This window comes from Nonomuraea sp. NPDC004186 (assembly GCF_053603495.1).
The window spans coordinates 1-56372 of sequence record NZ_JBSGFQ010000076.1 but is presented as its reverse complement, the minus strand read 5'-3'; the positions used below and the strand labels follow the sequence as shown (position 1 = coordinate 56372).

53 protein-coding genes and 1 tRNA gene (1 of these 54 running past the window's edge) are annotated in these 56372 nt (G+C 70.3%); 30 read left to right on the top strand and 24 right to left on the bottom strand.

Annotation, left to right across the window (positions count from 1 at the left end):
- Positions 1-1265: the 5' portion of an alpha/beta hydrolase gene (locus ACWEPL_RS43775; RefSeq protein ID WP_452439664.1), read on the bottom strand. It extends 229 nt beyond the left edge of the window; 1265 of the gene's 1494 nt are visible here — the first part of the coding sequence; the start codon lies at positions 1263-1265; the stop codon falls past the left edge of the window.
- Positions 1266-1450: 185 nt separating this feature from the next.
- Positions 1451-4198 carry a pyruvate dehydrogenase (acetyl-transferring), homodimeric type gene (gene aceE / locus ACWEPL_RS43770; RefSeq protein ID WP_357730319.1) on the bottom strand — a complete coding sequence of 916 codons (2748 nt, stop codon included), beginning with the start codon at positions 4196-4198 and terminating at the stop codon, positions 1451-1453.
- A gap of 760 nt (positions 4199-4958) precedes the next feature.
- Here aceE and ACWEPL_RS43765 point away from each other — a divergent pair.
- The 7 genes from ACWEPL_RS43765 to ACWEPL_RS43735 all read left to right on the top strand — a co-directional run bounded on the left by ACWEPL_RS43765 (position 4959) and on the right by ACWEPL_RS43735 (position 8404).
- Positions 4959-5141: a DUF1918 domain-containing protein gene (locus ACWEPL_RS43765; protein ID WP_350723120.1), complete on the top strand. Its 183-nt coding sequence runs from the start codon at positions 4959-4961 to the stop codon at positions 5139-5141.
- A gap of 9 nt (positions 5142-5150) precedes the next feature.
- Complete coding sequence (locus tag ACWEPL_RS43760; protein ID WP_355194151.1) at positions 5151-5558, top strand: secondary thiamine-phosphate synthase enzyme YjbQ; 408 nt, start codon at positions 5151-5153, stop codon at positions 5556-5558.
- 117 nt (positions 5559-5675) lie between these two features.
- On the top strand, positions 5676-6104 hold the full coding sequence (locus ACWEPL_RS43755; RefSeq protein WP_355194150.1) for a DUF3052 domain-containing protein: 429 nt from the start codon (positions 5676-5678) through the stop codon (positions 6102-6104).
- Between the two features lie 36 nt (positions 6105-6140).
- Entirely contained in the window at positions 6141-6596 is a 456-nt protein-coding gene (locus ACWEPL_RS43750; RefSeq protein ID WP_355194148.1) for a peroxiredoxin, read from the top strand.
- A 14-nt stretch (positions 6597-6610) separates the two neighbouring features.
- Positions 6611-6934 (top strand): hypothetical protein, encoded by a 324-nt coding sequence (locus ACWEPL_RS43745; RefSeq protein ID WP_350723127.1) that lies wholly within the window; start codon positions 6611-6613, stop codon positions 6932-6934.
- Positions 6935-7313: 379 nt separating this feature from the next.
- Positions 7314-8315 carry an ROK family protein gene (locus ACWEPL_RS43740; protein WP_350723248.1) on the top strand — a complete coding sequence of 334 codons (1002 nt, stop codon included), beginning with the start codon at positions 7314-7316 and terminating at the stop codon, positions 8313-8315.
- A gap of 17 nt (positions 8316-8332) precedes the next feature.
- Positions 8333-8404: transfer RNA gene (locus tag ACWEPL_RS43735), tRNA-Val, on the top strand.
- 150 nt (positions 8405-8554) lie between these two features.
- Here ACWEPL_RS43735 and ACWEPL_RS43730 read toward each other — a convergent pair.
- A complete protein-coding gene (locus ACWEPL_RS43730; RefSeq protein WP_363966169.1) occupies positions 8555-8683 on the bottom strand; it encodes a hypothetical protein in 129 nt (42 codons plus the stop codon).
- A gap of 9 nt (positions 8684-8692) precedes the next feature.
- Here ACWEPL_RS43730 and ACWEPL_RS43725 point away from each other — a divergent pair, with 9 nt between their 5' ends.
- Positions 8693-9376 carry an SMI1/KNR4 family protein gene (locus ACWEPL_RS43725; protein WP_452439663.1) on the top strand — a complete coding sequence of 228 codons (684 nt, stop codon included), beginning with the start codon at positions 8693-8695 and terminating at the stop codon, positions 9374-9376.
- A 14-nt stretch (positions 9377-9390) separates the two neighbouring features.
- Here ACWEPL_RS43725 and ACWEPL_RS43720 read toward each other — a convergent pair whose 3' ends face one another.
- The gene (locus tag ACWEPL_RS43720) at positions 9391-9759 is read right to left on the bottom strand and encodes a hypothetical protein (protein WP_363966173.1); all 369 of its coding nucleotides are present in this window, start codon (positions 9757-9759) and stop codon (positions 9391-9393) included.
- Positions 9760-10299: 540 nt separating this feature from the next.
- On the bottom strand, positions 10300-10737 hold the full coding sequence (locus tag ACWEPL_RS43715) for a MarR family winged helix-turn-helix transcriptional regulator (RefSeq protein ID WP_452439669.1): 438 nt from the start codon (positions 10735-10737) through the stop codon (positions 10300-10302).
- Between the two features lie 26 nt (positions 10738-10763).
- On the opposite strand from ACWEPL_RS43715, the gene ACWEPL_RS43710 reads away from it, so the two are divergent.
- Complete coding sequence (locus ACWEPL_RS43710) at positions 10764-11189, top strand: hypothetical protein (protein ID WP_452439662.1); 426 nt, start codon at positions 10764-10766, stop codon at positions 11187-11189.
- 132 nt (positions 11190-11321) lie between these two features.
- On the opposite strand, the gene ACWEPL_RS43705 is transcribed toward ACWEPL_RS43710, so the two are convergent.
- Complete coding sequence (locus ACWEPL_RS43705) at positions 11322-12047, bottom strand: LysR family substrate-binding domain-containing protein (protein ID WP_363966176.1); 726 nt, start codon at positions 12045-12047, stop codon at positions 11322-11324.
- A 55-nt stretch (positions 12048-12102) separates the two neighbouring features.
- Between ACWEPL_RS43705 and ACWEPL_RS43700 the strand changes: the two genes are divergently transcribed.
- Both ACWEPL_RS43700 and ACWEPL_RS43695 read left to right on the top strand, forming a co-directional pair.
- Complete coding sequence (locus tag ACWEPL_RS43700; RefSeq protein WP_363966178.1) at positions 12103-12483, top strand: DUF5997 family protein; 381 nt, start codon at positions 12103-12105, stop codon at positions 12481-12483.
- Positions 12484-12686: 203 nt separating this feature from the next.
- Positions 12687-12977: a hypothetical protein gene (locus ACWEPL_RS43695; RefSeq protein WP_363966180.1), complete on the top strand. Its 291-nt coding sequence runs from the start codon at positions 12687-12689 to the stop codon at positions 12975-12977.
- Here ACWEPL_RS43695 and ACWEPL_RS43690 read toward each other — a convergent pair.
- The 9 genes from ACWEPL_RS43690 to ACWEPL_RS43650 all read right to left on the bottom strand — a co-directional run bounded on the left by ACWEPL_RS43690 (position 12949) and on the right by ACWEPL_RS43650 (position 21669).
- Positions 12949-13218 (bottom strand): hypothetical protein, encoded by a 270-nt coding sequence (locus ACWEPL_RS43690; RefSeq protein WP_452439661.1) that lies wholly within the window; start codon positions 13216-13218, stop codon positions 12949-12951. The genes ACWEPL_RS43695 and ACWEPL_RS43690 overlap by 29 nt on opposite strands.
- 1 nt (position 13219) lies before the next feature.
- On the bottom strand, positions 13220-14218 hold the full coding sequence (locus ACWEPL_RS43685; protein ID WP_452439660.1) for a hydroxyacid dehydrogenase: 999 nt from the start codon (positions 14216-14218) through the stop codon (positions 13220-13222).
- Positions 14215-15132 carry a carbohydrate ABC transporter permease gene (locus ACWEPL_RS43680; RefSeq protein WP_452439659.1) on the bottom strand — a complete coding sequence of 306 codons (918 nt, stop codon included), beginning with the start codon at positions 15130-15132 and terminating at the stop codon, positions 14215-14217. Before ACWEPL_RS43680 ends, ACWEPL_RS43685 begins: the two co-directional genes overlap by 4 nt.
- Positions 15129-16025 carry a carbohydrate ABC transporter permease gene (locus ACWEPL_RS43675; protein WP_452439658.1) on the bottom strand — a complete coding sequence of 299 codons (897 nt, stop codon included), beginning with the start codon at positions 16023-16025 and terminating at the stop codon, positions 15129-15131. The genes ACWEPL_RS43680 and ACWEPL_RS43675 overlap by 4 nt, the downstream gene beginning before the upstream one ends.
- Positions 16026-16054: 29 nt before the next feature.
- Positions 16055-17368 (bottom strand): ABC transporter substrate-binding protein, encoded by a 1314-nt coding sequence (locus ACWEPL_RS43670; protein WP_452439657.1) that lies wholly within the window; start codon positions 17366-17368, stop codon positions 16055-16057.
- A 133-nt stretch (positions 17369-17501) separates the two neighbouring features.
- Positions 17502-18587, bottom strand: a complete 1086-nt coding sequence (locus tag ACWEPL_RS43665; protein ID WP_452439656.1) for a substrate-binding domain-containing protein — start codon at positions 18585-18587, stop codon at positions 17502-17504.
- 96 nt (positions 18588-18683) lie between these two features.
- Entirely contained in the window at positions 18684-19769 is a 1086-nt protein-coding gene (locus ACWEPL_RS43660) for a LacI family DNA-binding transcriptional regulator (RefSeq protein ID WP_363966194.1), read from the bottom strand.
- A gap of 30 nt (positions 19770-19799) precedes the next feature.
- Complete coding sequence (locus ACWEPL_RS43655) at positions 19800-20660, bottom strand: PfkB family carbohydrate kinase (RefSeq protein WP_355194117.1); 861 nt, start codon at positions 20658-20660, stop codon at positions 19800-19802.
- Positions 20661-20667: 7 nt separating this feature from the next.
- Positions 20668-21669, bottom strand: coding sequence for an SIS domain-containing protein (locus ACWEPL_RS43650; protein WP_355194115.1), 1002 nt, complete (start codon positions 21667-21669; stop codon positions 20668-20670).
- 210 nt (positions 21670-21879) lie between these two features.
- On the opposite strand from ACWEPL_RS43650, the gene ACWEPL_RS43645 reads away from it, so the two are divergent.
- Genes ACWEPL_RS43645 through ACWEPL_RS43635 form a run of 3 tightly spaced genes read left to right on the top strand, consistent with a single transcriptional unit; the run spans position 21880 to position 24910 of the window.
- Positions 21880-23193 (top strand): ABC transporter substrate-binding protein, encoded by a 1314-nt coding sequence (locus ACWEPL_RS43645; RefSeq protein ID WP_452439655.1) that lies wholly within the window; start codon positions 21880-21882, stop codon positions 23191-23193.
- Between the two features lie 11 nt (positions 23194-23204).
- The gene (locus tag ACWEPL_RS43640) at positions 23205-24080 is read left to right on the top strand and encodes a carbohydrate ABC transporter permease (protein WP_363966200.1); all 876 of its coding nucleotides are present in this window, start codon (positions 23205-23207) and stop codon (positions 24078-24080) included.
- Positions 24074-24910 (top strand): carbohydrate ABC transporter permease, encoded by an 837-nt coding sequence (locus ACWEPL_RS43635; protein WP_355194109.1) that lies wholly within the window; start codon positions 24074-24076, stop codon positions 24908-24910. Before ACWEPL_RS43640 ends, ACWEPL_RS43635 begins: the two co-directional genes overlap by 7 nt.
- An 11-nt stretch (positions 24911-24921) precedes the next feature.
- On the opposite strand, the gene ACWEPL_RS43630 is transcribed toward ACWEPL_RS43635, so the two are convergent.
- Positions 24922-25944 (bottom strand): PHP domain-containing protein, encoded by a 1023-nt coding sequence (locus ACWEPL_RS43630; RefSeq protein WP_452439654.1) that lies wholly within the window; start codon positions 25942-25944, stop codon positions 24922-24924.
- 91 nt (positions 25945-26035) lie between these two features.
- Here ACWEPL_RS43630 and ACWEPL_RS43625 point away from each other — a divergent pair, with 91 nt between their 5' ends.
- From ACWEPL_RS43625 to ACWEPL_RS43585, 9 genes are all read left to right on the top strand, one after another.
- Positions 26036-26437: a hypothetical protein gene (locus ACWEPL_RS43625; protein ID WP_350723174.1), complete on the top strand. Its 402-nt coding sequence runs from the start codon at positions 26036-26038 to the stop codon at positions 26435-26437.
- 3 nt (positions 26438-26440) lie between these two features.
- Entirely contained in the window at positions 26441-27583 is a 1143-nt protein-coding gene (locus tag ACWEPL_RS43620; protein WP_452439653.1) for a glutathionylspermidine synthase family protein, read from the top strand.
- A 31-nt stretch (positions 27584-27614) separates the two neighbouring features.
- Positions 27615-28046, top strand: coding sequence for a DUF350 domain-containing protein (locus ACWEPL_RS43615; RefSeq protein ID WP_350723178.1), 432 nt, complete (start codon positions 27615-27617; stop codon positions 28044-28046).
- A 161-nt stretch (positions 28047-28207) separates the two neighbouring features.
- Positions 28208-29332, top strand: a complete 1125-nt coding sequence (locus tag ACWEPL_RS43610; protein WP_363966620.1) for a PucR family transcriptional regulator — start codon at positions 28208-28210, stop codon at positions 29330-29332.
- A 103-nt stretch (positions 29333-29435) separates the two neighbouring features.
- The gene (locus ACWEPL_RS43605) at positions 29436-30332 is read left to right on the top strand and encodes an ACP S-malonyltransferase (RefSeq protein WP_355194101.1); all 897 of its coding nucleotides are present in this window, start codon (positions 29436-29438) and stop codon (positions 30330-30332) included.
- Positions 30329-31285, top strand: a complete 957-nt coding sequence (locus ACWEPL_RS43600) for a beta-ketoacyl-ACP synthase III (protein ID WP_350723182.1) — start codon at positions 30329-30331, stop codon at positions 31283-31285. The genes ACWEPL_RS43605 and ACWEPL_RS43600 overlap by 4 nt, the downstream gene beginning before the upstream one ends.
- Positions 31286-31362: 77 nt before the next feature.
- Positions 31363-31602: an acyl carrier protein gene (locus ACWEPL_RS43595; protein ID WP_350723184.1), complete on the top strand. Its 240-nt coding sequence runs from the start codon at positions 31363-31365 to the stop codon at positions 31600-31602.
- Between the two features lie 35 nt (positions 31603-31637).
- Positions 31638-32870 carry a beta-ketoacyl-ACP synthase II gene (gene fabF, locus ACWEPL_RS43590; RefSeq protein ID WP_350723186.1) on the top strand — a complete coding sequence of 411 codons (1233 nt, stop codon included), beginning with the start codon at positions 31638-31640 and terminating at the stop codon, positions 32868-32870.
- The gene (locus tag ACWEPL_RS43585; RefSeq protein WP_363966210.1) at positions 32871-34295 is read left to right on the top strand and encodes an acyl-CoA carboxylase subunit beta; all 1425 of its coding nucleotides are present in this window, start codon (positions 32871-32873) and stop codon (positions 34293-34295) included.
- Between the two features lie 223 nt (positions 34296-34518).
- Here ACWEPL_RS43585 and ACWEPL_RS43580 read toward each other — a convergent pair whose 3' ends face one another.
- Positions 34519-35013: a DUF3145 domain-containing protein gene (locus ACWEPL_RS43580; protein ID WP_350723190.1), complete on the bottom strand. Its 495-nt coding sequence runs from the start codon at positions 35011-35013 to the stop codon at positions 34519-34521.
- 175 nt (positions 35014-35188) lie between these two features.
- On the opposite strand from ACWEPL_RS43580, the gene ACWEPL_RS43575 reads away from it, so the two are divergent.
- The 3 genes from ACWEPL_RS43575 to ACWEPL_RS43565 all read left to right on the top strand — a co-directional run bounded on the left by ACWEPL_RS43575 (position 35189) and on the right by ACWEPL_RS43565 (position 37246).
- A complete protein-coding gene (locus tag ACWEPL_RS43575; RefSeq protein WP_363966213.1) occupies positions 35189-36202 on the top strand; it encodes a S8 family peptidase in 1014 nt (337 codons plus the stop codon).
- 73 nt (positions 36203-36275) lie between these two features.
- Positions 36276-36803 carry an RNA polymerase sigma factor gene (locus tag ACWEPL_RS43570; protein WP_355194094.1) on the top strand — a complete coding sequence of 176 codons (528 nt, stop codon included), beginning with the start codon at positions 36276-36278 and terminating at the stop codon, positions 36801-36803.
- On the top strand, positions 36800-37246 hold the full coding sequence (locus ACWEPL_RS43565) for a hypothetical protein (RefSeq protein ID WP_363966215.1): 447 nt from the start codon (positions 36800-36802) through the stop codon (positions 37244-37246). Before ACWEPL_RS43570 ends, ACWEPL_RS43565 begins: the two co-directional genes overlap by 4 nt.
- A 221-nt stretch (positions 37247-37467) precedes the next feature.
- Here ACWEPL_RS43565 and ACWEPL_RS43560 read toward each other — a convergent pair whose 3' ends face one another.
- Positions 37468-38574 (bottom strand): RNA-guided endonuclease InsQ/TnpB family protein, encoded by a 1107-nt coding sequence (locus ACWEPL_RS43560; protein WP_452439652.1) that lies wholly within the window; start codon positions 38572-38574, stop codon positions 37468-37470.
- A gap of 149 nt (positions 38575-38723) precedes the next feature.
- Here ACWEPL_RS43560 and ACWEPL_RS43555 point away from each other — a divergent pair, with 149 nt between their 5' ends.
- Positions 38724-41249 (top strand): CHAT domain-containing protein, encoded by a 2526-nt coding sequence (locus tag ACWEPL_RS43555; RefSeq protein WP_452439651.1) that lies wholly within the window; start codon positions 38724-38726, stop codon positions 41247-41249.
- 96 nt (positions 41250-41345) lie between these two features.
- On the opposite strand, the gene ACWEPL_RS43550 is transcribed toward ACWEPL_RS43555, so the two are convergent.
- The 4 genes from ACWEPL_RS43550 to ACWEPL_RS43535 form a co-directional block, all read right to left on the bottom strand.
- Positions 41346-42164 carry a sulfurtransferase gene (locus ACWEPL_RS43550; RefSeq protein WP_449891758.1) on the bottom strand — a complete coding sequence of 273 codons (819 nt, stop codon included), beginning with the start codon at positions 42162-42164 and terminating at the stop codon, positions 41346-41348.
- Positions 42165-42218: 54 nt separating this feature from the next.
- Positions 42219-43403 (bottom strand): alkaline phosphatase family protein, encoded by a 1185-nt coding sequence (locus ACWEPL_RS43545; protein ID WP_452439650.1) that lies wholly within the window; start codon positions 43401-43403, stop codon positions 42219-42221.
- Between the two features lie 33 nt (positions 43404-43436).
- A complete protein-coding gene (locus tag ACWEPL_RS43540; RefSeq protein WP_350723202.1) occupies positions 43437-44024 on the bottom strand; it encodes a DUF5998 family protein in 588 nt (195 codons plus the stop codon).
- Positions 44025-44159: 135 nt separating this feature from the next.
- Positions 44160-46871, bottom strand: a complete 2712-nt coding sequence (locus ACWEPL_RS43535; RefSeq protein WP_363966225.1) for a bifunctional acetate--CoA ligase family protein/GNAT family N-acetyltransferase — start codon at positions 46869-46871, stop codon at positions 44160-44162.
- A gap of 141 nt (positions 46872-47012) precedes the next feature.
- On the opposite strand from ACWEPL_RS43535, the gene ACWEPL_RS43530 reads away from it, so the two are divergent.
- Both ACWEPL_RS43530 and ACWEPL_RS43525 read left to right on the top strand, forming a co-directional pair.
- Complete coding sequence (locus ACWEPL_RS43530) at positions 47013-47906, top strand: carbohydrate kinase family protein (RefSeq protein WP_350723205.1); 894 nt, start codon at positions 47013-47015, stop codon at positions 47904-47906.
- A gap of 79 nt (positions 47907-47985) precedes the next feature.
- Complete coding sequence (locus ACWEPL_RS43525) at positions 47986-50685, top strand: ABC transporter substrate-binding protein (protein WP_363966227.1); 2700 nt, start codon at positions 47986-47988, stop codon at positions 50683-50685.
- 5 nt (positions 50686-50690) lie between these two features.
- On the opposite strand, the gene ACWEPL_RS43520 is transcribed toward ACWEPL_RS43525, so the two are convergent.
- Together ACWEPL_RS43520 and ACWEPL_RS43515 are read right to left on the bottom strand one after the other, a co-directional pair.
- Positions 50691-52796: a RecQ family ATP-dependent DNA helicase gene (locus ACWEPL_RS43520; RefSeq protein ID WP_363966229.1), complete on the bottom strand. Its 2106-nt coding sequence runs from the start codon at positions 52794-52796 to the stop codon at positions 50691-50693.
- Between the two features lie 102 nt (positions 52797-52898).
- On the bottom strand, positions 52899-53720 hold the full coding sequence (locus ACWEPL_RS43515) for a TauD/TfdA dioxygenase family protein (protein WP_452439649.1): 822 nt from the start codon (positions 53718-53720) through the stop codon (positions 52899-52901).
- A 158-nt stretch (positions 53721-53878) separates the two neighbouring features.
- Between ACWEPL_RS43515 and ACWEPL_RS43510 the strand changes: the two genes are divergently transcribed.
- A partial coding sequence (locus ACWEPL_RS43510) for a DNA gyrase/topoisomerase IV subunit A (protein WP_452439648.1) occupies positions 53879-56372 on the top strand: 2494 nt, incomplete at its 3' end.

Genomic DNA, 56372 nt, shown 5'->3' with positions numbered 1-56372 from the left:
GCGTTCACGTGCCGCGCCTGATCGCTGCCCTTGGCCGGCCAGACCCGGCACAGCCCGCCGGACCCCTCGCTGCCGAACAGCGGCGAGATCTTCATGGCGGCCGCCTCGGTGCGGCGCAGCTCGGCCTCGCTGGGCCGCTCGGAGGTGTCCACGCAGGTGATGGCCGGGAAGCTGGTCATCTGCGTGGAGTATTTGCCGTCCTGGGAGCGGCCGGTGTAGGAGTCGGCCAGGTAGAGCAGCGCCTCGCCCCGCCCCTTGATCGCCTCCGAGAGCGTCTGCTCCAGGAAGGGCCAGGTCAGCTCCGAGTACAGCGCCGCCGCCACGCCCGTGGCGGCCAGGCCCTGGGTGAGCTCGCGGGTGCCGACCTTCAGCGGCTGGGTGGTGAGCTGGTTCAGCAGCTTGTCCACGTTCGCGTTGGCGGTCTCCTGGTCCTTGCCGAAGTCGCACTTGTTCTTGACGCACGAGCGCAGGAAGCTCTCGTACGCCTTCTGGAACCCGCGCGTCTGCACCAGCGTGCGCTGCTCGAACGTCACCGTCGGGTCGAGCGGCGCGTCCAGCACCATGCGGCCGACCTTCTTCGGGAACTCGGTGGCGTAGACGGCGCCGAGCTGCGTGCCGTATGACATGCCGACGTAGTTGAGCTTGGGGTCGCCGACCGCCTCGCGGATCCGGTCCATGTCGCGGGCGGCGTTCACGGTGCCGATGTACGGGAGGATCTTGCCGGAGTGCTGCTGGCAGAGGGCGGCGAACTGCTTGTTGGCCGCCGCGGTCTCCTGGTGGGTCTGGCTGTCGGACGGCAGCGTGTCCAGCGCGGTGAACCTGTCCATCTCCACGGTGTCTCCGCAGCGCACGCCGGAGCTGCGCTCCACGCCGCGCGGGTCGAAGCTGATCAGGTCGTATCGGGCGCGCAGCCCCGTGAGCGCCTTGGCGGCCTGGTCGAGCGTGTCGACGCCGGAGGCGCCGGGACCGCCGAAGTTGAAGACCATCGAGCCCAGCCGGTCCTTGCCGGTGGTGGGCAGTTTGATGAGCGCCAGGTCCAGCTTCTCGCCGTCGGGCTTGTTGTAGTCCAGGGGAACGGCCAGCTTCCCGCACCGTACCGAACTGTCCTGGCTGGCCGGTTTCTCACCGCCGGGACGCTTGATGTCGGTGCACGGCCCCCAGCTGATCGTGCCGGTGTCCGCCGTCGACTGCGTGGCGGGCTCGGCCGGCACGGTGGAACAACCGGCGACGACCGGGATGAGCAGGGCGGCTAGGACGCGTCGCATAAACAGACTTCTCCCTCGTCTCTCAGGGGGAAGTAGTGCCCACAATACGTGACGCCGCACCATACCTGGGTGAGGCGGCACGTACCCCTCCTGAACGTGCCGCCTCACAGGCCGAACGCCGCGGGCGGCGAAAATGACGGCGCCCCCGCGAGAAGTACTTCGCGGGAGCGCCGCTCCTGGATGACTCAGACGCCCATCGATTGGGTGTCGTTGCTCTCCGCGCCGCCCGCCTCGGTGACGCCGTTCTTGAGGTGGTAGCGGGCGATCGCCTCGCGCAGCACCTCGCCGTCGAGCTCGCCCCGCTTGACCAGGCTGGTCAGCACGGCCAGCGTGATCGAGGCGGCGTCGACGTGGAAGTGGCGGCGCAGCGCCGAGCGGGTGTCGGACAGGCCGAACCCGTCGGTGCCCAGCGAGGACCAGTCACCCGGCACCCACTGCGCGATCTGGTCCTGCACGGCCTTCATGTAGTCGCTGACGCCCACGAAGGGGCCCTGCGCCTGGGAGAGCGCCTGGGTCACGTACGGGACGCGCTGCTCGGTGTCGGGGTTGAGCAGGTTGTGCTCCTCGCAGGCCAGCGCGTCGCGGCGCAGCTCGGACCACGACGTCGCCGACCACACGGCGGCCGAGACGCCCCAGTCCTCGGCCAGCAGCCGCTGCGCCTCCATGGCCCACGGGCCCGCCACGCCGGAGGACAGGATGTTGGCCTTCGGGCCCTGGGTCTGCGGCCCGTCGGCGAACTTGTACAGGCCCTTGAGCAGGCCCTGCACGTCGAGGTCGGCCGGCTGGGCGGGCTGCAGGTAGGGCTCGTTGTAGACGGTCAGGTAGTAGAAGACGTCCTCCGGCTGGTCGCCGTACATCCTCCGCAGGCCGTCCTTGACGATGTGGGCCACCTCGAACGCCCACGACGGGTCGTAGGAGATCGCGGCCGGGTTGGTGGAGGCGATGAGCGGCGTGTGGCCGTCCTCGTGCTGCAGGCCCTCACCGTTGAGCGTGGTGCGGCCCGCGGTGGCGCCGAGCAGGAAGCCGCGGCCCATCTGGTCGCCCATCTGCCACATCTGGTCGCCGGTGCGCTGCCACCCGAACATCGAGTAGAAGATGTAGATCGGGATCATGTGCTCGCCGTGCGTGGCGTAGGCGCTGCCCGCCGCGATGGCCGAGGCCATCGAGCCCGACTCGCTGATGCCCTCGTGCAGGATCTGGCCCTGCGTGGCCTCCTTGTACGACAGCAGCAGCTCCCTGTCGACGGCCTCGTACGTCTGGCCGTGCGGGGAGTAGATCTTGGCCGTCGGGAACATGGCGTCGAGACCGAACGTGCGCGCCTCGTCCGGGATGATCGGCACGAACCGGTGGCCGATCTCCTTGTCGCGCATGAGGTCCTTGAGCAGCCGTACGAACGCCATCGTGGTGGCGACCTGCTGCTTGCCCGAGCCCTTGGCGAAGCCGCCGTAGACCTCGTCGGCGGGCAGCTTGACCGGCTTGGCGCGCATGACGCGCTTGGGCAGCACGCCGCCGAGCGCCGCGCGGCGCTCCTTCATGTACTGGATCTCGGGGTCGTTCTCGCCCGGGTGGAAGTACGGGGGCAGCTCGCCCTCCAGCGCGGAGTCCGGGATCGGCAGGTAGAGCCGGTCGCGGAACTCCTTCAGCTCGGCCTTGGTGAGCTTCTTCATCTGGTGGGTGGCGTTGCGCGCCTCGAAGTCCTTGCCCAGCGTCCAGCCCTTGATGGTCTGGGCGAGGATCACGGTCGGCTGGCCGACGTGCTCGCGGGCCGCCTTGAACGCCGCGTAGACCTTGCGGTAGTCGTGGCCGCCGCGCGACAGCTTGCGGATGTCGTCGTCGGTCAGGTGCTCGACCATCTTGCGCAGGCGCGGGTCACCGGCGAAGAAGTGCTCGCGGATGTACTCGCCGGACTCGACCGAGTAGGTCTGGAACTGGCCGTCGGGCGTGGTGTTCATCTGGTTGACCAGCACGCCGTCGACGTCGGCCGCCAGCAGCGGGTCCCAGTCGCGGCCCCACACGACCTTGATGACGTTCCAGCCGGCGCCGCGGAAGTACGACTCCAGCTCCTGGATGATCTTGCCGTTGCCGCGTACGGGACCGTCGAGCCGCTGCAGGTTGCAGTTGATCACGAACGTGAGGTTGTCGAGCTCCTCGCGGGCCGCCAGGCCGATCGCGCCGAGCGACTCGGGCTCGTCCATCTCGCCGTCGCCCAGGAACGCCCACACGTGGCTGCGGCTGGTGTCCTTGATCTGCCGGTTGAGCAGATAGCGGTTGAACCGCGCCTGGTAGATCGCGCCGATCGGGCCGAGACCCATGGAGACCGTCGGGAACTCCCAGAAGTCCGGCATGAGGCGCGGGTGGGGGTAGGAGGGCAGGCCGTGGAAGCCGTGCGACAGCTCCTGGCGGAACGCGTCGAGCTGGGCCTCGTTGAGGCGACCCTCGAGGAAGGCGCGGGCGTAGATGCCCGGCGCGGCATGCCCCTGGAAGAAGACCTGGTCGCCCGACTCGCCGTGATCCTTGCCGCGGAAGAAGTGGTTGAAGCCCACTTCGTAGAGGGAGGCGGCGGAGGCGTAGGTGGCGATGTGGCCGCCGACGTTGGTGCGGGCGTTGGCCCTGGACACCATGATGGCCGCGTTCCAGCGGATGTAGGCGCGGATGCGGCGCTCGACGTGCTCGTCACCGGGGAACCAGGGCTCGCGCTCCGGCGGGATCGTGTTGATGTAGTCGGTGCTCCGCAAACCCGGCACCCCGACCTGGTGCTCGCGGGCCCGCTCCAGCATGCGCAGCATGAGGTAGCGGGCTCTGGTGCGGCCTTCGGTCTTGACGACGTTGTCGAGAGACTCGAGCCACTCGTTGGTCTCGCTGGGGTCGACATCAGGCAGCTGGCTGGGTAGGCCGTCGCTGATGATCGAGAATCGCTGGCGTCCGGAAGCCACTGGGTCTCGCCTTCCGAGAATGACTGATGTCTGGTCTGGGTCGCCTTCCATCCTGGTCGCTAGCCGTAGAAAACGCATCTCTACTGACCGGTAACCAGTGGTGTCCCTGCTGGCAGAGACAGATCAGATGGCCTAGACCACCGATGGTAGGACGAATCGCCACCAAAGGTTACATCCCGGGAGCAATTTAACAAGACAGGAAAACGAACGAAATTTCGCTCGAATGTCTCTGGACTCCTGGTCCCCGCACCCTCCACTCTCCCCCGAAGGAAGGGGGTTCTCACCCCACGAGGCGCGGCGTGACGGGCGAGTCTAGCGGCCATCCTCCCGGCCCGGCTCCGACGGGGGCCGTCCGGCGGAGGGTCGGCCGGAAGCGCATCGCCGCTGATCATGCCCCTTGTCGCCACTCGCGACCCGCGTCGCCTCTCACGACTTGTGACGCCCCTCACCGCCCATGGGGTCATGCCACCTCTTCCTCTCCATGACGTCCCTCAGACCCGCATGACCCTAAAGATCCCTCGCCTCCCTCTCATCCCGGCACCCCTGCCACCCCCAAGGCCCACCACCGTCTCGAGGCCCCCTGCGCCTCCCCACGGCCTCCGAACTCCCTCCACGCCTTGCCCGTTTCGCCACCCGGCCCGGGCACCGCCGCCTCATCGCAGCGTAACGTTTCGGTCATTTTTCTCCGCCCCTCTGGAGGGGGAGCAAAACTTGCGAATCACCCTTTTCGGACGGCCTCCCGCGTACCAATGTGGGTTATATGAATGCTGCAGTAGGAGACCGGCTCCTGGTGCACGGACATGCCGTTGGCGAAGGGGACCGGAGTGGTGTGATTGTGGAGGTCCAGGGCCTCGAAGGCGGACCTCCCTACATGGTGCGCTTCGACGACGGGCACACCGGTCTGGTGTTTCCCGGCCCGGACGCCGTCGTGGTGCATAAGTAAGATTTCCCTGTGAGATCTGAAATCATCTCCGTGGCCACAGGGTCACGAGAGACAGTGCACGACATCACCGCTGAATGCGCTGATTTCGTGCGCAGGCAGGGCGAAGACGGGCTGTTGCATATCTTTGTGCCCCATGCGACCGCCGGTGTAGCCCTGCTCGAGTTGGGCTCGCGCAGCGACGACGACTTGCTCGCCGCGCTGCGCGACCTGTTGCCGCCCGACGACCGCTGGCGTCACGCCCACGGCTCGCCCGGTCACGGACGGTCACATGTCATGCCCGCGCTGATCCCGCCATATGCCACGGTCCCCGTGCTGGGCGGGCGTCTGGCACTCGGTACGTGGCAGTCGATCGCACTCGTCGACCTGAACGTCGACAACCGGCAACGCCAGGTTCGCCTGTCGTTTTTGTCGGATTGATTCTGGCCGACTACGGCCGTACCCGTGGCGACCGTTGACGACTGAGGGTCACAGCGTGTGGACTGTGCCGAAGCGATAAACCGCATAAGCGGGGCCACTCAAGCAGGAGGGATAAACGTGAGCGCGACCGCGGGTCAGGCGCAGGGCGAGCGCGGCCTGGCCGAACGGCTCGGCCTCAAGCCGGGTCAGGTGGTGCAGGAGATCGGTTGGGACGAGGACGTCGACGACGAGCTTCGCGACTCCATCGAGAACCTGACCGGCAACGAGCTGCTGGACGAAGAGAGCGACGACGTCGTAGACGTGGTGCTGATGTGGTGGCGCGACGGCGACGGAGACCTCTTCGACGCCCTCAGCGACGCCATGCGAGCACTCGCCGACGGCGGCCGGATCTGGCTGCTGACTCCCAAGGCCGGACGCGACGGCCACGTGGAGCCGAGCGACATCGGGGAGGATGCCGCTACCGCGGGTCTCTCACAGACCAGCAGCATCTCCGCCGCACCGGACTGGTCCGGGACCAGGCTCGTCACGCCCAAGGGCAAACGGTAGGGAGTCCGAGCGCCTTCCGTACGGCAGGATGAAGCCGTGAACGCACATCCTGCCGAGGTCGGCGCCCTGGCTCCGGATTTCGAGCTGCAGGACCAGCACGGCACCCCGGTGAGCCTGTCTCAGTTCCGGGGCACGAAGGTCGTGCTGGTCTTCTACCCGCTTGCCTTCAGCGGGATCTGTCACGGTGAGCTGTCCGCGCTGCGCGACCAGCCGCTCGACGGGGCACAACTGCTGACCGTGTCCGTCGACTCCCTGTTCACGCACCGTGCGTGGGCCGATCGCGAGGGTTACACGTTTCCGCTGCTCTCCGATTTCTGGCCACACGGACAGGTCGCGCGGGCGTACGGTGTGTTCGATGAGGCGAAGGGGTTCGCTCTTCGGGGGACCTTCATCATCGACGGCGAGGGTGTGATCCGGTGGTCGGTGGTCAATCCGACCTCCGCCGCACGCGACATCGCCGACTACATCAAGGCACTCGCCGACATTTCTTGACCTCGGAGGGAACGATGCCCTGCTACCGATGCGGGGCCCGGCAGACCGACCCGGTGCGCGGCGCCAGCCCGTGGCAGCGCGGGGTGCGCCGCGAAACGCAGGTGTTGATCTGCCCGGACTGTCAGCGGCTGCACGACCTCGACCTCGACTCGTGCGCGGCCTGCGGGTCGGTCGCGCTGATCTGTCGGCTGGGCGAGGTGGAGTGCCGGTCCTGCGGCGACGTACGGCTGGCGCGCTCGGACGCGCTCGCGGGCTCTCCCGTCTCCCCACCGTCCTCACCCCCCGGCCTCTCGGCGGAGGTGGAAGCGGCCCTCAACCGCGTCCTGGGCCGCACCTGAGCCCCAGGACCGGACACGAACCCACGGAGCCCTGAGCCCGGACACAGAGGCACGGGGGCCTGGACGGGGACACGGGAGCCTTCACAGCGCCGCGAGCCGCTCTGAGCCCTCGGCAGGCTGCCCTGGGACCCGAATCCTGGATCCCGCGGCGCAGGGCAGGGCTTGGGCAGGGCTTGGCCGGGCGGAGGTCCAAGCTAGGCCCGGCCAAGCCGGGTCCAAGCTAGGCCCGCCCAAGCCGGGTCCAAGCCCCGCTCCGCCCCGCCAAGCCGGATCCGAGCCCTGGGAATCCCTGCAGCGAATCCCTGCAGCGAACCCCGCGGGCGAAGAGACTCTTTCCAGACATTTGCTGAGCTGCGCTATCGTCTCCTCCGTGTCCGAGATGACTCCGAGCGTGAGCGAGAGCCCGAACCCGAGTGTGAGCGTGAGCCCGAACCCGGCTCCGAGCTCGTTCGTCGTCGCGCTCGACGTCGGCGGCACGTCCATGAAGGGCGGCCTGGTCAGCGACTCCGGTGTGGTGCTGCTGAGCGAGCGGCGCCCGACGCCGCGGGCGGAGGGCCCGGAGGCGGTCGTGTCCGCCATCTCCGACTTCATCAGTCACCTGGCCTCCTCGGGTGACGGCACCCCGGCCGGCGTGGGCCTGGCGGTCCCCGGCCTGGTCTCCGACAACGCCGCCGTCTACGCCGCGAACCTGGGCTGGCGCGACGTCCCCGCCACCAGCTTCACCACCCTGGACATCCCCGTCCTGCTCGGACACGACGTACGCACCGGCGGCCTCGCGGAGAGCATCCTCGGCGCGGGCCGGGGCCTGTCCGACTTCCTCTTCCTCCCCATCGGCACGGGGATCGCGGGCGCCTCGATCATCCGCGGCGAACCGTACGGCGGCTCCTCCGGCTGGGCCGGCGAGATCGGCCACACCCCGGTCTTCCCGGACGGGGAAGAGTGCGCGTGCGGCCAGTTCGGCTGCCTGGAGACGTACGCCTCGGCCGCCTCGGTGGGCCGCCGCTACAGCCAGCGCGCCGGCCTGGAAGGCGTCAAGGCGGAGCAGGTGGTCTCCTCCGACGACCCGATCGCCGTAGAGGTCTGGGACGAGGCCGTGGAGGCCCTGTCGCTGGCCCTGGCCACGTACACGCTCCTGCTGGACCCGACGGTGATCGTCCTCGGCGGCGGCCTCGCCGAAGCGGGCCCGGCCCTCTTCGACCCGGTACGCACCCGCCTCGTCAAACGCCTGGCCTTCCGCGAGGCACCCCCACTGGTGCCGGCCGCACTCGGGGTCGACGCGGGCATGCTCGGAGCCGCCCTCCTGGGCTGGCGCGCCGCAGGCCGCCCCGAACTGGGCCCGGGCTGGACAGTGGATGTGCGATCGGGCCCCGTGGTGTCGTAAGGTGTAGTGCCGATCAGGGGCGGTTAGCTCAGCGGTAGAGCACTCGCCTTACAAGCGAGGGGTCACTGGTTCGAACCCAGTACCGCCCACCTGCATCAAGAGCCCCGTCTCCGACCATGGAAACGGGGCTTCGTCCCATTAACCGGTGCGACAGAGCCCATTCGAAGATCCATTGGAGTTGTTCGCGATCTTCGCGTCGGCGATCCTGCGGTCAGCCTTCGCCGTGATGCGCTGATAGATCAGCGCTGCCCGAACCAAGTCATGCCTATGCGCAGTATGAGATCTTTGGGACTCGCGCCGGCGCTCGCCGCGATCGCGTTGCCGGCGAGCGCCATGCCGCCGCCAGGTTGCTTCACGAAAAGCCGCATACTGGCGCCATGTCGACCATGACAGCAAGACTCGACCGACTGCGAGCCATCGAAACCGGCCGACCCGTACACCTGCATAAGTTCTACCGACGCAACAAGCGGTTCCTCGTCTTCGGCGCCGAACGACACCAGTACCGCAACACCCCGCTCGACCCGACCTCGGTCCTGGCCCTAGAAGACGATCTCGGTGTCCAATTACCACCCGCGTACCGGGAGTTCCTGCTCCGGATCGGCCCCGGTGCGGGCCCCTACTACGGCGTCTGGGGACCGCAGGAGATCGTAAAAGAGACCGAGGGCGATCCTGCCAAACCCTTCCCGCTCGCCCGTCGCGACGCCGAGGAGATCTACAACGCCTGGTACGCATGGGTCCAGGAACCAGAGCCCGACTCCGGTGGCGGCCCCAGCATCGAAGCCCCCTATCCCACACCTGGCTGCATCTTCATCGGCACCCAGGGCTGCTCCAGTGTCACCGCGTTGGTGACCGCAGGAGAGCTGACGGGCACGGTTTGGGATGTCTGGCTCGACGAAAGTGCCTGGCGACCGGCCACGGCCGCCCCCGCCAGCTTGGAGAGCGAGCTCTATGACCTGGCCGCACCGACGTATCTCGGTCCAACGCCCACCTTCGACGCTTGGTACGAGGCATGGCTCACACGCGCCGATGTCGAACTGTCACCTCCAGGAGAAACCTCCTGAGCGGTGCCGCATCATCACGCAAGCCCCGTTACGCGCGAGCGCTCCCGTTGGTTGCTGACGCCGAGGCATGCCACCACACGTGATGCGTCGGGAGACAGGAAGAGCTGAAAGTTGTAGGCGGACTCGGTGCTCTTGACGATGCCGAGGAGGAGGTGCTGAAGTCCGCAGGTGCCAAGCCGCGCGATCGCCTCGTCAAAGCCAAGGGACGGGTTCCCCATCCGGCGGGCAAGACGAGCGCGACGCCGGTAAGTCCTAGTCAGGGACAGCGCCTCGACCGGGTCCTGCCACACCTCGAAGGACGCTCCAGCCGTGAGCGCCCGTCGGCAAGCACGGCCTGCTTCCCCTGCATTGTCGAGGAGTTGAACGAGCGTCTCTCTGTCCACGAAGGCAGCGTACGCACAGCGGGGTCTCCCGGTGCCATGCGATATACGTGCAATGATCATGAAGACATCGGCATGCAGGTACCGCTCCGTCCCAGGTAAATAGCCATGCGCCCGCGGTAACGGTCACGAGCTATAGAACCGCCGGCAGTTCGCCCCGTGCGGGTGGATCGCCCGTAGGGGCGCCGGGTTCGCTTCCGTGCCGTCTGCATGCCGCAAGGCCGTGCCATACCGTGCCAAATCCCGCAAGCGGCTCCTTACGAGCGAGGGGTCACCGGTTCGAACCCAGTGCCCGCCACCTGCATGAGCACCCTGTCATCGATCTTGAGAACGGCGTCTGGGTGACTAAGAGGTCGCGCCGCAAGGTGATGGCGTGGTTCGGGGCGCTTGGTCCAGCGGCGGGTGATCCAGGCTCGGCGGATCAGGCTACGGATCGCGATGATGGCGTCGGCGAAGTCGAAGAACGCATCGACGACGGCCGTTGGGCGTTCATGGCAGCGGGCGAGTCCTTCGCCGACGCCGACCTGCCACGCGTAGCGCCCGTCACTTCCCCACGAGGCCAGTCGCAGCGGCGATCCGACCCAGGGTCCGGCGCAGGGCCGCCACCTCGGCGGGATCGATGGCGCTCAACAGTTCCTCGTCGTTCTGCCGCGCCAGCGAGAGCGTCTGGTGCCGCAGATCCTGGCCGGTCGGTGTCAGCTCGATGAGCTGCCGCCGACGGTCTGCGGTGTCCCGTACTCGTCGTACGGCATCGAGCTTCTCAAGTTCGTCGAGCATGTCGACGACCACACTGGCGGTCACCCCGACGGCCTTGGCCAGCTCCAGCTGCGCCAGGGGCCCGTCGGCCAGGAGCTCAAGGACCGCACAATGCCGTGGCCGCAGGCCGAGCGGGGCCAAGCGATCCGCGAACTGCCCGTTCGCCTCCTGGCCCAGCTTGCCCAACAGGAAACCCACCGTGTTGATCAACGACTCTTCCACCATCACGCCACCAATGCTAGCCTAGCCATATGATTCGGCATCCGAAAGATATGGCTCCCTCATTAAATGTCCGTCGATTCGGCGCACTTGTCGTGCTCCTCACCGTGGTCACATCCGGCTACTTCGCAGTGTCCAGCCTGGCGGACCCGGGCGGGCTGGTGCCTGGAGGCGATCAGTCCGCCCCCAGGACCTACGCCGCCTACATGGCGGCCCGCAGCGTGGTGCTGCTCGGCGGAATGGTCTGGTTGCTGGCCCGACACGCGTGGCGTTCCCTCGGGTTGCTCCTCGCATTGAACGGCGCGGTCCAGATCGGCGATGCGGCGATCGGCGCTGCGCACCATCAGGTCCCTCAGACGATCGGGCCCCTGGTGTTCGCCGTCGCCCTGCTGACAGTCGCTCGGCTGCTCACCGGCCGCAATCCGACCCGGGGACGGATCCGACCGACCTCACGGTGAGACCGGCCACCGAAGCGATGCCATCCGCTTGAAGGCCTCGTCCGCCCAAGGAAGATCGACCAGAGAGCCGGCAGGCCGCCCACCCGTATGAAAACCCTGGCTTCGGCCTTGGAAAACCATGGAAGGTCCGGGTCACCGGGGCCGGGAGCCCTTCCCTTTACGGCGGGCCGGTACGGCGCGACGGCCGGAGCCGGTCTTCGCGGGTTTCTGGGCCTGGCGCTGTGCCGGTTTCTCCGCAGGGGCGGCAGGGGTACGGCCCCGCGAGCTGTTCACTGTCCGGCCGCGGACGATACCGATGAAGTCTTCCACCAGGTCGGTGGTCGCGTCCGTGGGCCAGGCCAGCGCGACCTGGGACTGCGGCGCTTCCAGCACCGGCCGGTAAGTGAGATCCCTGCGGTGATAGAGGCGTGCCAGCGACTGCGGAACCAGGAGCAGCCCGGCGCCGGCCGCTACCAGCTCGATCGCTTCCGCGGTCGTGGCCGGGCGGGTGAACGCGGGCCGCCCGGGGCGGACCGTCCACTCGATGGTGTCGTCCAGGGGATGGAGCACCTCGTCGTCGGCCAGGTCGGCGATGGTCACCTCGTCGGCGGCGGCCACCGCGTGGTCTTTGGGCACCACGACCACCGTGGTCTCCACGTAGAGCGGAATCACGCTGAGCCCGTCCCGGTCGACCGGCAGCCTGACGAATCCGGCGTCGGCGCCGCCGTCCCGAAGGAGACCCACCACCTCGGCCGCGGGAACAGTGGCCAGGGTGATCGGCACGTCGGGCAGCCTCTCGGACCAGATGTTGACCCATTTCGCGGGTGTCACCCCGGGCACGTACGCCAGCCGGAACGCCTTGGTCTCCCCATCAGTCACGTCCTCAGGGTATCGATGTCATGGAAACCCGTTCCGACTGACTACTCTTGACGTCATGACCTCGCCCAAATCGAAGAGCATCCAGACGATGAAGCCCGAGACCGCGGCCAAGAAGCTGGGTGTCCTCCTCTCGGCCACTCCCGCCGAGTTCCAGGCGGGCGTCGTCTCCAGGGACGAGCTGAACGAGTTGCAGGCGACGCCACCCGCCTGGCTCACTGATCTGCGCCGCAACGGCCCGCACCCGAGGCAGGTCGTCGCCGCGAAGCTCGGGATCTCCAATTCGGGCCTGATCAGGGCCGGGATCACCGAACCGCTCACCACCGCTGAGATCGATGCGCTGAAGGCGGAGAACCCGGCGTGGCTGGAGCACGAGCGGTCCGTCCAGGCCGAGACCCGCAAAGAAGCACTCCGGCTCAAGCAACGGCAAGACGGCTGAGGCCCTGAGGCTGGGGTGATGCGGTTCGCGCCGGGCCGGGCGCGGCCCACTGGCGACGACCCCAACCACATGGGGTCAACAGCGACGCGGGGGTACGCAGCCGATCAAGGTTGAGCACCCGATCAGGACGCCGTGCCGATCCGTACCTTGGACTCAACGACGGACGTCTTCCGGTGGAATGCGGCAAGTGTCAGAGTATTGCTGTGGCTGAGCAACCCGATGACACGCGAAGGCTTCGCCCGACATGGCCGATCTGGGTCAACCTGCTCTTCATCGTCTTCGGCCTGTTCGTCCTCGTGACCCAGACCTTGGGGCTGCTCGCGGGCGGGCCCTGGGACCTGTTCGGCTGGAACCTGGGGTCATGGTCGTGGCTGGGGCGGCTCGTGGTGATCTTCGGCTGGGTCCTGCTCGTTCACCTGCATGTTCGAGATCTGCTGCGGAAGCACAAGAAGAGCGGGTTGGACGTCACGGGCGGATCCTCACCTCGCCGGTGAAGGTACGACCGTCGGTCAGGTGACCGGCGACGGCACCGGTGCAGCCGGTCACCGCCTTCGCGATGGCGGCGCCGTCCACCCGGAGTTCGCCGTACGGGAGCGCCGTCGCGGCGAGCCTTCCGTCGGCGACCGCGCGGACCGTACTCAGGAGGATCCCGTGGGGCCCGCTCCCGGAACGACCGGATGAGTCGCGCCGGGGCAGGTCCACGTCGAGGCGGGCCGCCCGGAAAGCGCCTGCCAAATCACGCCGAGCGGCCGATCGTGTCGGCGCGGACGGCGTGCGCGAACGGCAGGCCCCGCGTGTACCGTTCCAGCTCGTCGAGTGCCGAGTGGGCCAGGCGGCGCAGCTCGCCGCCCACCGAGCCGGCGACGTGCGGGGTGAGCAGGACGTTCGGCAGGTCGTAGAGCGGCGAGTCCGCCGGGAGGATCTCGGGCTCGGTGACGTCGAGCACGGCGTCGATCCGGCCCGAGGCCAGTTCCTTGGTGAGCGCCTCCATGTCCACCAGCGAGCCGCGCGCGGTGTTGATGAGCGTGGCGCCGTCGGAGAGCAGTCCCAGGCGCCGCGCGTCCAGCAGGTGCCGGGTCTCCGGCAGCGCCGGGGCGTGCACGGAGACGACGTCGGAGGCGGCCAGCAGCTCGTCGAGGCCGACCGGCCGGGCGCCGAGCGCGGCCGCCGCGGTCTCGTCGAGGTACGGGTCGTTGATCAGGAGCTCGAGGTCGAACGGGCGGAGCAGGTCGAGCACCCGTCGGCCGATGTGAGAGGCCCCGATGATCCCGACGGTCCTGCGGTAGTTGCCCAGCGAGGGGAAATGCGCCGCCCAGTCGAGGGCCCGGCGCTGCGTGCGGTAGAGGTCGCGGATGCCGAGGACGCGTTTGCCGGCGAACAGGATCGCTGCGACGGTGTACTCGGCCACGGGGAGCGCGTTGGTGGCGGCGCCCGACGAGACGGCTATGCCGCGTTCCCAGCAGGCGTCGGTGATCAGGCTCTTGACCGTGCCCGCCACGTGGACGACGGCCCGCAGCCCGGGTGCCCGCCGCAGCACGGAGGCGTCGACGGGCGGGCAGCCCCAGCAGGTGACGAGGACCTCGGCCGCGGCCAGCTCCGGCACGTCCGCGAAGTCGCTGACGACCAGGCCGGGGTCGACGTCCACCAGCCGGGTGAGCCGGTCGAGCTCGTCCGGCCCGAACAGGTCGTCCTTGAATCGCGGCTCCATGGCGAGCAGCGCGCGGGGAAGGGTCACTTGACGGCTCCAGCGGTCATGCCCGCTCTCCAGTACCGCTGCAGCACCACGAAGGCGATGACCAGCGGCACGACCGCCACCAGCGAACCGGTGATGGCGAGCAGGTAGTCCTCCGGATGGCCCTGGTTCAGCGACGTGGTCTGCCAGGTGTACAGACCCAGGTTGAGCGGGTAAAGGTGTTGGTCGGTCAGCATCACGAGCGGCAGGAAGAAGCTGTTCCAGATGCCGGTGAACTGGAAGAGGAAGATGGTGACGAAGGCCGTGCGGAGCATCGGGAAGCCGATGCTGAGGAAGGTCCGCAGGTCACCGGCGCCGTCGACGCGGGTCGCCTCGATCACCTCGTCGGGCACGTACGCGGCGCTGAACACCCGGGCGAGGTAGACCCCGAAGGGGAAGACCAGGCTCGGGAGGAAGACGCCCCAGAAGGTGTTCACGATGCCGGTCTTGGACGCCAGCAGGTAGATCGGCAGGGCCATCGCGCTGGCCGGTACGAGCACGCCGAGGAGGATCAGCCCGAAGATCTTCTCCTTGAACGGGAACGAGAGCTTGTCGAAGGCGTACCCCGCCGCCACGCACAGGGTCGTGGCGATGAGGGCGCCGCCCACGGCGTAGAGGGCGGTGTTGCCGAGCCACCGCAGGTAGATGCCGTCACCCGCGCTGAACAGGTGCGCCAGGTTGGCACCGAGGTCGAAGGTGCGCCCGAAGGCGAAGCCGCTGGTGCCGAACAGGTCACGCATGTTCTTCGTGGCCGCCATGAGCAGCCACAGCAGCGGCATCACCGTGTAGAGCACGGCGATGACGAGGACGCCGTTGACGGCGGCACGCGAGAGCAGGCGCGGCATCGGGCGGGAGCCGCGCTTCCTGCGCCGCCTTGAGGCGGGAACCGGCGGTGCGGGCGTCGCGGTCAACGTCATGGCTGCACCCTCCGCGCCGAGAACCGGGTCACGATGAAGGACAGGACCCCGCCGAGCAGGGCGATCAGGATCGAGGCGGACGCGGCCAGGCCGTAGTCGTGGTTGTCGAAGGCCGCGCGCATCGCGTACATGTTCGGGCTCCAGGCGCTGCCGATCTCGGTCGACGCCCGGTAGATCACCTTCGGCTCGGTGAAGAGCTGCAGGGCGCCGATGACGGTGAAGAGCACGTTGAGCGCGATCGCCGGGCGGATGAGCGGGACCTTGATCCGCAGCGCGATCCGCAGCCCGCTCGCCCCGTCGACCGTCCCCGCCTCCAGGACGTCCCTCGGGACGGCCTGCAGGGCGGCGTAGAGGATGACCATGTTGTACCCGACCCACTCCCAGGTGGAGATGTTGACCACCGAGAGCAGGGCGTGGTCGGCCGACAGGAAGCTCCACTTCACGCCGGCCGACTCGAGCACGTCGATCACCGGGCTGAGCCCGGGCGTGTACAGGTACACCCAGATGATCGCGGCGATGAGCCCCGGTACGGCGTGCGGCAGGAAGAGACCGAGCTGGAAGAAGCGTTTCGCCCGGACCATGGCCGAGTCGAGGAGCAGGGCGAGCAGGAGCGCACCCCCGATCATCACCGGGATGTACAGCAGGACGTAGGTCGCGATGACCAGGAAACTGTCCCGGAACGCCGCGTCGCCGAGCGCCCGGGCGTAGTTGCCGAGGCCGACGAAGAAGGTCTCGACGCCGCCGAAGCCGAGGCCGGAGCTGCGCTCGGTGAACAGGCTGAGCCACGCCGCGTACACCAGCGGCGCGACGGAGAAGGCGAGGAACAGCAGGAGGAACGGGCCGACGAGCAGGGCGGCGGTGCGCCCCTGCCCGCGGGCCGGACGGGTCGCCACGGCATCTCCTTGAAGGGGGGAAGTGGGCACTACTGGGCGACGCTCAGGCCGCGGTTCTTGAAGTCCGCCACGGTGGCCTGCTGGGTGCTCGTGAGCACGTCGGCCAGCTTCACCTCGCCGCCGGCGACCTTGCCGAGCGAGTCGGAGATCGCCGTCCCGGTCACGCCGGCGCTCGGCCCCCACGTCCAGCCGGCCGGGATCGACTCGTACGCCTTGGAGACGACGGAGAAGATGTCCTGGCCCCCGTAGAAGTCGGTCTTGAAGGCGCTGGTGGCCGGCAGCAGGGCCGGCGCGGCCGGGAGCATGCTGCTGGTGCCGCTGGACAGCCAGGCCTTCATGCCCTCGGGATCCGTGGTGATCCACTTGATGAACTCGAGAGCCTGCTCAGGGTGCTTGGCGCCCTTGGGGACGGTGAAGGCCGAGCCGCCCAGCATCGCGGAGGCCGGCTGGCCGCCCCAGCTCGGCACCGCCGCGATGGCCCACTTGCCCTTCTGGTCGGGAACGGTGGACTGGAGGGCCCCCGCGCACCAGTTCGCGCAGATGTAGGAGACGACCTGGCCCTTCTGCACGGCCTGGAAGAAGGCATCGTCGCTCGTCGAGTTGTACGTGCCGACCACCCCCTTAAGGACCAGGTCGTTCCAGTACGCGGCCATCTTCTTGGACGGCTCGTCGTCGATGGAGACCTTCCACGACTGGCCCTCGGTGCCGTACCACCGGCCACCGGCCTGCCAGGAAAGCGCGGCCAGCACGCCGGCGTCGGCGGTCGCGAAGATCCCGCCGCGCGCCTTCGCGTCGGCCTTCTTCACGTCCGCGAGCAGCTTCGCGTAGTCGTCCCAGGTCTTCGGCAGCTCCAGCTTGTGCTTGTCGTAGAAGTCCTTGCGGTAGAAGAACATCAGCGGGGCGACGTCGCGAGGGATGCCCCAGGTCTTGCCTCCGAGGTTCACCAGTTGCTGGACCTGGGCGGGGAAGGTCTTGGCGACCACCGGGCCCGCGGTCTCGGTGAGGTCCTCCAGCTCGCCCTGGCTGACCACGTCGGGCAGCTGGTTGTACTCGACGATGGCCACGTCGGGGACATTGCCGGCCTTCACCGAGCTGGCGAGCTTGGTGTAGTAGTCGCCGCCGCTCGGCACGTTCTCCCACTTGACCTGGAAGTCCTTGTGCGTCTTGTTGAAGGCGGCGGTGACGACGTCGGATGCCTTGACGAAGGAGCGGAAGGTGATGACGTCCGCCCCCGGCTTCGCGTCGGAGGCACCCGGATCCGTGCCCCCGCAGGCGGCCAGTGCCGACAGCGAGACGACAGCGCCCGCGAGCAGGGCGGTGATCCGCAGGCATCGAGGCTTCATATGCACCGTCCAGGGAGGGAAGTGAAGATTGGTGCAATCATTTTGTTTCGCATGAAGCCTGTCAATGCATCCCGAAGCAGCGATACGTTACGATCGCGTCACAAGCAGGAAAAACGAAAGAAAACGAAAGTGCCTATGCCTGCGTCGCGCCGCACGACGCCCGGATCCGCAGGCTCGGCCGCAGCAGCAGACCGCACAGCGGCCTGCCCGGATCGTCCAGCCGATCGACGAGCATCCGCACGGCCGCGGCCCCCACCTCCTCCTTGGGCGGCGACACGGCGGTCAGGGGGATGTCGGCGAGGGAGGCGACCTCGTCGTCGTAGGTCACGATCGCCAGATCCTCGGGTATCGAGACGCCGCGGCCGCGAAGCTGCCTGACCAGGGAAAGGGCGTCCATGTCGTTGTGCACGAGCGCGGCGCGCACGCCCTCCTCCCTGAAGGCGTCCAGGAAGTCGTCGGCGTGCTCGTCCATCCCCGCCGGAGCGCCCACGGCGGCCCGTGGGAACATGCGCACGGGCCCCTCCCGCAGGCCGAGAGTGCGCTGGGCGAGCTCGTGTCCCTCGCGGATCCACGGGGTGGTCCTGCTCTCGCAGGCGAGCAGCGCCACCCGCTCGTGTCCCAGCCGGGCGAGATGGCATGTGGCCAGATAGGCGCCGTACGCGTGATCGGTCGCCACCTGCTCCACCGCCGGCATCGACCAGCCCGCCTTCCGCTCGACCAGCACCACGGGCAGGTCGAGCTCGTTGGCCCACTGCTCCGTGGCGAGCGAGAGCGTGGGGTTCTCGCTCGGCGTCAGCAACAGGCCGTCCACGCCGGACGACAGCAGCTGCGCCACCTGGCGGCGGTCCTCCTTCAGGTCGTAGCGGGAGACCGCGAGGCTGATCCGCACGCCGAGCTCGCGCGCGGCCGCCTGCGCGCCCCTGATCACCGCCGGGAAGTAGTACGCGGTCTGCGGCACGAGCATGCCGAGCACGTACGGCTCGCGCTCCCTTTTCCGCTCGCCCGCGGCCGGATCCTCGCTCTCCCGCGCCGGCGCCTCCGGAATCGACACGGCCCCGCCGTGCACCCGGACGAGCAGCCCCCGCCCGGCCAGCTCCCGCACGTCGTGCCGGATGGTCACGGCCGAGACGCCGAGCCTGGCGGCCAGATCGGCGACCTTGACCGAGCCCTTGCGGCTCAGCTCCTGCAAGATCGCCCCGTGTCGCTCCTCGGCCAGCACGTGGGGGCTCCTTCCGGTTCCGCGCGATTTCCTGCGCCATCGTACCGCTGACATTCGCTTTCGAAATCGATCGATTGCGTTTCCAGCGTGGAACGATCATTCCGGGGGTGAGGCCACCGAGGCGCGTTGGATGAGCTCGGAGCGGAGGGTGTGCATGGTGCGGGCCGGCTCGGCGCCGCCCAGGATGTCGAGGAGTACCTCGGCCGCCTTGGCGCCGAGCTGGTGCACCGGCTGGGCGATCATCGTCAGGGGCGGGTCCATGACCGCCGCCCACGCGCTGTCGTCGAACCCGATCAGCGCCACGTCGTCCGGGTAGGACAGCCCCGCCTGGCGCAGGGCGCGCAGGGAGCCGGTCATGCCGTCCGTCTCCGTGCAGAACACGGCGGTGACCCGGTCGGGGAGGGCGAGCATGCGGCCGACCTCCCCCACCACCCGCGCCTCCGTCTTGGGCCCGACCATCACCAGCTCGGGATCGAACGGGATGTGCGCGTCGTCGAGCGCGTCGAGGTAGCCCCGCAACCGCTCGCCGTCGGTCCACAGGTTGCGCGAGGCCGCCGCCAGCAGCTCGCGCCTGGTCGACGGCGGCCGCGCCACCGGCGGCCCCCACACGAACCCGACGCGACGGTGACCGGCCGCGATCAGCACCTCGACCGCCTCACGGGCCGCGTCGCGGTTGTCGATGACCACCGCGTCGAGGTCGAGGGCGGCCACCGCGCGGTCGACGAGCACGACGGGGATGCCCCGGTCCATGGCCGCCCTGATGTGGGCGACCTGGTCGCGGTCGAGCGCGGCCGACGCGACGATGACGCCGTCGACCCGCTTGTCGATGAGCACGTTGGTGGCCGCGATCTCCTCCTGCAGGTCCTCGTACGTGCTCAGCACGATCACGTCGAACCCCCGCGCCCGCGCGCTGTCGGAGATCCCCCGCAGCAACCCCGCGAAGAACGGGTTGCCGATGTCGGCCACGATCACGCCCAGGGTGTGGCTCACGCCCGTCGACATGCTGCGCGCGAGCGCGTTGGCGCGGTAGCCGAGCTTCTCGGCCGCCGCGAGCACCCGCGCGCGCAGCTCCGGGCTGACGTATCCGTAGCCGCCGAGCGTACGGGCCGCCGTGGCGCGGCCCACGCCGGCCTCGGCCGCGACCTCGGAGATCGTCGGCCCCTGGCCACGGTCAGCTGGCATGGATCCCGTCCCCCGTTCCTGATCGGCCCATCACATCGTAGTCAGCCGGCCGCGGCCGAAGGCGCCCTCGACGAAGCACTGGTCGCGGGCCGATTCCGCCCCCAGGGCCAGCGCCCGGGCGATCGGGCCGAGCCCCGGCCGGGCCTCGGAGGTCCAGCCGTCCCGCAGCAGCGAGACGGCGAACCCGGCGAGGAAGGCGTCGCCGCAGCCCATCGTGTCGACGATGCCGTCGGCGCGCCGGGCGGGAGCGCTCACCAGGGCGTGGCCGTCGTGGGCGATGGCGCCGTCCACGCCGCGGGTGCCGACCGCGAGCCGGGCGCCCCGCCGTACCGCCTCGGCCAGGAGGTCGCCGGTGGCGGCCGCGTCGAGGTCGGAGCAGGACAGCAGCACGAGATCGGCGTGCGGGCAGACGCGGTCGAGGTAGGCGGGGCGCCGGTACTCCTCCTCGCTGGACAGGTCGAAGCTGACCAGCGTGCGGAGCTCGGCCAGCTTCGGCAGTTCGGGCTCGCTGCGGGAGTAGACGCTCGAATGCACGAGGTCGAAGCCGCCTGCGTAGCCGAGCAGGCCGTCGTCGAGCACGAGTGGCTCGCGTACGGTGACGCCGCCGCCGTTCCAGCCGAGGAAGACGCGGTCGCCGTCGTCGACCCGCAGGTGCGAGACGCCGCTCTCGCCCTCCCGAACGACGCAGGCGTCGATCGAGACCCCCTCCGCGGCGATCGACTCCCGCAGGAAGCCACCGAGCGAGTCGTCGCCGAAGACGCCCAGGTAGGCCGACTCGAGGCCGAGGCGGCGGGCGTAGACGGCGACGTTGACGCTGTTGCCGCCGGGGTAGTCGACGCCGCGGTCGATGAACCGGTCGACGATGTTGTCGCCGAAGCCGAGCACTCGCATGCGGGCCTCAGTAGTCCATGACCCGGTAGTAGCGGCGCAGGTCGAGGGAGTGGTCCCGGACCCGTTCCAGGTGCTTGCTGACGCGGCTCAGCACGGTGTCGAGCACGAGCGGCGCGAGCAGGCCGCGGAACTCGGGACTGATCCCGGTGAGCGGGTAGTCGCGGGTGTCGAAGACGGTGACGTCCTTGGAGACGCGCCGGGCGAACGCCTCGGCGCGGTCGGTGAGCGGCCGCGTCTCGTCCTCACCCTGGAAGATGATCACGCTGGTGTCCTCTTCGAGCAGCTCGAGCGAGCCGTGGAAGAACTCCGCGCTGTGCACCCTGGTCGTGCGCAGCCACTGCATCTCCTCGAGGATGCACATGGAGTAGAGGTACGTGAACCCCCAGAGGTTCCCGCCGCCGACGAGGAAGTGGTAGCCGCTGTCCTTGTGGGCCTCGGCGAACGCGGCGGCGACCGGCTCGGCCTGCCTGGCGACCTCGACGAGGATCCCCGGGACGCCCTCGAACTCGGCGGCGAACCTCTCGTACCCGTCGAACTCGCCCCGGCGCGCGAGCAGCCGGGTCATGAACAGCAGCAGCTGCATGTCGAAGGGCCAGGTCTTGGGCTGCGAGACGAGCGCCGCGTCCACCTTCGTGGCCACGGGCGAGTCGGGGTGGCCGGTGAAGGAGACCGTGAAGGCTCCCCTGGACCTGCAGTACTCGATCGCGCGGACGGTGTCGTCGGTGGTGCCGGAGACCGAGGTGAAGATCGCCACGGTGTCCTCGCCCAGGCGGGCGTCACCGGAGACGATCAGCTCGGCGGCGATCGCGGCGCGCACGTCGAGCGTCGAGCTGCGCCGGGCCAGGTGCTCGTACGGCCACATCTGGGCGTAGGTGCCGCCGGCGCCGACGAGGAGCACGTGCTTGAACCCCTCGTCCACGAGCCGGTCGACCAGCTCCTCGATCCGTGGGCGCAGGCCCACCGCGCTCGTCACCTGGGAGAGAAATTCCGGCTCGTTGAACCCGAGCATCTTCGCATCCTTTCCGGGGAAATGTCGCGCGACCGATCTGATACCGGTATCACGCGGCAGTCACGTTGACATAGAAGCGCTTGATTCGTCAAACAACCAGCGACTTCAGGGTGATCAGAAAAGATCTTGGCGACTAGGGCTGGTACCGGTATCAGACGAGCTGTAAGGTCGGCCAACACCAAAGGCGTTCCTGAAAGAGAAAGGATGCCCATGCGCCCTCGCGCACTGCCGACGTTCGCGGCACTCCTCGGGACACTCACGCTGGCCGCCTGCTCAGGCGGCCAGCCCGAGCAGGCCCCGGCGGCCGACGCCGCCGCCACGCCGGAGTTCTCCGGCACGCTGAGCATCCTCACCAAGTTCGCCGGCGACCCGACAGGCCCCTACTTCGAGAACCTCGCGGCCGAGTACCGGAAGAAGCACCCGCAGGTGAAGATCGAGCTGATCCAGGAGACCGACCAGAGCGTCAAGGACAAGCTCAAGACGCTCACGGCCTCGGACGCGCTGCCCGACGTCTACTTCACCTGGACCGGCAACTGGGCGGACAACTACATCCGCGGCGGACGCGCCGCCGACCTCACCAAGGTGATCGGCCCGGACACGGAGTGGGGCAGGACGTTCAGCCCCGGCTCGCTGGCCGCCTTCGCCCGCGACGGCAAGAACTACGGGATCCCGCTGTACGGCAACGGCAAGTTCATGGGCTACAGCAAGAGCGCCTTCGCCAAGGCCGGGGTCGAGGTGCCGAAGACGTTCGAGGACCTCGTCGCCGCCTGCGGCCCGCTGCGCAAGGCCGGGTACGAGCCCGTCGCCTTCGGCAACAAGGACGGCTGGCCCGCCCTGCACTACCTGCAGCAGCTGTTCGCCTACAACGTGCCGGACGCCGTGCTCCAGGCCGACTTCGTCCCGGCCACCGCCAAGCTGGACAATCCGGGCTACGTCACCGCGCTCAACCAGTTCAAGACGCTGGTCGACCAGTGCACCGACACGAAGAGCGGCACGAACGGCGTGCTCTACTCCTCGGCGCAGGAGGCCTTCGCCAACGGCAAGGCCGCCATGTACTACCAGGAGATCCTGGAGTTCGACAACGCGACGTCGGGCGAGCTCAAGCCCGCGGACTTCGGCATCTTCCAGCTCCCGGTCCCGGGCGACCACCCCGGCGACCCGGCGGTGCTGGAGGGCTCGCCCGAGGGCTACCTGGTCAACGCCAGGTCCCCCAGGGTGGCGCTGGCCGTCGACTTCATGAAGTTCGCCACGAGCGCGCAGAACGCCAGGACGCTGTCCGCGCCGCCGTACGGGCAGCCCAGCACGGTCGTCGGCGCGGTCACGCCGGAGACCTCCAGCAAGGCCGTCTACGAGGGCGTCCAGCTGGTCAACAAGGCGCCGAAGCTGGCCATCTGGCTCGACATGGTCACCGTGCCCGAGGTGGCGGACGCGTGGCTGGCCGGCGGCGAGGCGATCGTCAGCGGTGGCAAGACCGCCGAGCAGGTGCTCGAAAGCGTGCGCCGGGCCTCGGCCGAAGCCAAGTAGGGAGTCCGCACGTGCGCGCCACGCTCAGGCTCGTATGGGTCCTGCCCGCCCTCGTGCTGGTCGGAGTGTTCGTCTACCTGCCGCTCGTGCAGAACCTGCAGTTCAGCACGCTCAAGTGGGACATCTACAGCGGCAGCCAGGAATACGTCGGGCTCGACAACTACGCCAAGCTCGTCGACGACCCGGTGTTCTGGTCGTCGCTGGGCAACAACGCGCTGTACGCGGTGGTCTCCATCGTGTTCCAGGTGTTCGGCGCGCTCCTGCTCGCCGCGCTCATCGAGAGCATCGGCAGCGAGCGCTGGCGGCGCGGCCTGCGCGCGGTCTACTTCATCCCCTCGGCGATCTCGCTGACCGTCGCGGGGCTGCTGTTCTACTTCGTGTACGAGCCGAACCTGGGCCCGCTCAACCACGCGCTCAAGGCCGTCGGCCTGGGCCGGTTCGCCCAGGCATGGCTGGGCCAGGAGAGCACGGCCATGTCGGCGATCATCGCGATGAGCCAGTGGCAGGGCTTCGGCTACTCCACGCTGCTGTTCGCGGTCGCGATCCAGCGCATCCCCTCGGAGATCTACGGCGCCGCCGCCATCGACGGCGTCGGCCCGATCCGCCGGTTCGTCCACGTGACGGTGCCGCTCGTGCGCGAGATGACCGGGCTCATGGCGATCGTCACCATCTCGGGCGCGTTCCAGGTGTTCAACGAGGTCATGGTGATGACCGCCGGCGGGCCGAACAACTCGACGCAGGTGCTGGGCACCTGGCTGTACCGCAGCGGGTTCGTCCGCAACAACTTCGGCTACGCCGCCGCGGTCGCGACCGTCCTGTTCGTGATCACGCTCGGCATCGCGGTGGCGCAGCTGTGGGTCACCCGCAGGAGAAGGGTGGAATGGTGACGCGCCTGAGCTTCCTCGCGGTGATCGCCCGCGTCTTCATGTGGGCCTTCCTGCTGGCCCTCGCGGTCGTCGTGGTCTATCCGCTGCTGTGGATGACCCTCAACGGGTTCAAGACCAACGCCGAGCTGTTCGGCGACCCGTTCGCGCTGCCCCTGCACTGGAGCTTCGAGAACTACCAGAAGGCGTGGAACCGCGGCGTCAGCGACTACCTGACCACCAGCGTGCTGGTCACGCTGACCTCGACGGTCGCCACGGTGTTCGTCAGCGCGTGGGCCGCCTACGGCCTCACCCGCGTGAACGTCCCGCTCAACCGGACGCTCACGGCGGCGATACTCGGCGGGCTCATGCTCGCCCCCACCGTGGCGCTCGTGCCGCTGGTGAAGATGTTCCAGGCGATGGGGCTGTACAACACGTTCTGGGCGCTGCTCATCCTCTACACCGCCTTCCGCGTCCCGTTCACGACCTTCCTCATCCGGGCGTACATGATCGACCTGCCCCGCGAGGTGGACGAGGCGGCCGAGATGGACGGCGCGGGCCGGTGGACGGCGTTCTGGCGGATCATCCTGCCGATGTGCAAGCCGATCCTGACTTCGACGGTGCTGCTGCACATCCTCTTCACCTGGAACGAGTACCTCTTCGCGATGATCTTCACCAGCGGCACCGGCGTGCAGACCCTCCCTGTGGGCCTGACCAGCCTGATGAGCAAGCACGGCACCGAGTACCCGGTCGTCTTCGCCGGGATGGTGATCGCGGCGCTCCCCGTGGTCCTGCTGTTCTTCCTCGGCCAGCGCTACATCGTCAGGGGCCTCGCCGACGGGGTCGGCAAATAGGCAGGTGACGCTCAGGCGGCCGTCCAGCCGAGCAGCCGCTCCAGCGGCCAGGTGTTGACGACGAGGTCGGCCTCGATGCCGCACCGCGCGGCCCGTTCGCAGCCGTGGTGCTGCCAGTCGAGTTGCCCGGGCGCGTGCGCGTCGGAGTCGATCGCGAACACGCACCCCATCTCGTACGCCAGCCGCATCAACCTCTTGGGCGGGTCCAGCCGGTCCGGCCGGGAGTTGACCTCCACCGCGACCGCGAACTGCCGGCAGGCCTCGAAGACCAGCTCGGCGTCGAACGACGACTCCGGGCGGCGCTCGCCGCGCCTGCCGCCGGCCTTCACCACCCGCCCCGTGCAGTGGCCGAGCACGTCCACCAGGGGGTTGGCGATGGCGGTGACCATGCGGCGGGTCATCTCGTCGCCGTCCATGCGCAGCTTGGAGTGCACGCTGGCCACCACCACGTCCAGCCGCTCCAGCAGGTCGGGTGACTGGTCGAGGGAGCCGTCCGTGTTGATGTCCACCTCGATGCCGGTCAGGATCCGGAACGGGGCCAGCCGCTCGTTCAGCTCGGCCACCACGTCGAGCTGGCGTTCCAGGCGCTCGGCCGAGAGGCCCTTGGCCACGGTCAGGCGGGGCGAGTGGTCGGTCAGCGCCAGGTAGTCGTGGCCGAGCCCGCGGGCCGCCTCGGCCATCTCCTCGATCGGCGAGCCGCCGTCCGACCAGTCGGAGTGGCTGTGCAGGTCGCCTTTCAACGCGCCGCGCAGCGCCTGCGTCTCCTCGTCGAGCTGCACGCCGTCGGTCGCCCGCAACCGCCGCAAATATGTAGGAACCTGCCCATCGAGGCTTTCGTTGACCACAAGGGCGGTGACCTTCCCGATGCCGGGCAGGTCGCCGAGACCGCCGGTGCGGGCCAGCCGCACGAGCTCGTCCCTGGGCAGGTCGGTGACGACCTGGGCGGCGCGACGGAAGGCACGTACGCGGTACGTGGGCTCTCCGGCGCGCTCCAGCAGGAAGGCGATCTCGCGCAGGGCCTCAACCGGTTCCATGTGAGCGAACATACCTCGGGGCCACGACTACAGGATTGAACGGGGACGAGGGCCGCCGATAGGCTGAGCGGCCCATGAAAGCAGGATCTTGATGGCACAACCTCCGCAAACCCATCCCACGCCGCCACCGCCCGCGCGCAAGGCGTCCAAGGCCATCCCGCTGACCATTCTCGGTGTTCTGTCCATCATGCTGGTCGGGTACTGCGCGGCCACCCAGGATGACGACGACGTCACCGCGGACTGCGTCATCCAGCTGGACGACGGCACGTACGAGGTCGTCGACGACGACTACTGCGACGATGACGACAACGGCTCGTACCACTACTACGGCGGTTCGCGCGGGGCGTACATGTGGTACTACGGGGGCACCAGGTCGGGCAACAAGGTGCGCGGCGGCACCACGTACCGGCCCTCTGACGTGAACATCTCCACCCGCAACGGGAAAGAGATCCAACGGGGCGGCTTCGGCAACCACTGGGGCGGCGGGAGCTGACCGGTGCGTCGTGAGCATGGCACTCCCAGGGACGGCTGGGAGAAGACGATCGAGGGCCAGGGCCTGGCCTACCACCGGGCGGCGCACCCGTCGGGGCTGAGCAGACCGTACTGGGACGAGTCCATCCATTACGTGTTCTCCATGGACGAGGTCGAGGCGCTGGAGGAGCAGGTCGAGGAGCTCCACGAGATGTGCCTGCGCGCCGTCGAGCACGTGGTCTCGGCCCGGCGCTTCGCCGACTTCGCGATCCCCGAGTGGGCGTGGGACGAGGTGGCGCGCTCATGGGAGCGCCGCGACGCCCACCTGTACGCCCGCTTCGACCTGCGCTACGACGGCACCGGGCCGGCGAGGCTGCTGGAGTACAACGCGGACACGCCGACCTCGCTCGTGGAGTCGTCGGTCGTGCAGTGGTTCTGGCTGCAGGACGTCCACCCGGGCGCCGACCAGTGGAACTCCGTGCACGAGCGGCTCATCGAGCGCTGGCGCGAGATGCGGCTGCCGCCCGGGCCCACCCACTTCGCGTTCACGAACATGGACGAGACGGGCGAGGAGGCCATGACCGTGGCCTACCTGCAGGAGACCGCCGAGCAGGCGGGCCTGCAGACCGTCGCCGTCGCCATGGAGGACATCGGCTGGGACTCCCTCAACCGCCGCTTCGTGGACGTCGAGAACCGCGTGATCCGCTCGGCGTTCAAGCTCTACCCGTGGGAGTGGATGCTGGCCGACGACTTCGGGCGGCACGCCGTACGGCACTCCACCTGGATCGAGCCGCTGTGGAAGACGCTGCTGTCCAACAAGGCGCTGCTGGCGATCCTGTGGGACCTCAACCCCGGCCACCCCAACCTGCTGCCCGCCTACCTCGACGGCCCGCGCGACCTTACCTCCTACATCGCCAAGCCGCTGCTGGGCAGGGAGGGCGCCTCCATGCGCATCGTCACCCCCGAGGGCACCCAGGAGACGCCGGGCGTCTACGGCCAGGAGGGGTACGTCTTCCAGGGCTTCGAGGCGCTGCCCCAGTTCGAGGGGCAGCGGCCGGTGCTCGGCGCCTGGGTGGTCGCCGACGAGGCCGCCGGGCTGGGTATCAGGGAGACGACCGGCCTGATCACCGATGACACCTCCTCGTTCGTCCCCCACCGCATCGCCTGACTCCCCACCGCATCCCCCGATAGGAATCAACGTGACTCTTCTCGAGACCCTCGCCCGCGGCTCGGGCGCCATCGCCGCGTACGCCGCCGTCGGCGTGATCCTGATGATCGTCGGCTTCTACGTGATCGACTGGGCCACCCCCGGCAAGCTGAGCGAGATCATCCGCACCCAGCGCAACCCGAACGCCACCCTGCTCGCCACCTCCGCCCTGGCCGCCGTCGGCCTGATCGTGGCCGCCTCCATCTGGTCCTCCGGCGGCCGGCTGGCCGAGGGGCTGGCGGGCACGGCGGTGTTCGGCCTGGTCGGCATCGTGGTGCAGACCGTGGCGATGCTGCTGTTCGACCGGATCGTCGGCATCTCCGTACGCGACCTCGTGAAGGAGCCCGAGCTGCAGCCGGGCGCGCGGCTGCTCGCGGTCACGCACGTCGCGATCGGCCTCATCACGGCCGTCGCGGTCATCTGACGCCGGTCGCCGGGCCCCAGGAGAACGACCGTCGCGGTCATCCGACGCCGGTCGCCGGGCCCCGGGAGAACGGCCGTCGCGGTCATCCGGACGGAGCTGGCACTCTAGAAGGCGTGACAGACCGGACCCGGGAGGACACCACACGCAGGCTCGAGCGGGCCATGGGCTCGCTCGGCACGGCGGCGATGGCTCGCATGGAGGAGCAGCTGCCGTGGTTCCGCGCGCTCAGCGCGGAGGACCGGTCGTGGGTGGGGCTCGTGGCCCAGGCCGGCATCGCGGCGTTCGTCGAGTGGTTCTCGATCGCCGGCGAGGACCGCCCCACCCCCAGCATCGAGTTCTTCGGCACGGCTCCGCGCGAGCTCAAGCGGTCCATCTCGCTGCAGCAGACCGTCGACATCGTCAGAGTCGTGGTCGAGGTGGTCGAGGCGCAGGCCCACGAGCTGGCCGCGCCGAGCGGCGAGGACCAGCTCCAGCAGGCCATGCTCCGCTACACCCGCGACGTCGCCTTCGCCGCCGCCCACGTCTACGCCCGCGAGGCCGAGGCCAGGGGCTCGTGGGACGCCCGGCTCGAGGCCCTCATCGTGGACGCCCTCGTCCGCGGCGAGGTCGACGACGGCCTGCACTCCTGGGCGGCCGCGCTCGGCTGGACCTCCTCCCCCGTGGTCGTCATCGCCGGCCACGCCCCCGTCGACGACCCCCGCGCGGTCATCGACGGGCTGCGGGAGAAGGGCCGCCGCATCGGCATGGACCTGCTGGCCGGCGTGCAGGCCGACCGGCTGATCGTCATCGTGGGCGGCGCCGACAGCGTCAACGACGCGGCCAAGCAGGTCGTGCACCGCTTCGGGATGGGCCCCATCGTCATCGGCCCCGAGGTCCCCGACCTGCACGCCGCGGCCAGGTCCGCCAGGGCGGCGCTGGCCGGGCTGAAGGCGTCCTCCGGCTGGCCCGACGCGCCCCGGCCGGTGCACGCCGAGGACCTGCTGGCCGAGCGGGCGCTCGACGGCGACGACGACGCCAGGCAGCAGCTCATCGAGAACGTCTACCTGCCGCTCGCCGGCACGCCCCTGCTCGACACCCTCGCCACGTACCTGGAGCAGGGCACCTCGCTGGAGGCGACGGCGCGGCTGCTGTTCGTCCACCCCAACACCGTCCGCTACCGCCTGAAGAAGATCACGGAGCTGACCGGCTACCAGCCCACGGAGGGCAGGTCCGCCTTCACGCTCCAGGTCGGCCTGATTCTCGGCCGGTTGGCGGAGAGCGCCGAAATGTGGCGCGCCCTAACGTAATGTCGCCGAAATCCCCACTGTAGGCTTCCTACAAAACCCCCCGGACGAAGTTCGTGCGGATCATTATCCGCGTGTCGGAGTTCTACAGGGCAAGGTGGGTTTTGTGCTTGTACTCGTCGCTCCGGGCCAAGGTGCCCAAACGCCAGGCTTCCTTTCTCCCTGGCTCGAGCTCCCCGGTGTGGCCGACAGACTCGGCGCCTGGTCGGAGGTCGTCGGGCTCGATCTGATCGCCTACGGGACCACCGCCGACGCCGACGAGATCCGTGACACCGCCGTCGCCCAGCCGCTCCTCGTGGCCGCCGCGCTGGCCTCCGCCGAGGTGCTCGGCGCGACGCCGGACGTGCTCGCGGGCCACAGCGTGGGCGAGTTCGCCGCCGCCGCGCTGGCCGGGGTGCTCACCCCCGAGCAGGCGCTCACCCTGATCCGCGAGCGCGCCCAGGCCATGGCCAAGGCCGCCGCGGTCACCGAGACCGGCATGACCGCCGTGCTCGGCGGCGTCGAGGACGACGTGCTGGCCGCCCTCGAGAAGCACGGCCTGACCCCCGCCAACATCAACGGCGCCGGCCAGATCGTCGCGGGCGGCACGCTGGAGCAGCTGGCCGCGCTCAAGGACGACCCGCCGACCCGTGCCCGCCTCATCGCGCTGAAGGTCGCGGGCGCCTTCCACACCCGCCACATGGCCCCCGCCGTGGAGAGCCTGCGCGAGGCCGCCGCCAACGTGGCCCCCGCCGACCCCACCGTCACGCTCCTGTCCAACTCCGACGGCCAGGCGGTCGCCTCCGGCGCCGAGTTCGTGGATCGGCTGGTCAGGCAGATCAGCAGCCCCGTCAGGTGGGGCGCCTGCATGGAGACCATGGCCGGGCTCGGCGTCACGAAGATGATCGAGCTCCTGCCCGGCGGCACGCTCACCGGCCTGGCCAAGCGCGGCCTGTCCGGCGTGCAGACGGTGGCGCTGAAGACCCCCGACGACCTCGACGCGGCCAGGGAGCTGACCAAGTGAAGATTCCCGACGTCGCCCCTGGCGGCAGGATCCTGGCCCTCGGCCACTACCAGCCGGCCAACGTCGTCACCAACGACGACCTGGCCAAGAACATCGACACCAACGACGAGTGGATCCAGTCCAGGGTCGGCATCAAGGAGCGCCGCGTCGCTCCCGACAGCGAGTCCCTCGAGGACATGGCCACCATCGCCGGCGGCAAGGCGCTGGCCGCGAGCGGCCTGTCGCCCGAAGAGGTCGACCTGGTCATCGTGGCCACCTGCACGCTCGAGACCCAGATCCCCAACGCCTCCGCCGTCGTGGCCCACCGGCTCGGCATCAAGGCGCCCGGCGCGTTCGACGTCAACGCCGCCTGCGCCGGGTTCTGCTACGCCCTCGGCACCGCGAGCGCCGCCGTACGCGCGGGCTCGGCCCGCCACGTGCTGGTCATCGGCGCGGAGAAGCTGTCGCAGTGGATCGACTGGACCGACAGGTCCACCGCCGTGATCTTCGCCGACGGCGCGGGCGCCGCGGTGGTGGGTCCCTCCGAGACCCCCGGCATCGGCCCCGTGGTGTGGGGCAGCTCCGGCGACAAGTCCGAGGCGATCGCCATCCAGGACCGCCAGAACTTCCTCCGCCAGGAGGGCCAGACGGTGTTCCGCTGGGCGACCACCGCGCTCCACCCGGTGGCGCTCGAGGCCTGCGAGCGCGCGGGCGTGGACCCGTCGGAGCTGACGGCGTTCGTGCCCCACCAGGCCAACCTGCGCATCATCGAGGCCATCGCCCGTAAGCTGGGCGCCGACAACGCCGTGATCGCCCGCGACATCGTCAACGCCGGCAACACCTCGGCCGCCTCGATCCCGCTGGCGCTCTCGCGCATGCTGGAGCGCGGCGAGGTCCGCTCCGGCGGTCTCGCGCTGCTGCTCGGCTTCGGCGCGGGGCTGACCTACGCCGGGCAGGTCATCGAGATCCCTTAGCCTCCCCTCGCACTACCATCCAGAGCTTGTACGGCACAGCCGTGCAGAACCCAGAAATCAAAAGGAGAACCAGCGACATGGCTGCCACCGAGCAGGACATTCTTGACGGCCTCGGCAAGATCATCAACGAGATCACCGGCATCCCGGCCTCGGACGTGACCCCCGAGAAGAGCTTCGTCGACGACCTCGACATCGACTCCCTGTCCATGGTCGAGATCGCCGTGGCCGCCCAGGACGAGTTCGGCGTCGAGATCCCGGACGACCAGCTCAAGAACCTGAAGACGGTCAAGGACGTCCTCAACTTCATCCAGGGCTGAGAAGTCATCATTCTGACTAGCAAGGAGCGCGAAACGTGAGTGCGAACCGGGTACGTGTCGTCGTCACCGGGCTTGGCGCGACGACGCCCGTCGGTGGAGACGTCACCTCGACCTGGACGGCGCTCCTCGCCGGTCAGTCGGGTGTCGAGACCCTCACCACGGACTGGATCGACTCCGTCCCCGTGAAGTTCGCGGGGACGGCCGCGGTCGACCCCACCGAGGTGCTGCCGCGGCCGGAGGCCCGCAGGCTCGACCGCAGCGAGCAGTTCGCGATGGTCGCCGCCCGGGAGGCCTGGCAGGACGCCGGCGCCCCCGAGGTCGCGCCGGAGCGGCTGGGCGTCGTGGTCTCCAGCGGCATCGGCGGCATCAGCACCACGCTGAGCGCGTACGACACCTGGCGTGAGCGCGGCTGGAACCGGCTGTCGCCGTTCACCGTGCCGATGCTCATGCCCAACGGCCCGGCCGCCTGGATCGGCCTCGACCTGGGCGCCCAGGCGGGGGTGCACGCCACCGTGTCGGCGTGCGCGTCCGGCGCCGAGGCGATCGGCCACGCGATGGACATGATCAGGGTGGGCCGCGCCGACGTGGTCGTGGCCGGCGGCACCGAGGCCGCCATCCACGGGCTCAACATGGCGGCCTTCGCCGCCGCGCGGGCCATGTCCACCCGCAACGACGACCCGCAGGGCGCGTCCAGGCCGTGGGACCGCGACCGCGACGGGTTCGTGCTCGGTGAGGGCGCCGGCATCGTGGTGCTGGAGTCCGAGGAGCACGCGAAGGCGCGCGGCGCGAAAATCTACGCCTACTGCGCCGGGGTCGGCTACTCCGCCGACGCCCACCACATCACGCAGCCCGAGCCCGAGGGCCGGGGCATCATCATGGCGATGACCCAGGCACTCAACGACGCCGGCCTGACCGGCCTCGACATCAAGCACGTCAACGCACATGCCACCTCCACCCCTGCCGGTGACGTCGGCGAGGTGCAGGCCGTGGCCAAGGCCATCGGCACCCACCCGCTCGTGACCTCGACCAAGTCGATGACCGGTCACCTGCTCGGCGGGGCCGGCGGCATCGAGTCCGTCTTCACCATCAAGGCTCTGCAGGAGCGGATCGTCCCCGCGACCATCAACCTCGACGACCTCGACGACGGCATCGAGGTCGACCTGGTCTACGGGAAGAACCGCCCCCTGCCCGACGGAGACATCGCCGCGGTCAACAACTCGTTCGGATTCGGGGGCCACAACGTGGCCGTCGTGTTTAAGGGGGCATAAATGACCGTGCTGGACAACGGGATAGCGACCGACGGCACCGAACAGGAGCCTGCCGACCCCCGCGATCCAGCCGTCCGCCTGACCGCGCTGCTCGACGAGGGCTCGCTGCGGCTGATCAGCTCCGAAGACAAGAGCGGCGTGCTGGCCGCCATGGGCCGCGTCGAGGGTGTTCCCGTCGTCGCCTTCTGCAGTGACGCCCGCTTCCAGGGCGGCGCGATGGGCAGCGAGGGCTGCGAGCACATCGTGCACGCCTACGACGTGGCCGTCCGTGAACGGGTGCCGGTCATCGGGATCTGGCACTCCGGCGGTGCGCGACTCGCCGAAGGCGTCGAGTCGCTGCACGCCGTCGGGCGGGTCTTCGCCGCCATGACCAAGGCGTCCGGCGTGGTGCCGCAGATCTCCGTGGTCGTCGGCCCCGCCGCCGGCGGCGCCGCGTACGGTCCCGCGCTGACCGACATCGTCATCCTGGCCGAGTCCGGCCGCATCTTCGTCACGGGCCCCGACGTGGTCCGCAGCGTCACCGGCGAGAACGTCGACTCCGCGGCGCTGGGCGGCCCGGAGCCGCACAGCAAGCGCAGCGGCGTCGTGCACGTCGTCACCAAGACCGAGACCGACGCGTACGTCAAGGCGCGCCAGCTCGCCACGCTCCTCGGCCACCAGGGCCGGGTGCGCACGGGAGAAATCGAGGAAGTGGACTTCTCCACGCTGCTGCCCGACTCGGCGAGGCGCGCCTACGACGTCAAGCCGCTGGTCAACGGCCTGCTCGACGAGCCTGGCATCGAGCTGCACCCCAAGTGGGCACCGAACATCGTCACATCGCTCGGCCGCCTCGGTGGCCGGACGGTCGGTGTGATCGCCAACAACCCGCTGCGGCTCGGCGGCTGCCTCGACGCCACGTCCGCCGAGAAAGCCGCCCGCTTCGTACGCATGTGTGACGCTTTCGGAGTGCCGTTGGTTGTCCTCGTGGACGTTCCCGGCTACCTGCCCGGGGTCGGGCAGGAGCACGACGGGGTCGTGCGGCGGGGGGCCAAGCTGCTGCACGCCTTCGCCGAGGCATCGGTGCCGCGGGTCACGCTGGTGACCCGGAAGGCGTACGGGGGCGCGTACATCGCGATGAACTCCCGCGCGCTGGGGGCCACCAAGGTGTTCGCCTGGCCGACCACCGAGGTGGCGGTCATGGGGCCGGTGGCGGCCGTACGCATCCTCAAGCGGCGCGAGCTGGCCGCCGCCCCGGAGGAGGAGCGGGCCGAGCTGGAGCAGCGGCTGGCCGCCGAGCACGAGAAGCTGGCCGGTGGGCTCGACCGGGCCCGGGAGCTGGGGGTCATCGACGAGGTGATCAAGCCCGCGGAGACGCGCGGCGCCATCGCCAAGCTCCTCACCCAGGCCACGCCCGCCCGCGGCGCCCACGGCAACATCCCGCTGTAGCTCTTTGACGATCGGCCCCGCACCGAGCATCGGTGCGGGGCCGTTCGCGTGTGCTTCCCAAGAGGCCCCCGCGCGGGCGTGGGTGCGGGGCCGATCGCGTGCTTTCCAAGAGGCCCCGCACCGTGCTTCCCAAGAAGCCCCGCACCGTGCTTTCCAAGAGGCCCCGCACCGGCGTGGGTGCGGGGCCTCTTGGGCGTGACGTTCGCCCGTGGCGTGGGCAGGGTCAGACGGCGGCGTGGAGCCAGCGGACGGGCGCACCGTCGCCCGCGTACCGGAACGGCTCCAGCTCCTCGTCCCAGGGCCGGCCGAGCATCTTGTCCAGCTCGTCCTCCAGCACGCACCGCCCCTGCGCGGCCATCATCATCGCCGCCCGGAGCCGTTCCTCGGGGATCATGATGTCGCCGGCCGCGCCGATGACCGCGGTGAAGGCACCGAGCGTCGGCGTGTAGGCGTGGCGGGACCCGTCCACTCCCGGTGACGCGTCCTCGGTGATCTCGAACCTGAGGCGCTGCCAGCCCATGAGCGAGGAGGCGATGGCCGCCGCGATGCCGGCGCGGCCATCCCACTCCGCCTGGGCCCGCACGACGTTGGGCGCGGCGGGTTGCGGAGTCCACGTCAGATCCACGGGCACGCCAAGGACACCCGCGACTGCCCATTCGATATGAGGGCACAGCGCGGGCTGAGCCGAGTGGACGTAAAGGACGCCACGAGCAGACACCGGACCTCCCGTTTCGGTACGAGGTGCGCCTTCCCCAACGGCCTCGCCCCGGGATGATCACAAGTGACTAGGGAGAGACTACCGTCGGTCGCTATCCGGCACCAGAGGGGGGCCATACCAACTTGGTGCGGGAGTGGCATGTGACAGTTGGACCAGCGGGGAAACATACCGCCTCATGGACATCCAATCTGTCGGCGCGTCGCTCATCCGGCCTGGTCAGGTGCTGACCGACCGCGCGGCGCTGTCGGCCGTCTCCCGCTGGACCCAGGCGGTCTCGGAGGCGGACGGCGTCTGCGTGATCCACCTGTCGCCCGGCGCCGACCCCTGCGAGATCACCGCCGAACTCCGCGAGCAGGGCCTGCGAGCGTCGCCGAACCACGTGTTCCGCGGCCAGCCTCTGTTCTTCGGTGGTCCCGCGTCCAGACCCTTTCCGACTCCGCCCATCGCCCGCAAGCCGGGGCGGTCCCGCTCGGGCGTGGTCGTGGGGCTGCTCGACACCGGCATCGCCAAGCACCCGTGGTGGTCCGGCAGCGACTGGTACGGCGAGACCGCCCCCGAGTGCGCCGACGCGACGGAGGGCGCGCAGGCGGGGCACGGCACGTTCATCGCGGGCCTGCTGACCCGGCGGGCCCCGGGCGCGGAGCTGAGCGTGCACCGGGTGCTCGACGGCGACGGCATCGGCGACGAGGCGACCGTCGTCCGCGCCCTCCACCGCCTGCGCGAGCGCCCTCCGCAGGTGCTCAACCTCTCCTTCGGCGGCCACACCTACGACGACCGCCCGCCACCGCTGCTGTCAGACGCCATCGCCGCGCTGCCCGGCACGGTGACCGTGGCCTGCGCCGGCAACACGGGGTCCGACCGGCCGTTCTGGCCGGCGGCGCTGCCCTCCGTGGTGGGCGTGGCCGCCGTGGACGCCGCGGAGGAGCAGCGCGCCCCCTACTCCGGCTACGGCATCTGGGTGGACGCCTGCGCCCGCGGCGACTGGCTGACCAGCAGTTTCCTGGACGGCGGTGACTTCGCGGGATACGCGGCGTGGAGCGGCACGTCGTTCGCCACCGCCCTGGTGGCAGGGGCCGTCGCGGACGGGGCCAAGAGCGAGCCGGCCAGGGAGGTCGCCAGACGGCTCTTCGAATCTGAGCGGGCCCGGCAAATTCCGGATCTGGGAGTTCTGATCCCGGCGAGTCTGTAGAGTTTACGCTCAGTCCTCAGCCAATCACGGGGAGGCATGATCGCCTACTCGTGCCGGACGGAAGGAGGCCGCGATGCGCGATTCAGCGGAGCTGCTCGCAGCGGCGGCCGAGGGCGACCGGACGGCCTGGGACGAGCTGGAGGCCAGGTTCGGGCCGCGCATGTGGGCGGTGGCCCGTGCGTGCGGCCTGAGCCCCTCCGACGCGGCGGACGCGGTCCAGGGTTCCTGGTTGCGCCTGCTGCAGCACCTCCCGAGCATCAGGGATCCGGCCGGAGTGGGGGCCTGGCTGGTGACGACCGTGCGCCGCGAAGCCCTCCTGCTGCTGCGTAAAGATCGTCCCGGGGTCTCCTCCTTCGAGGTCGTCGAAGACCCTGACCCGGAGTCCGCCGTCCTGGAGGCCGACGGCCGCCGCCTGCTCTGGAAGACGGTCTCCGACCTGCACGAGCCCTGCCGCTCACTCCTCCAGCTGGTCGCCGTCGACTTCGGCAACCAGCAGATGGCGTCACGGCTCGGACTGCCCGTGGGCAGCATCGGTCCGACCAAGGCCCGGTGCCTGGAAAAACTGCGCACTCTGATCTCAATACAGGAGACAGCGCAATGATCAACGACGAGTATTTCCTGGCAGCCCTCCGGTTGGCCTCCGGGAACGACCCGATCCCCGGCCAGGTGTCCGCCGCCGCACGCGACGCCTACCGGCTCCGGGTCCCCGGGGCGGTGACGGCCGGCCCCACCGACCGCGGCGCCGCCGGCGGTGTACGCGATGACGAAGGCTCCCATCTGGTGCGCTTCGTCGTGGCGGGCCTCACCTTCGACCTGGAGATAACGATCGGCGACGGGCTCATCGACGTGGCGGGACACGTCTTTCCGTACCCGGGGGAGGACGCGCTCATCGATGTGCGCACTCCCCATCTGACGCTCACCCGGCGGATCGCCGGCTCCGGCGACTTCGCCGCCACCGGCCTGCCGCCGGGCTGGCTGAGCGTGGTCTGCCACCGCCCCGGCCACAAGCCCGTTCAGACGCGATGGGTGCGCATCCGGCCCTGACGACGCGACGCTGATCCCCTTGCCGACCAGCCGAGAGAGCCGCGTCGCCTCTCTCGGCTGTTTTTTGTGGAGATGGAGAGATCCCAAGGCACCCCATTTGACTTCCTCCTCCTCGTAACCGAGGGGGATTCCAACCCTCACGGGTTGGGCTTCCTGCTTCACCACCGATCGCCCGCCGAGGAGGACTCCTCTTGAGGTCTTACATCAGCTCCACAGGCGTTTCAGCTCTCCGCCAGCCCGGCGGCGAGCACGTTCTTGGCAGCGTTGATGTCCCGGTCGTGGACCACGCCACAGGCGCACGTCCATTCCCGGATGGTCAGCGGCAGGCGCTCGGCCAGCGCGCCACATGCCGAGCACAGCTTGGAGGAGGGAAACCAGCGGTCCACCGCCACCAGCGTGCGGCCGTACCAGGCGGCCTTGTACTCCAGCATCGACCGCAACTCCCGCCAGCTCGCGTCCGAGATGACGCGGGCCAACCGGCGGTTTTTGACCATGTTGCGGATGGTGAGGTCCTCCACGGCGATCACTTGGTTATCGCGAACAAGCCGGGTGGACAGTTGGTGCAGGAAATCCCGGCGCCGGTCGGCGATCCGCGCATACACGCGGGCCACCTTGAGCTGGGCTTTGGCGCGATTGTTCGAGCCCTTCGCTTTGCGGGCGAGCTCACGCTGGGCCTTGGCGAGCTTGCGCCGGTCGACCCGCTCGTGCCTGGGATTGACGATCTTCTCCCCGCTGGACAAGGTGACCAGCGCTGTGATGCCCACGTCCACCCCCACCGACGCCTTGACCGGCGGAAGCGGGGAGATCTTCTCCTCCATCAGGATCGACACGAACCATCGCCCGGCCGCATCACGCGAGACGGTCACCGTGGACGGCTCCGCTCCCGGCGGCAGCGAGCGCGACCAGCGGATGTTCAGCGGCGCATCCATCTTGGCCAGCCAGAGCCGGCCATCGCGCCAGCGGAACGCGCTACGGGTGTACTCGGCGCTGGCCCGCGACTTCTTACGGGACTTGAACGTCGGATACTTGGCCCGTTTGGTGAAGAAGTTCGCAAATGCCGCTTGCAGGTGTCGGAGGGCCTGCTGGAGCGGAACGCTGGACACCTCGGCCAGGAACGCCAGCTCGGGCGTCTTCTTCCAGGCCGTCAAGGCCGCCGACGACTCCACGTAGGAAACGCGACGGCCGTGCAGGGCATAGACGCGGGTCCGCTCCTCCAACGCCTTGTTGTAGACCAGGCGCACACAGCCGAACGTCCGGGCAAGCTCATCGGCCTGCTCGATGGTCGGGTAGAAGCGGTATTTGTAGGGCCGCTTCACGGCCTGTGTCACATCTCACATTCTAAAGCAAGATCGGTTAAAATTTTCGGTGTTACCCAGGCTGGCGGTCCACCCGGCGGCCGGATGCTTGCTCTGCTTGGCAGGAATCCAATTCCTCCCGGCCCTGAAGCCAAAGGGCCGGGTTTCCTTGGAAACTTTCGATGAGCGCAACACCAGAGCGACCAGACGACCGAGATCCACTCGTCGTGGCGGCCGAGGCCGCTGTCATGCGCTCCCTGGTCGATCCCGACCACGCCCTTCGCGCCGGCCGTACCGTGCTCTCCACCGCCCGCCGCGTCGGCGACCCCGACGCCGAGGCCGTCGCGCACAGGGCCATCGCGCTGGCCTCCCGCGAGCTCGGCGACCTGCGCAGCGCCGAGCACCACCTCCGTGAGGCCATCGCCACCCCGGGCGCCCCGCCGGAGCGCATCGCCCAGGCCCGGCTCTCCCTCGTCACCGTACGCACCGAGCTCGGCCACCCGCTCCAGGCCCTGCGGGTGGCCGCCCTGGCCTGGGCCCACCTCTCGCCGCTCGACCGCGCCAAGCTCGACACCCAGCGCGCGGTCGCCCTGGCCCGTCTCGGCCGCCACCAGGAGGCCATCGCCGCCTGCGACCGCGCGCTGCGGGCCCTCGTGACCGCTCCCGGCACCATCGACGACCGCAGGTTCCTGGCGGGCGGGCTGCTCAACCGCGGTCTCGTCCACTCCTACCGCGGCGACTGGGACGCCGCCATGCGCGACCTGACCGCCTGCCTGGAGATCTCCCGGCACTCGGGGTTGCGGCACCTGGCCCGCCTGTCCGCCGCGAACCTGCCTTTCCTCGCGGTACGGCGGGGCGACATCGCGGGGGCGTTCAAGCTCTACCGCGAGGCCGAGGACACCCTGTTCGGCTTCCCCGAGCGGCTGGCCACGATGCGGGCGGACTTCGCCGGCGCCCTGCTGGCCGCCCATCTGCCGGGCGAGGCCAGGGCCATGCTGAGCCTGGCCGTACCCGATCTCGAGGTGTCGGGGGCGCACGTGGCGCTGGCCGAGGCCCGGCTGAAGCTGGCGCAGGTGGAGCTGCTGACCGGCGACCCGCGCCGGGCGCTGGAGGTGGCCGAGCAGGCGGCCGGCGAGCTGGCCGCGCAGGACCGGACGTCATGGCTGCCGCTGGCCAGGGAGGTCGTCCTGCGGGCCCGGCTGACGCTCGAACCCGTCACGCCCGCCCTGGTCGCCGACCTGGTCGCGTGCGCGGACGAGCTGGAGGACGGCCTGGCGCACCTGGCGGGCGCCGCCGCGCTGCGGCTGGTGGCGGCCGAGGCGGCGCTGGCCGTGGACGACCACCCGACGGCCTCGGCGCAGCTGGCCCTCCTCACCGAGCACGCCGAACGTGAGGAGCCGTTCCCCCCGATCGGCACCCGGCTCACCCCGCTGGACTCCGAGCCCGCGCGGGAGGCGGAGATCCCGGTGCCGGTGCGCCAGCACGCGCTCGCTCTGGAGGCGTCGCTGCAGGAGGACGCCACGGGGGCCTTCCGGGCGGTCCGCGTCGGGCTGTCGGAGGTGAGCGAGCGGGTGGAGACGTTCGACGATCCCTCGCTGCGCGCCCACGCGGCCAGGGCCGGGGAGCGGCTGGCGGGGTTCGGGCTGGGGCTGGCGGTGCGGGGCGGGTCCGCCGGGGAGGTGTTCGAGTTCGCGGAGCGGTGGCGGGCGGTGGCCGCGCCCTCGCACGCGTGCTCGCTGGTGGATCCCGAACGGGTGCGGGCGGAGCTGGGGTGCGGGGCTCTGGTGGAGTTCGTGGCGGACGAGGACGCGCTGCTGGCCGTGCTCGTCAAGGGGGAACGCGTGACGCTGCGGCGGGTGGGCGACGCTCGGCAGGTCAAGGAGGCGATCGTCCGGCTCCGTCACGCGCTGCGCCGCCAGTGCTCCGGGACGCCGCATCCTCGCTGCGACCTGGAGAGCGTCGAGGTGGCGGCCCTGGAGGTCGAAGGGCTGCTGCTGCGCCCGCTCCTCGCCGAGCTGGGAGACGGGCCGCTGGTGGTGGTGCCGGTGGACGCCCTGCACACGCTGCCGTGGGGGGCGCTGCCGTGCCTGCGCGAACGCCCGGTCAACGTGGTCGCCAGCGCGGCCGGCTGGGTGCGGGCCCGGGAGCTCGCCCGCGCCCGCCGGAGCGGCCCGCCGGCGGTGGTGGCGGCGGCCGGGCCCGCCCTGGCGCACGCGCACGCCGAGGTGCGCAACGTGCTCGCCTGCCACCCGGACGGGCGCGAGGCGCCGGGGCGCACCGGGCCGGTGCTGGAGGCCCTGGCGGCGGCCGACGTCCTGCACCTGGCCGCGCACGGGGTCTTCCACGCGCGCAGCCCGCTGGTGTCCGGGATCACGCTGGAGGACGGCTCGCTGATGGCCTACGACCTGCTGGACATCCCGCGGTCGCCGGGGCTGGTGGTGCTGTCGGCCTGCAACTCGGGGATGTCGCGCACGCCGGTGGAGGGGGCGCCGCTGGGCCTGCCCGGAACGTTCCTGGCCAAGGGGTCCGCGTGCGTGGTGGCCGGGCTGGTGCCGGTGCGGGACGAGGGGGCCATGGCGCTCATGAGCATGTTCCACGAACTGCTGGTGGCGGGCCGGCCCCCGGACGCGGCCCTGGCCTCCGCCGCCGCCAAGACCGGCGAGACCGGCTTCGTCTGCTTCGGCGCGGGCGACCATCCGTTGTATTAGCGGTACGGGGCCGCAGAGCTGATCAGCCCGGCCCTCACACCGACGCCGGCCAGGGCTGCGGGCCCCGCAGCCGGAGGCCGGCCGTTGGCGGTGAGGTCAGCCGGTGGCGACCGGCCGGGAGGGGTCGGCCACCCAGTTGGACCAGGAGCCGACGTACAGGGCGGCGGGCAGGCCGGCCACCTCCAGGGCCAGCACCTCGTGCGCGGCCGTCACCCCGGAGCCGCAGTAGGCCCCCGCCTGAACCCCCTCCCGGACCCCGAGCCCGGTGAAGCGGTCCCGGAGGGCGGCGGGCGCGAGGAAGCGGCCGTCGGGCCCGACGTTCTCCGTCGTGGGCGCGTTGACGGCCCCGGGAACGTGCCCGGCCACGGGATCGATCGGCTCCACCTCGCCCCGGTAGCGTTCGGCGGCTCGGGCGTCGAGCAGCACGCCCTGGGTGGCCAGCGCCCCCGCCTCGTCGGCCGTCAGCGCCGGCATCCCGCCGGGCCGCGCGGTGAAGTCGCCGGACGCCGCGAGGTCGGGTGAGTCCTTCGTGGTGGGCAGCCCGGCCTCGGTCCACGCGGGCAGCCCGCCGTCGAGGACGCGGACGTCCTGGTGGCCGAAGTAGCGCAGCGCCCACCAGGCCCTGGCCGCGACCGTGGATCCGGCGTCGTCGTAGACCACCACGGGGCGCCCGTCCGACACGCCGAGCCGCCGCATCGCGCTCTGGAACGCGCCCGCCTCGGGCAGCGGATGCCGCCCGCCCGCGCCGGGCGGGGCCGCGAGATCCTGGTCGAGGTCGCAGTAGACGGCGCCGGGGATGTGCCCCTCGCGGTAGAACTCCACCCCGGGCGGCCCGCCGAGCCGCCAGCGGACGTCGAGCACCGTCACGTCATCGAGCGCGGCGAGCTCGGCCGGTGTGATCAGCGGGCTGGTCAAGGCGTACCCCCAGAGAATTCGTCGCCGGACCTCGTCACAGTATCTCCGGCCAGGTCACGTGCGGGCCTGCAGGAGCGGCACGTGCTGCTCGGCCGCCGTCATCGAGCCGTGGTAGCCGGTGAACAGGGCCTCGATCCTGTGATGGGTAGGCGCGATGATCGCCAGGTCGGCATACGGCACGGCCACGACGTCGCCGATGCGCCCCAGCCACGCGTCCCGTACCCGGGGGCCGAACCAGCCCGACTCCACCGCCTCCCGCCTGGAGACCACCCAGGCCTTCCCGCGCAGGGTCTCGCACCACGCCTCCAGCACGTCCCGCGCGGCTCCGGGCTCGGCGTAGACGTGCCTGGCCCTGGCCTCGCCGCCGAGCAGCGCCACGCCCTCCGTGAGCTCGGGCACGCTCTCGGCGTCGATCTTCTCGGTGGCGTTGACCATGCCGTGGTCGGCGGTCACGTAGAGGGCGGATCCAGGAGGCAGGCCCTCCGCGAGCCGCTGGGCCATGTCGTCGACGACGGCGAGCTGCCGCAGCCACTCCTCGCTGCCCCAGCCCGTCATGTGGCCGGCGGCGTCCAGATCGCCGTAATAGACGGTGACATGCGCCGCCCCTTGGCGCATGGACTCGTGCACGCGGGCCACGCGGTCGTCCACGGTGTCGGCGGCCACGTAACGGACGCCCCGGTAGACGGCCTGCGTCAGGCCGGTGCCCTCGAACTCGGCGGGGGCGACGTAGACGGCGTCGAGTCCGGCGCGGGTGGCGCGCTGGTAGACGGTGGGGGCGGGCTGCCAGAGCTCGGGATCCATGGTGAGGCCGTCGGGGAGGGTCCACCGCAGGCAGTTGAACAGGTGGCCGGTGCCGGGGACGGCCAGCGTCAGGCCGAGCATGCCGTGCTCGCCCGGGGTCAGGCCGGTGCCCAGGGAGCAGAGGCTGGTGACGGTCGTGGCCGGGAATCCGGCGGTGAGCGTCCGGCCCGCCAGGCCGGACAGGAACGGGGCGGTGTCGGCGTGCGCCCTCAGCAACTCGGCGCCCAGGCCGTCGACCAGGAACAGGCACACGCGATCGGCCGACTCCAGGACGAGCGGCCCTCCGCCTGCCGGGCCGGGCAGACTCGCCGGATCCGAGGCGCCCGTCGCAGCGGGCGGACTCGCCGTGTCCGGCTCGGGTGTGCGCACGCCCAGCGCCGCCAGCAACGCGTCGGGCAGGTCCGCGAGTGACCCGCCGCCGTACCCCGGCACCAGCATGTCGTTCATCCTATGCCTTGGCGGATCTCCCGCTCAGGAAGCGCGGGCGGTGGCCTCGGAGAGGGCCTTGGCGAAGGCGAGGACGTGGGTGACCGCTTCCGGGCCGTCGGCCGCCTCGCTGACCCGGAGGGACAGGTCGTCGGCCGTGATCGCGCCCGTGTAGCCGTGGTCGGCCTCGCAGTTTTCGTCGCCGCAGGTGGCCGGCTCCAGGTCCACGTGGGAGATGGCGCCCCAGCCGATCGTGAGCGTCACCTCCGTGGGAGGCACGCCGGGGACGTAGGAGGCGGGGTCGGGCACCACGCGCGTGACGGCGACCGACTGGACACGGGTCAGGCGCACGGCCTCCGTGGTCGTGGAGGCGTGGGACGTCGAGACGCCCTCCACCGCGGGATGCTCGTCGGTGTGGCAGACCAGCAGCCGCGTCGCCGAGAGCACCAGCACCGTGACGTGCCTGCGCACCTCCATGGCGGGATCGAACGTGGCCTCGTGATGGACCACGAAGGCGGTCACCGCCTCCTTGCCCAGCGCGGATTCGACCGCATCGGTGACGAGGTCGGGATAGTAGCCGCTGCGCTCGATCGCTTCACGCAGGCCCGCGGCTGAGACTCGGGTTTCCCTCATGGGTCCATCCTGCCAGGGCGAGGCTGTGTGCTCATCCGCCGGATATAACGCTCTATAACGTCTTTTATCCAGGCATCAGGGGGTGCTTCGGTTCACCCCATTCACTCCCGTCGGCCGCCCTTCGCTGAGAGCTGATCAGGACAGCCTCCGGGGGCCGCCGTCGAGGCGTGGGCCCGCCGGGGTGCGGAGGGTGGCGCGGGCGCCGAGGACGATGACCCCCGACTCGCCGACGAGCACCTGGTCCAGGTCCAGCCTGGCCACCTCCGGCAGGTCGTGGGCCAGGCGGCCGACGCGTACCAGGAGGTCTTCCAGGGCGTCCACGGCCACGGGCGGGTAGCCGTACTCGCCGAAGAGCAGCGGGGCCGCGCGGACGGAGCGCACGAGCGCGGCGGCGTCCTCGCGGGTCAGGGGCGCCAGGCGGAAGCCCTGGTCGAGCAGGAGGCGCGCGGTCACCTCGCCGAGCCCGAACGAGACGAAGGGGCCGAACGCGGGGTCCTCGACGACGCCCACGACGGTCGGGACGGCCGGCTGCGGCGCCATGCGCTGGACCGCCAACTCCACGCATTCGCCCAGCTGGTCGGCGAACTCGGCATAGGCGTGGCGGACCATCTCGGGCCCTGTCAGGCCAAGACGCACGGTGCCCGCGCGCCGCGAGGCGCCGGGGTCGGCCACCTTGAGCACCACCGGCCACCCGAGCCGCTCGGCCGCCCGCACCGCCTCGTCCGGCGAGCGCACCACTTCGGCGGGCCAGACGGTGAGGCCGTAGCAGGACAGGAGCTCGGCGGCGTCCACCTCGACCGGCGGGCCCGGCTGCGCGAACGCCCCCTCTTCCGACGCGCCGGTCCGTGCCGGAACGGTCGTGGTAAGGGCCGTCCGGACGAGGGCCTGGGCGCGGACCGTGTCGATGCCGTCGAGCTCCGGCGGCGGCACCGCCGGGTGGGCGAACCACTTCGCGTAGCGGACCACATGGGCCAGCGCGCGCACGGCCTCCTCGGGCGCCGCGTACGAGGGGATCGAGCCGCGCGCGGGAGCCGTCCCGCACCCCGGCGGGCCCGTCTCGACGCGCAGAGCCGCGTGCATGCCCAGATGCCCCTGGAACGTCGCCAGCACCGGCTTGCCGGAGTCCTTCGAGACCCGCAGCAGCTCGGCCGCCACCGCGTCCGTGTCGCCGGGGATGGGCGGCATGTAGATCACGACGGCGGCGTCCACGTCGGGCGAGGCCAGCTCGCCGGCGAGGGCCGCGCCGAACTCCGAGGCCCCGGCGGCGGCGCCCAGGTTGACCGGCGAGCGGGGGTCGAGGCCGGCGGCGAGGCACGCGTCGGCGGCCAGGAGGCCGAGCGCGTCGGAGTTGGTCACGAGCGCGACCCGGGGCCCGGCGGGCAGCGGCTGGTAGGCCAGCAGCTGGCCCACGTCGAACAGCTGGATGAGGTCGTCGACCCTGATCAGCCCCGCCTGCTCGAACAGCGAGCTGATCGCCGAGTCGGGCAGCCGCAGCTCCTCCGCCGAGTGCCCGGAGGGGGTGCCGCCGCTCTTGACCACCACGACCGGCTTGCTGCGGGCGATGCGCCTGGCCAGGCGGGTGAACTTGCGCGGATTGCCCAGCGACTCCAGGTAGAGCAGGATCACCTCGGTCGAGTCGTCTTCCTCCCAGTACTGCAGCAGGTCGTTGCCGGACACGTCGGCCCGGTTGCCCGCGGAGACGAACGTCGAGATGCCCATGCCGCGCTGTGCCACCCGCTGGAGCAGCGCCGTGCCGAGCGCGCCCGACTGGCTGAAGAACCCCACCTTGCCCCGGCACGGCAGGGTGGCGGCGAGGGTCGCGTTGAGCTGGACGGCGGGGTCGGTGTTGGCGATGCCGAGGCAGTTGGGGCCCACGACGCGCAGCCCGTACGAACGCGCGAGGCGAGCCAGCTCGTCCTGCCTGGCCTTGCCCTCCGGGCCCGTCTCCCCGAACCCGGAGGAGACCACGACCAGCCCGTGCACGCCCTTTTCCGCGCACTCCTTGACCACGTCGATCACGCCGGAGGCGGGCACCGCCACCACGGCCAGGTCGACGTCGCCGTCGATGGCCCCCACGCTCGGATAGGCCCGCACGCCCGCCACGGCCCGCACCTCCCGGTGCACCGGATAGACGGGGCCGGTGAAGTCGGCGGCCAGCAGGTTGCGCAGGACGGTCTGGCCGACCCCGCCGGGCTCGCGCGAGGCGCCGATGACGGCGACCGAGCCGGGGGCGAGCAGCCTGCCGATGGACCGGGACTCGGCGCGGTGCTCGCGGGAGAGCGTCACCTCCGTCGAGGTCTCGGTGGGGGTGAGGTCGAGCGTCATGCGTACGACGCCGTCCTCGAACTGGCTCTGGGCCGTGTAACCGGCCTGGCGCAGCAGGCCCATCATGCGCATGTTGGCGGGCAGGACGTCGGCGACGAAGCGTTCGATGCCGTTCTCGCGGGCCGTGGCCGCCAGGTGCTCCAGGAGCACGGAGGCCACTCCCCTGCCCTGGTGCGCGTCCTCGACGAGGAAGGCGATCTCGGCCTCGCCGGGGCCGGTGCGGTCGTAGCGGATGACGGCGACCATCTCGGCGCCGATGGTGGCGATCAGCGCGACCCGGTTGACGTAGTCGACGTTGGTGAACCGCTCGACTTCCCGGTCGGACAGCCGGGGCCTCGGCCCGAAGAACCGGAAATAGATCGACTCGTCCGACAACCGCGAGTAAAAAGAGCGGAGGCGGTCGGCGTCTGCGGGCTTGATCGGCCGGACGTGCGCCGTGCCTCCGTCGGCCAAAACGACGTCGGCTTCCCAGTGGGCCGGATAGTGTGCCTCCACAGTGTCGAGCGTAAACCCGCATTTCATATGCCAAGACCGGAGCCCCTGTTGGGCAACGCTTGTGCATCGACTGCAGCCCGGTGTCGTGGGACCGCCCCACGGGCACCCCGGAAGCTGTTAGTTTTGCCGTGGCCAGGCTCGTTCTGAAGGCAGCAAGGTGGTGACATCATGACGCGGGTCGTCGTGGTGGGCGATCTCATGACCGACGCGGTCGCGCGCGCCCGTTATGCGCTTGCCAGGGCGAGTGACACCCCGGCGATCGTGACCATGCACGGCGGCGGCTCGGGGGCCAACATCGCCTCGTGGCTCGCCGTCGAGGGCGCCGAGGTGGCCTTCATCGGCCGCAGGGGCGCCGACATCACGGGGCGTAACCGTGACATGGAGTTGATGGGCTACGGCGTCGACGCCCGGCTCGTCATGGACCCTGAGCGGCCCACCGGCACCTGCGTGGTGCTCGTCACGCACAAGGGTGAGCGCACCATGCTCTCCGACCCCGGTGCCAACGCCGCGCTGTCGCCCGAGGACCTGCCGCGTGACCTGTTCTCCAGCGGCGCGCACCTCCACCTGTCCGGCTACACGCTGATCAACGAGGGCTCGCGCGACGCGGGCCTGGCCGCGCTCGACATGGCCAGGCGCGGCGGGATGTCGATCTCGGTCGACTGCGCCTCGTCCGCGCCTCTGGAGCGTACGGGCGCCGAGTCGTTCCTGGAGTGGACCAACGGGGTCAAGCTGCTGTTCGCCAACATCGAGCAGGCCAAGGTGCTGACCGGCCGCGACGACGCCGAGGCCGCCGCCAAGGTGCTGACGGCGTGGTTCCCGCAGGTCGTCATCAAGATGAACTCCGAAGGCGCGCTGTGGTACGCCAACGGCCGCCCCGACCCGGTCCACGTGGCCGCCGAGCCGGTCGACAAGATCGTGGACGGCACGGGTGCCGGAGACGCGTTCAGCGCCGGTTTCCTGCCCGTCTGGCTGGCGGGCAAGCCGCCGACCGAGTCGCTGGCCGCCGGCTGCCGCCTGGCCGCGAAGGCCATCGCGCACCTGGGCGCCCGCCCGCCGTTCTAGTCCCGCAGGGCTCCGTTGTGAGCGGTCCTGCACCGCTATGGTGGAGAAAATCGGGATGAGCGCGAAATAAGGGAGCCGGATGCGCGGCGTGCGTCCGTTACGGCCGGGCGACCCCACGTCGGTGGGCTCGTACAAGGTCACCGGCTTTCTCGGCGAGGGCGGTCAGGGCAGCGTCTACCTCGGCGTCTCCCCTTCCGGCGAGCAGGTCGCGATCAAGCTGCTGCACGCCAGGTTCGCCGACGACGAGCAGGCGGTACGCCGCTTCCGCCGAGAGGCCGAGGCGGCACGGCGGGTGGCCGAGTTCTGCACGGCACGCGTGCTCGAGGTCGGAGCCGTCAACGACCAGCCCTTCATCGTCGGCGAGTACGTCGACGGGCCCTCCCTGCAGCACCAGGTCACCAAGGAAGGCCCCGTCCAGGGCCCGGCGCTCATGCGGCTGGCGATCACCACCGCCACGGCCCTGGTGGCCATCCACGGGTCCGGGGTCGTCCACCGGGACTTCAAGCCCAGCAACGTGCTGCTCGGGCCGGACGGGCCCCGCGTGATCGACTTCGGCATCGCCCGGGCGCTCGACATCAGCCAGAGCCTGACCACCGGCATCGTGGGGACGCCCGCGTTCATGGCCCCCGAGCAGTTCCTCGGAGAGGCCTCTCCGGCGAGCGACGTGTTCGCCTGGGCGGGCACCATGATCTTCGCCGCCACGGGGCGCGGGGCCTTCGGCTTCGGGCCGCTGCCCGTGGTCATGCACCGCATCCTCAACCTCGACGCCGACCTGAACGGCGTGCCGCCGGAGATGGCGCCGCTGCTGTGGGCCTGCCTGGCCAAGGACCCCCGGCGACGGCCCACCGCCGAGCAGCTGATGCGGGACCTCATCCGCGCCGGCACCGCCCCGCCACCCGCCCCTCCGGGAGCTCAGCCGATCAGCGCCCCTCAGAAGAACGGGGGGAACCCCCGTCCGGGGGCACCCCTGCAGTATCCGGTCAGCGGCCCCGTACGGCCGCCCGTGCCGGGGGCCTCGACCGAGCCCTCGCGGCGGCGCGGGCAGCGGAGGGCGCTGGTCTCGATCGGGGCGGCGGCCACCGCTCTCGTGACCGGGATCTCGGTGTGGCTCGTGACGCGGACCCATCCCGAGGACCGCCGGCCGGACCCCACTCCCACGTCCTCCTCGCCCGTGGCGGCCTTCGGGGCGGCCGTGACCTCCGTGGCGGACCCTTCGGCCAGGAAGGGCGGGACCCTGCGCGTCGTCTCGCCGTACGAGCTGGAGTCCGTCGATCCGGGGAACATGTACACGATGGAGTCCCTGAACCTGGTCCGGCTCTACGGGCGTTCGCTGACGATGTTCAAGCCGGTGCCGGGGGCCGCCGGGACGCAGGTCGTGCCGGACCTGGCCGAATCGCTCGGCGTGCCGGGTGACGGCGGCAAAACCTGGACGTACAAACTCCGACAAGGCGTGAAATATCAGGATGGCACGCCGATCACCTCCGAGGACGTCAAGTACGCGATCCTGCGGAGCATGGATCCCTCCCGCACCCTGGGATCGAGCCACTTCGACCTCATGCTCGACCTCCCCTCCGGCTACCGGGGCCCCGCCAAGTCATCGAGCGCGAACACCGACTCGGCCATCCAGACCCCCGACGAGCGGACGATCGTCTTCCGTCTGAAGCGGCCGTACGCGACGTTCGACGACGTCGTGCAGCTCCCTGAGACCGTCCCCGTGCCGAAGGCCAAGGACACGCAGGACAGCGTCCTCGCCTCCGGCCCGTACAAGATCGAGAGCGTGTCCGCCGACAAGAAGAAGCTCGTCCTTACCCGCAACGACCAGTGGGCCGCCGCCACGGACCCCAACCGCGACCCGCTCCCCGACCGGTACGAGATCGACTACCAGGTCACCGACGCCGAGCAGCGGCTGCGGGCCGGCACCGCCGATTTCGGCTTCACGACCAGCTCGGCGAGCAGCGAGGCCGCGGTGCTCGCCGACCCGGCGCTCAGGAAACGGGCCGACGTCCCGGTGGGCACGTCCGTGCGCATGCTGGCGATCAACCCGCAGGTGGCGCCGTTCGACAAAATCGACTGCCGCAGGGCGGTGGTCCGCGCACTCAACCTCAGGAACCTCGCCCGCGTGTTCGGCGCCGGACCGGCACAGTCCCGGCTGCCCACGTCGCTCGTCCCGCCCACGGTCGCCGGCGGTCGCTGGTCCGATCCGAACCTGAAGGCCGAGGGTGACCAGCAGGCCGCCAAGCAGTCGCTGGCCGCGTGCGGGAAACCGTCCGGGTTCACCGTGAACTACGTCTATCGGGACCTGGGCGCCGAGAAGCAGATCGCCGAGGTCGTAGAGAACGACCTCGGCGGGATCGGCATCGACGTCAAGCTGCGGCAGGTCTCCACCGCGGAGTTCCACAAGACATACGGCGGCAACCCCGCCAACCTCAAGCGGCAGGGCATCGGCCTGATCCCCAAGTCCTGGGCACCTGACTGGCCCGACCCCGAGTCGTTCCTGTCGTTGATCGCCGACAGCAGGCAGATCACCGACACGTACTCGTTCAACGTGAGCGTCCGAGTCAAGGCGATCGACGATCTCATGGACCGGGCCAGAGCCGAGCTCGACGCGGGCAAGCGTGCCGACCTGTGGACCGAGGTGGAGCAGAAGCTCGCCGACGAAGCCGTGCTCGTGCCGCTCGTCTGGGTATGCCCGGTGCTGCTACGCGGCCAGAACGCCGCCAACGTCCACGTCAGCCCCGTCTTTGGCAACTACGACCTGCTCACCATGGGCCTCAAGTAGGCGCATCACGAGGTGACGGCCAGGGCGAGCGGGAGGACCGCCGGAGCGCCCGCGTGCCGGATCAGGGCCGCCGCCAGCGTCATCGTCCACCCCGTGTCGACGCGGTCGTCCACCAGCAGCACCGGCCCGCCGCACTGCGCGATCGAGGCGCCCAGCTCCTTGGGCATGGCGAGCGTCCCCCGGACGGCCTGCACCCGCTTCGCGCTGTTGAACTGCTGCCCGGGCGCTCCCGCCCGATAGCCCAGCTCGCCGAGATAGGACAGCCGGCCCACGGACGCCAGCCGCTCGGCGAAGCTCCGCACCAGCGTGGGGCGGGTCGCGGACGGAACGCTGACCACGGCCACGGGCCGCTCGCGCCATTCCCAGGACGCCAGCACCTGCACCACGGCCTTGAACACGTCGTCGGACACCGGCCCGTCGCCCCCCTGGAACAGCTCCCGCAGCCGGTTGCCCCAGCCGATGTCGGTCAGCCGCCCGAGCGCGCGGCCGGGCTCGGCACCCAGCTCCGGCTTGATCCGCCCGGACAGGTCGGCCAGCCCGGTGGGCCACTGCCTGCGGGCCTCGATCTCGACGCCGGGCCTGCTCAGCCGCTGGCGGGCGCCCTCGACGGCCTGCGCGCCGATCTCCGGCGAGCGGTGCCGCCCGGTGCAGTTGTCGCAGCGGCCGCACGGCGTGGCGGTCTCGTCGTCGAGGTGCCTGCGGAGGAACTGCTCCCGGCACTCGGACGTCGTCAGATAGCCCAGCATGGCCTCCTGCTCGGCCCTGCGCTCGGCGGCGATGCGGGTGTAGCGCTCGACGTCGTACGCCCACGGCTCGCCGGTGGCCTCCCAGCCGCCCTTGACCCGCCGGACCGCGCCGTCCACGTCGAGCACCTTGAGCATCATCTCCAGCCGGCTCCGGCTCAGGTCGACCGCCGTCTCCAGCGCCGGGGTGGACATGAGGCCGCGCTCTTCGAGCGTCTGGAGCGTGGTCCGTACGACGGGCTCGGGCGGGAACGCCAGCGAGGCGAAATATGACCAGATATCCCGATCCTCGGTGCCCGGCAGCAGGATCACCTCGGCCCGCTCGACCCCGCGCCCAGCCCGGCCGACCTGCTGGTAGTAGGCGACGGGCGACTGCGGCGCCCCCACGTGCACCACGAACCCCAGATCGGGCTTGTCGAACCCCATCCCCAGCGCGCTCGTCGCCACCAGTGCCTTGAGCTTGTTGGTCAGCAGCGCCTCCTCGGCCGCCAGCCGCTCGGCCGGGTCGGTCTGCCCGGAGTAGGCGGCCACCTCGAACCCCTGGTCGCGCAGGTATCCGGCGATCTCGTGGGCGGCGGCGACGGTGAGGGTGTAGACGATGCCGGAGCCGGGCAGCTCGCGCAGCGTCTGCGCCAGCCAGGCCAGCCGCTGCTCGGCGGTGGGCAGGCGCACGACGCTCAGATGCAGGCTCTCCCGCTCCAGCGCCCCGCGCAGCACCAGCGTGCCGTCGCCGTCGTCGCCGGGCAGGCGCATCTGCTCGGCCACGTCACGGGTGACGCGGGCGTTGGCGGTGGCGGTGGTGGCCAGGACGGGGATGCCCGGCGGCAGCTCCTCGAACAGCGTGGCCAGCCTGCGGTAGTCCGGCCGGAAGTCGTGGCCCCAGTCGGAGATGCAGTGGGCCTCGTCCACCACCACGAGCCCGGCGCTCTCGGCCAGCTCGGGCAGGACGTTGTCGCGGAAGTCGGGGTTGTTGAGCCGCTCGGGGCTGACCAGCAGCACGTCGACCAAGCCCTCGGCCACCTCGCCGTAGATCTCCTCCCACGCCTCGGGGTTGGCGGAGTTGATCGTGACGGCCCTGATGCCGGCCCGCTCGGCGGCGGCGATCTGGTTGCGCATGAGCGCCAGCAGCGGCGAGACGATGACCGTGGGGCCCTCGCCGAGCTCGCGCAGGAGCCCGGTGGCCACGAAGTAGACGGCCGACTTGCCCCAGCCGGTGCGCTGCACGACGAGCACCCGCCGCCGATCCAGCACCAGCGCCTCGATCGCGGCCCACTGGTCCTCGCGCAGCACGGCGTGCTCCCCGGCCAGGGCCCGCAACCGCTCCTCGGCCTCTTCACGCAGCATCGCGACATCGGGGGCTTCACTCATGCCCCCCTTGTTACCAGCTTTCTCCGACGGAATGGGCCGGTCGCCGCCATACCCGCCCCGCATTCGGCGGAACTGTGACCTCAGGGGGCTTACCCGCACCCGCTATTTGTCGGCGTGCTCGGGGAAGGAGTTGATGGTGACCCGGTGCATGCGGCGGCGCTCGGTGTAGTCGGCCACCGCGTAGTGCTGGGTCGGGCGGTTGTCCCAGAACGCCAGCGTGCCGGGCCGCCACCGCAGCCGGAGCTGGTACTCCGGCGACCGGATGTGGTCGATCAGGAGCGGCAGCAGCGCCTCGTTCTCCCGGTCCGTCAGCCCCACCAGGCGGGTCGTGGAGGCGCGGTTGACGAACAGGGCCTTGCGGCCGGTCTCCGGGTGCACGCGCACCACCGGGCGCACCATCGGCGGCCACTTGGCCTGGATCTCGGCCAGGTCGAACGGGTGCCCCTTCGCGATCGCCTTCTTCATCGACATCGTGATGTCGTGCTCGGCGGTCAGCTCGTCGCACAGCCGCTGCAGCGACGGCGAGAGCGTCTCGTACGCCAGGTACGTGTTCGCCCAGCACGTGTCCCCGCCCACGCTGGGCAGCTGGACGCAGCGGAGCAGGGAGCCCATCGGCGGGGTGGGCTCGAAGGTGTTGTCGCTGTGCCACTCGTCCCCGCCCTCGCCCTTCGGTGAGGTCTGGTCGAGGACGTGGATGGGGCTGGTGGAGTCCTTCTTGAAGGCGGGGTGGTTGAGCGTGCCGAAGTTCAGGGCGAATTGCAGGTGCTGTTCGTCGTCGATGTGCTGGTCGCGGAAGAACAGCACGAGGTGCCTGAGCCAGCCGGCCCGCAGGGTGGCGACCTCTTCCTGCGACAGCGGTTTGCGCAGATCGACCCCGGTGACCTCGGCGCCGATATGCATGGTCACGGGATGGAACTCGATCATGACGCCTCCGGATACAGGTGGGAACCCTCGGCCCGAACGTACGACCCAAGCAATTGCTTGGTCAAGGGGCGTCCGGGAGAGCCTTCCGTACACGCCGGGCGCGACTTGTGACGCCAACGAGTCGCGGGCACCCGAATACCTTCGGCACAATGTTCGACATGGCCCGACGCACGACTGCACCCCCGCCCGAGGACTTCGAGGAGCGGATCGTCGACATCGACGTCACCTCCGAGATGCGCACCAGCTATCTCGAGTACGCCTACTCGGTGATCTACCAGCGCGCCCTGCCCGACGCGCGCGACGGCCTCAAGCCCGTGCAGCGTCGCATCCTCTACTCGATGAGCGAGATGGGGCTGCGCCCGGATCGCGGCCACGTCAAGTCGTCGCGCGTCGTCGGCGACGTCATGGGCAAGCTGCACCCCCACGGTGACAGCGCCATCTACGACGCCCTGGTGCGCCTGGCGCAGCCGTTCTCCATGCGCCTGCCGCTCGTCGACGGCCACGGCAACTTCGGCTCGCCCGACGACCTGCCGGCCGCCATGCGATACACCGAGGCCAGGCTGGCCCCGGCGGCGATGCTCATGGTCGACTCCCTCGACGAGGACACCGTCGACTTCAAGCCCAACTACGACGGCCAGGAGACCGAGCCGGTCGTCATGCCGTCGGCGTTCCCCAACCTGCTGGTCAACGGCACCAGCGGCATCGCGGTCGGCATGGCCACCAACATGGCGCCGCACAACCTCAACGAGGTCGTGGCCGCCGCCCGCCATCTGATCAAGAAGCCGGACGCGACGCTGGACGAGCTGATGACGTTCGTCCCGGGTCCCGACCTGCCGACGGGCGGCTCGATCATTGGGCTGCAGGGCGTGCGCGACGCGTACGAGACGGGGCGTGGCACGTTCCGCATGCGGGCCAAGTGCGCGGTCGAGCAGATCACGCCCCGCCGCAAGGGCATCGTCGTCACCGAGCTCCCCTACAACGTCGGCCCCGAGCGCGTCGTCACCAAGATCAAGGAGCTGGTGAACGCCAAGAAGCTCCAGGGCATCGCCGACCTCAAGGACCTCACCGACCGCCACAAGGGCCTCCGGCTGGTCATCGAGATCAAGAACGGCTTCATCCCCGAGGCCGTCCTGGAGGAGCTCTACCGGCTGACGCCGATGGAAGAGACGTTCGGCATCAACAACGTCGCCCTCGTCGACGGCGAGCCGCGCACGCTCGGCCTGCGCGAGATGCTCCAGGTCTACGTCGACCACCGGCTCGAGGTGGTGCGCCGCAGGTCGGAGTACCGGCGGCGCAAGCGCGAGGAGCGCCTCCACCTGGTCGACGGCCTCATCATCGCCCTGCTCAACATCGACGAGGTCATCCAGGTCATCCGCTCCTCCGACGACTCGGCCGAGGCCCGCACGCGGCTGATGGACGTATTCGATCTGAGCGAGATCCAGGCCTCCTACATCCTGGACACGCCGCTGCGCCGGCTCACCAGGTTCGACAAACTGGAGCTGGACCGGGAGAAGGAGACGCTGAGCGACGAGATCGCCAAGCTGACCGAGATCCTCTCCTCCGACGCCAAGCTGCGCCAGGTGGTCTCGGGCGAGCTCGCCGACGTGGCCAAGAAGTACGGCATGCCGCGCCGCACCGTCCTGCTGGAGGCGCCGGGCGTCACCCGCACCCCGGTCGCGGTCGTGGACCTGCAGGTGGCCGACGACCCGTGCCTGGCGCTGCTGTCCTCGACCGGCCTGCTGGCCCGCACCTCCGACGCCACGCCGCTGTCCGGCGAGGGCGAACGGTCGGCGCACGACGTGCTGGTGTCGGTCGTGAAGACGTCCGTACGCGGCGAGGTGGGCGTGGTGACGTCGCTGGGCCGGCTGATCCGGATCCAGGTCGTCGACCTGCCGACCCTGCCGACCACGGCCAACCCGCCGTCCCTGTCGGGCGGGCACCCGGTGTCCGAATACGTCTCGCTGCAGCCCGACGAGAAGGTCGTCGGCCTGGGCTCCCTCGACCCCGACGGCCCCGGCCTGGCCCTGGGCACGGCGCAGGGCGTGGTCAAGCGGGTGGTGCCCGACTATCCGGCCAACCGCGACGACTTCGAAGTGATCACGCTGAAGGACGGCGACATCGTGGTGGGCGCGGTCGAGCTGGTGTCGGAGTCGCACGACCTGGTGTTCATCTCCTCCGACGCCCAGCTCCTGCGCTACCCGGCCTCGCAGGTGCGCCCGCAGGGCCGCCCGGCGGGCGGCATGGCGGGCATCCGGCTCGACGGCGGGGCGCGGGTGATCTGGTTCGGGGTGGTGGATCCCGAGCGTCCCGCGCACGTGGTCACGATCGCGGGCTCCTCGACCGCGCTGCCCGGCACGCAGGTGGGCGGCGGCAAGCTGTCCGACTACGCCGAGTTCCCGGCCAAGGGGCGGGCGACGGGCGGGGTCCGGGCACAGCGGTTCCTGAAGGGCGAGGACGAGCTGCTGCTGGCGTGGGCCGGTCCGGCACCGGCCAAGGCGGTCTCGGCGGTGGGCAAGCCCGTGCCGCTGCCGGAGGAGATCGGCCGGCGCGACGGCTCGAGTCATCCTGCTCGTAGGAATCGTCCTGCTCGTACGAGTCGAAGTCCTTCTTCTCCTGGTCGTGCGAGTCGAAGTCCTTCTCGTCCCGACCGAA

Bases quoted from the DNA above. Each gene is read 5' to 3' on its own strand.
- ACWEPL_RS43765 (WP_350723120.1), top strand. From the start codon at position 4,959: ATGAATGCTGCAGTAGGAGACCGGCTCCTGGTGCACGGACATGCCGTT.
- ACWEPL_RS43745 (WP_350723127.1), top strand. From the start codon at position 6,611: ATGCCCTGCTACCGATGCGGGGCCCGGCAGACCGACCCGGTGCGCGGC.
- ACWEPL_RS43740 (WP_350723248.1), top strand. From the start codon at position 7,314: ATGACTCCGAGCGTGAGCGAGAGCCCGAACCCGAGTGTGAGCGTGAGC.
- ACWEPL_RS43730 (WP_363966169.1), bottom strand. From the start codon at position 8,683: ATGCGGCTTTTCGTGAAGCAACCTGGCGGCGGCATGGCGCTCGCCGGC.
- ACWEPL_RS43725 (WP_452439663.1), top strand. From the start codon at position 8,693: ATGTCGACCATGACAGCAAGACTCGACCGACTGCGAGCCATCGAAACC.
- ACWEPL_RS43715 (WP_452439669.1), bottom strand. From the start codon at position 10,737: ATGGTGGAAGAGTCGTTGATCAACACGGTGGGTTTCCTGTTGGGCAAG.
- ACWEPL_RS43710 (WP_452439662.1), top strand. From the start codon at position 10,764: ATGATTCGGCATCCGAAAGATATGGCTCCCTCATTAAATGTCCGTCGA.
- ACWEPL_RS43700 (WP_363966178.1), top strand. From the start codon at position 12,103: ATGACCTCGCCCAAATCGAAGAGCATCCAGACGATGAAGCCCGAGACC.
- ACWEPL_RS43680 (WP_452439659.1), bottom strand. From the start codon at position 15,132: ATGACGTTGACCGCGACGCCCGCACCGCCGGTTCCCGCCTCAAGGCGG.
- ACWEPL_RS43670 (WP_452439657.1), bottom strand. From the start codon at position 17,368: ATGAAGCCTCGATGCCTGCGGATCACCGCCCTGCTCGCGGGCGCTGTC.
- ACWEPL_RS43660 (WP_363966194.1), bottom strand. From the start codon at position 19,769: ATGCCAGCTGACCGTGGCCAGGGGCCGACGATCTCCGAGGTCGCGGCC.
- ACWEPL_RS43655 (WP_355194117.1), bottom strand. From the start codon at position 20,660: ATGCGAGTGCTCGGCTTCGGCGACAACATCGTCGACCGGTTCATCGAC.
- ACWEPL_RS43650 (WP_355194115.1), bottom strand. From the start codon at position 21,669: ATGCTCGGGTTCAACGAGCCGGAATTTCTCTCCCAGGTGACGAGCGCG.
- ACWEPL_RS43645 (WP_452439655.1), top strand. From the start codon at position 21,880: ATGCGCCCTCGCGCACTGCCGACGTTCGCGGCACTCCTCGGGACACTC.
- ACWEPL_RS43635 (WP_355194109.1), top strand. From the start codon at position 24,074: ATGGTGACGCGCCTGAGCTTCCTCGCGGTGATCGCCCGCGTCTTCATG.
- ACWEPL_RS43630 (WP_452439654.1), bottom strand. From the start codon at position 25,944: ATGGAACCGGTTGAGGCCCTGCGCGAGATCGCCTTCCTGCTGGAGCGC.
- ACWEPL_RS43625 (WP_350723174.1), top strand. From the start codon at position 26,036: ATGGCACAACCTCCGCAAACCCATCCCACGCCGCCACCGCCCGCGCGC.
- ACWEPL_RS43610 (WP_363966620.1), top strand. From the start codon at position 28,208: ATGGGCTCGCTCGGCACGGCGGCGATGGCTCGCATGGAGGAGCAGCTG.
- ACWEPL_RS43595 (WP_350723184.1), top strand. From the start codon at position 31,363: ATGGCTGCCACCGAGCAGGACATTCTTGACGGCCTCGGCAAGATCATC.
- ACWEPL_RS43585 (WP_363966210.1), top strand. From the start codon at position 32,871: ATGACCGTGCTGGACAACGGGATAGCGACCGACGGCACCGAACAGGAG.
- ACWEPL_RS43575 (WP_363966213.1), top strand. From the start codon at position 35,189: ATGGACATCCAATCTGTCGGCGCGTCGCTCATCCGGCCTGGTCAGGTG.
- ACWEPL_RS43570 (WP_355194094.1), top strand. From the start codon at position 36,276: ATGCGCGATTCAGCGGAGCTGCTCGCAGCGGCGGCCGAGGGCGACCGG.
- ACWEPL_RS43565 (WP_363966215.1), top strand. From the start codon at position 36,800: ATGATCAACGACGAGTATTTCCTGGCAGCCCTCCGGTTGGCCTCCGGG.
- ACWEPL_RS43555 (WP_452439651.1), top strand. From the start codon at position 38,724: ATGAGCGCAACACCAGAGCGACCAGACGACCGAGATCCACTCGTCGTG.
- ACWEPL_RS43545 (WP_452439650.1), bottom strand. From the start codon at position 43,403: ATGCTGGTGCCGGGGTACGGCGGCGGGTCACTCGCGGACCTGCCCGAC.
- ACWEPL_RS43540 (WP_350723202.1), bottom strand. From the start codon at position 44,024: ATGAGGGAAACCCGAGTCTCAGCCGCGGGCCTGCGTGAAGCGATCGAG.
- ACWEPL_RS43535 (WP_363966225.1), bottom strand. From the start codon at position 46,871: ATGAAATGCGGGTTTACGCTCGACACTGTGGAGGCACACTATCCGGCC.
- ACWEPL_RS43530 (WP_350723205.1), top strand. From the start codon at position 47,013: ATGACGCGGGTCGTCGTGGTGGGCGATCTCATGACCGACGCGGTCGCG.
- ACWEPL_RS43525 (WP_363966227.1), top strand. From the start codon at position 47,986: ATGCGCGGCGTGCGTCCGTTACGGCCGGGCGACCCCACGTCGGTGGGC.
- ACWEPL_RS43520 (WP_363966229.1), bottom strand. From the start codon at position 52,796: ATGAGTGAAGCCCCCGATGTCGCGATGCTGCGTGAAGAGGCCGAGGAG.
- ACWEPL_RS43515 (WP_452439649.1), bottom strand. From the start codon at position 53,720: ATGATCGAGTTCCATCCCGTGACCATGCATATCGGCGCCGAGGTCACC.